This window comes from Actinosynnema pretiosum, assembly GCF_024171695.1.
Taxonomy (GTDB): domain Bacteria; phylum Actinomycetota; class Actinomycetes; order Mycobacteriales; family Pseudonocardiaceae; genus Actinosynnema; species Actinosynnema pretiosum.
On record NZ_JAMTCF010000001.1, the window covers coordinates 805,025 to 849,079 of the forward strand.

Sequence of the window (44,055 nt, forward strand, 5' to 3'; positions counted from 1 at the left end):
GGCCAGCGGGAAATCCGACGCGGAGGGCAGCACGAAGCGCTTGCCGCGCCACATCACCGCCTGCTCGCTGCGGGCGGGCGCGGGCGGGCGGCCGGTGGCCTCGCGGCGCTGGTGACGGCTCAACGGGTCTCCTTGGTAGTGAGGGTGCCGCCGCCGGGCGCGGTGGCCAGCACGGCGGGGTCGTCGGTCAGCCACACCGCGAGCGTTGTGCCGGTGGCTGGGGCGAGTGCGGCGAACGTGAGACCCCACCTGGCCTCCTGCGACCTGCTCCACTGGCTGTCCTGGGTCTCGGAGACCTCGGCGCGCGGCAGGTAGAGCCGGTGGTGGTAGACCTCGGTGGCAGAGAGCGTGTCGACCCAGTCCACGCACAACGCCCGCTCGTCGCCCTTGGGGACGCTGCTGATCTCGGCGCGGTAGTGCCCGGCCCCGGCGGCGGTCTCGGCGAAGACCAGGCCGCCGAAGTAGGCGGACAGCACCGCGCCCTTGGTCTCCTGGAAGACGCTGGCGACCGTGAGTTCCTGGGAGGTGTAGATGTAGCGGGCGGCGCTGGCCTGCTGCCAGTGCTTGATGCCCTCCTTCTCGATCGCCCGGCGCAGCGTGACGCCGTCCTCGGTGGACAGGCCGAGGCCGGTCCACGACGCGGGCAGCGGCTTTCCGGCCTCGGGCGGTTCGCCGGTGCCGGGTGGGGCGAGGCTGATCTCCCCGGTGCCGGGGACGCGGACGAGGGCGGGGCTCAGGGCCAAGCGTGGCCTCCTGGGGGTCGGTGGGTGGGGGTGCGGGCGCGCACCACGGCGGCGGCGGTGGCCAGCGGGCGGGCGGTGTGCGGGTCGATGCCGGGCAGCGGTCCGGTGACCGGTTCGCCACCGAGCAGGCCGGGCGCGGGGACCGGGACGCACAGCAGCGCCAGCGCGATGGCGGTCGCGGCCTTGGCCTCATGCTCGGTGCGGTGCCAGCAGGTCAGCCGGATCACCGCGCGCTGTACGGCGGGCCAGGTCCAGGTGTGGGAGTCCTCGGCCACCAGCAGCCACGGCAGCGAAGGGGGGCCGCCGTCAAGGCCGTCACCCACCCGTGTGGCCACCCGGATGCCCGCCACGGCGGGCTCGGCGCGGGTGGTCAGCAGCGGGCGCAGAGCGCGCACCACCAGATCGGCCACATCCACCGGGACCGGCAACGCGCCGGTCACGACACCTCACCGCCGCTCTCCAGGCCCGCGACCTCCAGCCCGGCGGCCTCCGCACTGCGCTTGAGCAGCCCGTACCGCGCTTCCATGCCCATCCCAGCCGGGTGCGGCACGGCCACGGTGGTGCCCACGCGATCGCGGCCGGGGTCGTCGAAGACCTCGACCGGCAAGGACTCGCCGGAGGTGACGCGGCGTGCGGCGCCGCGCGCGGTCGCGGCGACCTGCTCGACCACCTCGTGCACCGCCGTGGCGAACCCGGTGGAGAGCAGCAGCTCCCGCACGCCGTCCGAGTCGACCCGGAACCCCTCGAACGCGCCAGCCACGGCCGATCACCCGCTCACGTGCTTGAGGCGGGCCTGGTACTGCACCAGACCGAAGCGGGGTTCGTGCACGTCGGGCGCGCCGTCCACCTGGTAGGCGCGGCCCTTCCACTCGACGTGGTCGCGCTCGGCGAGGTGGTCGAAGGTGACCAGCTCCAGCCGAGAGATGACCGGACGACGGCCGGGCTCGGCGGACTCGGTGGACCCGGCGGGGGTCAGCCGTCCCCAGCCGACGCGGCGGGTGGCGTCGGGGCCGTAGTCCCAGGCCGGGGCGGGGTTGTCGTAGGCGTCGGGGACCGGGACGGGGGTGATGATCACGATGCGGTGGGGAAACCGGATGGCTGCTCCGATCAGGTGGGACACGACACGGGGCGTCAAGGCAGCTGGATCGATGGCCGATGGGAAGGGGGCGGCGTCAGCCCTGGGCGAAGGGGTGGCGCTGCCGCGTTCACCCTCCGCAGGCTCAGCCGGGCCAGATGGAGAACGCCCCGCGCGGGGCGGGCAGCGGCGGGCGCAGCAGCTCCAGCTCGTCCTCGGTGAGGTACAGGCCGCCGCCCTCGTGCGCGGCCACCCGCGAGTGCGCGCCGACGGTCTCGGACTTGTTGCCGTCCGGCGGGGCCGCCAACGCGCGCAGCACGGCGGTGGCGATCACACCGGGCGCGGTCGCCGGGGGCGGGTCGGGCAGCTCGGGCACGCGGGCGCGCACGATCGACGAGGCATCGGCGATCAACACCGCCACGCGCGCCCGCTGCCCCTCGGTCAACTCGACCTCGGTACGGGCCTGCACGTCGGCCACGGTGGCGAGGGCTCCCCCTGGCTGCGGCTGGATGTCACCCATTCGTGAAGCACGGGCTGGCTCTACTGTTCGGACGTGGCTTCCTTTCTGCCGGACACACTCCTCGGGTGGGTTCAGGTCGCATCTCCCGTAGTGACGATCGCCGCAGTCATCATTGCCATCCGTGGCAATAGACGTGACACGAGATGGCGGCACGAGGATCTTGAAAGCGAACGCCGACGGCTTGCCTCGTCAGTGATCGCCGTGATCGAGGTTAAACCGCCGGGGGCCGGTAGCGAATTGGGGTGGTTGGATGCAGGAACCCATGACCAAGTGCGATCGGTGGAGGTGCACAACGCGGGCAGTGAGGTGATCAAGAGCATCCATGCGGAGGTGGTCCAGAAAAGCCATGCGGAGGTGGTCCAGGAAAGCACCGGCACGGTGGTGGTACCGCTCTACCGGACCCACAACTTGGTACAGGAGTTGCTGTTGTCCCACTTGGAAGGGGGCGCAAAACATCGCTGGAACAACGTGCGGAGTGCCCCAATTGCCAAGGCCAAGGCCGCCGACGGGTCCAAGGAGATGCGGGCTGACTTGGGCCCACGCATCACCTGGACCGACGCTGCTGGCTGGCGGTGGCAGATGACGGCTAACCGAGAACCCATCCGCCTTGACTAGTCAGCTGCCACTGAGGCTTTGGGTGGGCGGCCCCCGGCAGCCCTGACCCCCAGCTCGGCGGGCAGCCCGCGCAGCGCCTCGGCAGTGGCCTTGTCTGTCACCTCGGCCTCGCCGTCCACGAAGCTCACGCCCAAGTCGTGGACGACGAGCTGTCGGTAGCGGGTGCTGGTGAACTTCACGCCCCACCCCCGGACGCCGTGGGGCCGGTGGTCAGTCCGGTGATCTTGCCGTGGGCGATCTCCGGCCCGTACTCCAGCGAAATCTCCCCGTAGATCTGCGCGCGGTCCGTACTGCCGGTCTTGGCCAGGGGCTCGCTGAACAGGAAGCCCTGGCCGGGCTTTTCCAGCAGGACGGGCGCGCACTGGTCGAGGCTGACCACCTGCACGATGTCGGGGGGCATGTAGCGGTTGAGCATCAGGTTGACGCGGCCGAAGTCCGTCTCGATGGTCGAGACGCTGACGCCGCCGACGTTGCGGGTCTGCTCCTGGTAGTTCTTCTTCGTGACGAACTCCGTGGTGAGCTGCCGCTTCTGCCACGCGCCGCACATCAGCGTGGCCGTCTCGCTGATCTGGATGCCGCCGTTCTCCCAGACCTTCTGCAACAGGTCGATGACCATGCCCTCGGTCAGCGGGGTCGGCGTGGAGTTGGTGATCACGTTGGTACGGGTGGCCTCCAGGATGCCCCTGGTCTTGCGCACCGTGGAGTTGTCGGTGGGCTCCTGGTACTTGCCGACCAGGAACGTGGCCTCTACGTCGCGGGCGATCTGCACCAGCGCCTGTTGGGTCTGCCAGTCCATCTCGTTGGCCACGGCGTTGGTGCCGCCGATCGCGGCGGCGTTCGGGTTGGCCGCGCCGGTCCCGGCGAACATGGCTTGCGTGGCCTGACGGGTGTAGGTCACGCCAATGCTCTCCTGGTGGATCTCCAGGACGTTGCGCTCCTGGCCACGGATGCGCGTCTCGGCCGGTGGGGCGTCCGCGCCCTCCAGGCGCTGGCGGTTCGGGTCGGGGGCGCGCAGGTCGTACACGGTCCAGGTGTGGACCACCGCGTTGGCCCGCCGCCCGCCGCTCAGGCCGCCGATCGCGGACAGGAACGGCGTGTCCGTGGGGGTCAAACTGAAGAGTTCACCGACGTAGTTGGGGCTGTTGTAGGTGTTGGCGATCTCGCGGATACCGGGCAAGAAAGTCCTTATGCGGCAAGGACTCCGGCACCGCGCACGGGCACTGGACGGGGGCGTTCGAGGGGGGTGACGTGCGGGGCTCGACCTCGACCGACCACCTTCCGGTGCGCGGGATGACGGCGGTGCCGAAGTCATGGTGAACGGAGCGGGGAACGCTGGTGTCAGCGCTGCGTGCGGGCCTGCTCGGCGAGCAGGCGGTTCTTCAAGCCGATCGCGGTGGCCCAGTCGCCGCGGGCTTCGGCGTCGCGGATCTGCTCGGCGATGCCGGAGGGGCCGCCGGAGCGCTGGCCCTGCGAGGGGTCGGGGGCGGGGCGGCGCGGGCCGTCGACGCGGGCCAGGTGCGGGCGTTGGGCGAGCACCGCGCCGAGGTCGGCGGTGATGGCGGCGGTGTCGATCCGGCCGTCCTCGGTGAGGTAGCGGTCCCGCTCGTCCAGGTAGCGCGGCGCGTCGGTGGGGTCGGCCCACCCGGTGGCGGCGGCGCGGATCTCCGCGTCCACCGCCACCCGCCGCAGCGCGACCAGCTGCGCCTCGGCGGTCGTGGCCCGCTCCGCCGCGCGCTCGGCGTCGGTCTTGTTCGCCGCCTCGATCTCGTCCAGACGGCGGGCCTTGTCGCGGTGCTCCCGAGCCCGGTTCTCCGCGCTGGTCAGCTTCGTGCGGGTCTGCTCGTACAACGCCCGGTAGTCCGGGACGGAGTCCTTCCCGGTGTCTTCGGACGGCGAGGCCGGTACAGGTGTTCCGGAGATCGGCGGGTTGGCTGAGTGCGTTTGTGTGGCCTGCTCCGGAACGGCGGAGGGCACGTGTTCGGTCAGGAGAACCCCTTATGGGTTGGCAGACAGGCGGGCCAGTGTCCATACTGAAAATATGGACGCGGTCAGTTTGCTCGTCGGCGGAGTGGTTGGATTCGTAGTATCATTGCTTTTGGGCATTCTTTTTCGCGCATGGCAATCCGTGGGTGAACGTTGGGCTCGAAAGGAATTCAAAACCGAACGCTTGATTATTCATGTCGAAGACGACCCGAAAATAATCTGGTCAGGGGCTCCCGATTGGATTGGCGATGCTGTTTACATCGACGATCCAACTCGGATACGTGGAGAAATTCCTGACGACCGAGGCGGTTGGGCGCAGTGGGTGCGCTCGCAAGGTGCGGTCGACGCCAGAAGGACCACCTTGAGGGTCACTCTGCAAGCCAGGACCGAGGCTGCGGTAGTGATCGAGAGCATGGAAGTGAAACTGCACAGGGCAGTACCAGTCAAGCGCGGAGTCGTTCTTGCTCGTGCCACAGGAGGAGCATCCGTAGAGCCTAGGAGGTTCAGGGTCGATCTCGATTGGGGAAATCCACCGCTAGTTACCACCGCAGGAAGAGATGCCGATAACGCTCCCTGGGGAATCAAGATCGCTGCTGGTGACGCGGAGTTTTTTCATATCTGGGCCGAAGCGACAGAGGCGGTCAGATACGAGTGGACCTTCGAGTTGAACCTCCTGGTCGAAGGGCAGCGTGTCGTGGAGTCGATAAGCAGGAAAGGTGGATCTCCATTTGTGACAGTAGGAGTCGGACAACTCCCCATGCGGATCAACTACTCCGGGACTAATAAATGGGATTTCCCTCTTGATGTTCCCGAGAACGAAAAAGCGAAAGATTAACGTGTGTAGCCGAAGCGTTTTAGCTGTCGGATCAGCTCCGCCTCGTCTGTACCCAAGGCATTGACGAGCTGGGCAGCGGTCGGCCGGGAAATCTGAGAGCGGCGGTACCGACCCCCGCCGGACTTGGTCAGCGCGCCGAGCTGGCGGCCGACCCCGCGCGAGGTGATGGCCTCGCGGGTGAACTCGTGCCCGCCCGCCACGAACACCTGACCTGAGCGGCGGGAGTTGACCACGCGGCCGAGGTCGGCCCCGGCCCGGATCGCGGCGGCCCCGCCCTTGCCGAACGCCTTGTCCTGCTGGGCAGGGGTCATGCCGCCGAACAGCGCGTTCGGGGAGTGACTGGTGCCGCCCTCGCGCCACTGCTCGGCGGTGACCGGGCGCATCGTGCAGTCGCAGCGCGGGTGCCGCAGGAACCCGGTCGTGTGCCGGTAGAGCCGCCCGGACAGCAGCACGCACCGCCCGCACGCGGGCAACACCACCACCCGCTCGTACCCGGCCACCTCCGGCTCGACCACCGAGGCGACGTGCAACGCGAGACGTCCGGCGTCGGCGGTCTCGGTGGCCACCTGGGTCAGCAGCCGGGCCAGGCCGATGCCGGAGGCGTCGGTGTGCGGCAGGTCGGCTGCGCGGGCGCGCCGGTAGTAGCCGAACGCGAAGTCCAGCAGCGCCTCCAGCAGCAGGCCGTTCGCAGCCAGTCCGGCGAACGCGGCGGACACGAGCTGCGCCAGCGGCGCGGACACCGCCCGCGCGGCGGCCAGCGTGCCCGCGACGTAGAGCGGCGCCAGCGCGGCGGCCTCATGCTGGGCCTGCCGCACCGCATCCACCACCTGGGGGCGGACCTGCTCCACCCAGGAGGCGGATGCCGCGCGCGGGTCGAGTTGCCGCCACGCGGCCTGGGCCTGGTCGACGGCCGCACGCACGATGCGCTGCTGCGCCCGGTGGTGGCGAACCTCTTCGGTGGTGGCGTCGGTCGGGGCGCTCATGGCGCTCACCTCCCGGCGGGCGCGGGCTCGCGGAACCGGACCGCCAGGGACGGCACGGCCACCGCCGGGTCGAGTCGCGCCGACCCGCGACGAGGTGCAGGCACCTGCACGGGCTCAGGCTCGAACATCTCGTGCGCGTCGTCGGCCGGAGCATCGGGGAGCGGGAACGGCTTGGTGCCGAACTCCCCAGTCTGGTCCCCCACGGCGCGCGAGTACGCCTCGGCGTCCTCGGCCTCCATCTCCCTGATCTGGGTGTCCGAGTAGCCCAGCGCCCGCCGCGACGCACGACGCGGCAACAGCCGGTCGGCGGAGAACAGCTTCACGACGCCGTCGGCCTGGGCGGCGAAGGTCGGCGTGGCGGCATCGGTCCACCGGGCCTCCATGCGCAACGCCTCCTCGGGCACCCGCCCGTCACGCACCCGCAGCACGGTGCGCATGACCTCCTCCCAGCCGTCGCCGAAGCTGCGCTGCCTGCGTTCGGCGCGCTTGATGTGCCGGGACTCGGAACTGAGGATGCCCTCCGCGCTGGCCGGGTTCTCCGTGGCGTAGCCCAGGAAATGAGGCGGCAGCCCGGTCAGCGAGGCGACCAGCCGCGCCAAGGCGTTGAGGGTGTTGTGGAAATTCGACAGGTCGGCCTCGGGGAACTGCCCGACCGCCACCCCGTCCTCGCGCGGGCTCTTCGGCGAGGCCCACAGGACCCCCGCCACCGCCTCCCACGGCGAGAGCGGACGTCCTTGCGCGTCAACGAAATCCTCCTTGTCGAACCCCAACGCCCACCGGCGCGGCATCGCGTGGTACTCGGCGCTGGTCATCATGTCCGTGGCGATCTTGCAGGCGGCGTCGGACAGCGGCAGCACGGCCGCCAGCTCCGAACGCCCGAGCTGCGGCGGGGCGGTGCGGCGGCGGCGTGTGCGTGGCCGGTTGACGATCGGCACCACGGGGACGTGGCCCATGCCGTGCTCGTCGCGCTGGTCCTCGGTCCAGGTGCCGCCGCCGTCCTCGGAGGAGTACCAGACGGTCTCGTTCGGCAGGTACAGCGTCGCCCACGCCTCGGTGGTGCCGTCCTCGGCGTCGTCGGAGAACTGGCGCTTGAGCGCGGCCCTGACCTTGCGGGTGCGCGGGTCCAGGTCGACGTGGACGTCCAACGGCGATTCGACGGTGACCAGCGGGGTGTCCGGCCTGTCCTCGTCGGTGCCGACGATCGCGAACGCCCGCCCCAGCGCCAAGGCGTCGATGTGGGCCTGTTCCGAGGCCAGGTCGAGGCGGTTGGCCTGCCAGATCCGCCACAGCTCAGCGTCGCCCGCGTGCGCTCCGCCGAGCCGGAACCCCGTCACGTCCAGCCGCTCGTCAAGCGCGTCAACGACGAGCATCGGCCAGTTGATCACCACCTGGCGGACCCGGCCGTCGAGGCGGCGGACCAGCTCCGGGTGCATGTAGGACAGGGGCTGTTCGCCCTCGTAGTAGGAGTCGAGCAACTCCAGCTCGGGAAGTTGGGCGTTGTGCAGCCTGGTCAGGCGCGCGATCCACTGGGCGGGGGACAGCGTGAACTTCGTGGTGGGGGCCAGCGGCGACCACCACCAACGACCAGACCCCGGTGGGGTGGTCTCCTAGCCCATGACCACCATGCGGCCGGACTTCTTGGGCTTCGCGCCGCGCAGCTTCCAGCCGCCCACGGCCATCGCGGCGGTGGGCACGGCGTCGATCCTCTTGCCGGTCTTGCCGCGCTCGGGCTTGTCGGGGCGGATCAGGTCGGGCTCTCCGGCGGGGTGGCGGACCTCTACCGCGTCGAAGCACCACGCGGCGACGGGGTTGCCGTGGTGGGACCAGCCCCGCGAGCGCGTCAGGGCCATGACCTCGTTCATCCCCGGCGTCATGCCCCGGTAGGTCTGCGCCACCGGGTGCATCCGCACGCCGGTCCGCTTCTCCAGCCGTTGGCGGACCGGCTCGCCGGACCACTCGTCGTAGGAGATGTCCGCGACCCGCAGCGATCCGGTGTCGGCGAGGATGTCGGCCTCCACCCGGTCGTAGTCGATGACCTCGCCCTCGGTGACGGTGATCCACCCGGCCTGAGCCCATCGGGAGACGCGGCCCTCAGTGCGCACGTCCAGGAACTCGACCCCGGCCTCGGGCAGCCAGAACCGCCACAGCGCGGACGGGTGGCCGTCGATGCCCTCGGGCACCACCAGGCACCACGCGGTGAGGTCGAGCTTGGCGGCCAGGTCGAGTCCGCCCCACGCGGGTCGGCCAGCCAGCTCGCGGCGCAACTCCTCGGGGGTCTCGCGCGTGGTGCCGGTGCACGCGGTGTAGAGGTGCATCGGCATCCACCGGCTCGACTGCGACACCCACTGGTTGAGCCGAAACTGCCTGAAGGTGTTCTCCTTGAGCGGGTCGTTGCGGGCCTCAAGAGCCTCTTCCCGCAGCGCTGCCAGCGACAGGAAGTCGCCGAGGGCGGGGTTGGCGTGGTACCAGTTCGACTCGTCCCAGGGGTCGGCGTCCTCGGGGGTGTTGCGCAGGTACGCGAACCGGTGCGGCGCCCGAGCCGGGTCCGCACTGATCTTCACGAACTCGTCGTGCTCGCCCTTGGCGAAGGACGCCGGGTCGTTGCCCGCCGTGGTGGCCGCGATCAGCAGCGGCTCCAGGCGCGTGCCCATGCCGGTGCGCATCGCGTGCCAAAAATCGCCACTCGGCTGGGTCAGCACCTCGTCGAAGATCACGCAGCTCGGGTTGGAACCGAGGTTGCCCAGCGCGTCGGAGGGCACCACGACGTAGACCGAGTTCGTCCGCTCGTCCACGATGCGAGCCGAGTGCTCGATCACCCGCAGCCGCTTGGACAGCACGGGCGAGAGGGCGACCATCCGGGCGGCCACGTTGAACACCAACTTCGCCTGGTCGGTGTCGCGAGCGCAGCCGTAGACCTCCGCCGACTCCACGCCATCGCCGACCAGCAGGTACAGCGCGACCGCCGCCAGGATCTCGGACTTGCCGTTCTTGCGGGCAAGCTCGATCCAGGCGATCCGGTAGCGACGGACATAGGTCAGCGCCTCCTCGTCCCACCGGACCTCACCGAACAGCGGCCGGATGATGTCCTCGCGCTGCCAGTCGGCCAGGACGAACGGCTTGCGGGCCCATCTGTCCTTGGTGTGGACGCAGATCTCTTCGGCGAACGCCTGCGCGTGATCGGCCCTGGGCTGGCACAGGTGCTCGCCGCGCTTGCGGCAGGTGCGGCCGTCGAAAGTGTGCCCGCACACCGGCAACCGCGCCCCGCTTGGGGGTGTTGTAGTGGGGTTTCGGGGGGTGCCGGTGCGCGAGCGGGTCTTGGGGGTGGCGCGGGGCTTAGCTGAGGAGGCGGCCCGGCCCGCCCTTGGCGCGGTGGTCACCGCCCACCTCCACCTTGATGGACTGGCGGTCGGACGGGGTCAGGCCGAACCTGCTGGCGTAGCTAAGGAACGTGCGTTCGGCCTCGCCCTGGATCTGGATGGCCGGGTTCTTCACCAGCCCACCGGCCCCCTGCACGAGCAGGTGGGAGGAGTTGATCAGGGTGGTCGCCTGGCGGTAGCGCGACAACGCCTCGCACAGCACGAGGAAGGCGTCGACGTCCCAGCTCGTCAGCACCCCGCGCTGCTCCAGCCCCGGCGCGAGTCGGGTCCAGATCGCGCGGGCGTCCTCCGATGCCCAGTCCGGACAGGCGATGTCCTGGACCGGTGGCACCGGCTCGGCGTCGTTGATCCGGTCGGCGCGGTCGCCGTGCAGGATGCGCAGGCCGGTCGGCTTGGCCGCCGGGCCGCGTCTGCCCATGTCGACCACCACCGGCACCGCCGCGCAGGCGGCTTCTCATCGGGCGCGCGGCGGTCACGCGCCGGGGGCGGTCGAGGAGTCAGCGGCGAACCGGGCTGCCGCCGGTGTTGGACCCGCCGGATGCCTGGCGCGGGCGGCGCTGCACGGTGCGGCGGACACCGGCCAGCGCGCGGGAGAAGGCGTTGCGCAAGACGATCACCTCCCTTCGTCGGTCGTGGTGAGCGGGACGTGCAGCACGGCGGCCAGGTGGTGGCCGTCGACGTACTTGTCGGCGAAGGGCGGCAGGCCGACCGCAGACAGGAACGCCTCCTTGTGGGCGCGCAGCGGGAAGCACACGGCGAACCAGTGCGGGGAGTCGGTGACCAGGCGGCCGGTGCCGGGCGCGGTGTCGGCGGCCCGGAACGCGGCGAGCACCGCCTCCAGCTCCATCAGCGAGTCGGCCGCGAGGTCATCGACGTAAGGCAGGCCGTGCAGCGGGTCGGCGGTGCCGATGGCCTGGAGCTGGGCGAGGACCGCCTCGGCGGACAGGGCGTCCGCCGGGGCGGCCAGCGCTTGGAGCGCGGCGAGGGGGTCGACCTCGGGCGGCGCCGCGTCCTGCCCGTCCTCGGGAACCTCGTAGGTCACGCCGAGCGCGCGGGCCAACTCGTCCCCGTGCACCCACCGGCCGTCGACGGGGACCACGCCGACCGCGTCGAGGAACGCGGCGAGGTCGCCCGCGGTGCGGAAGCAGACGGCGGCCCAGTACTCGGAGTCGGTGGCGTTGCGGTAGCGCTCCTCCTCCCGCTTGGCGCGGGCGCGGAACCCCTCGGCGTTGGCGTCCAACTCCTCGGCGGGCTTGTCGCCCTTGGCCGGGCGTTCGGCGTTGAGGGCGGCCAGCAGGTCCACCGGGTCGGCGGGATGCCGGGGGCGGCCCATCGCCCGGAGGCGGGAGAGCGGGTCGAACCCGTGGTCAGGCTGCGTGGCGGGCACGGAACACCTCCAGCGCTGCCATCGGGAACCACTCCAGGATCAGCGCGTAGTCCTCGGGACGGTGCTCGGCCAGCGGCGCGACGAACCGCAGGTCCAGCCCGTCCCACGAGCGACCGAACCACTCGTAGTCGACGGGCAGGCGCGCGCCGTGGTGGGCGATGGCCTCCCGCACGTGCCGGACCTTCCAGTCCCAGACGATCGAGAGTTTGCGGGTGGCCTCGCGCTTGGGCCCGTAGGTGGTCATGGCCATGCGCCGGTTGGGGCTGTCGGAGGCGCGCACCCCGTCGCAGTTCCAGGCGTTCGGCAGGTCGAGGTCCGCCCGGATCATGTCGGCCATCTCCTCGTAGGAGGGCTCGGGCAGGTCGACGGCGTCGATCACCGCCAGGCGCTGGGGTGCCTGGAAGGTGAAGGTGTTCAGCCAGCGGAACAGCGCCGGGTGCGGGTAGCGGTGGATGCGCACGCCGAAGAAGTCCTCGAAGTCGGCCAGCGACTTCTCCACGAACGACATGCCCGGCACGTGGTAGAGGAAGTACGGCACCACCTCCACCCCCGCGTCGCGCAGCGACAGCCACGCCGCCAGGGAGTCCTTCCCGCGCGAGAAGCCGAGCAGAACCGGGTTTCCCTCCTCGCGCAGCTCGGCGAGCAGCTCGGGCGAGGACGGCTGTCCGTCGATCGCCACGAGCCCCTCGGGCCGGTAGGTCATGGGCGGGCACCTCCGAAGACGTGATGCGGAACGGATCGGTGATGCGGACCGCATCACCGGCACGGGGCGGGCCGGGGTGGGTCAGGGCGGGGTGTCGCGGGCGAGCGTGCGGCTGACCGTGGACTGCGCGATCTGGGCGTGGGCGGCGATCTCGTGCTGTGTCGCGCCCAGCTCGTAGGCTTGGCGCACAAGGGATTCGTGCTCGGCGAGCCAGGAGGCGGCCTGGTCGGCGGCCAGCTCCAGCCGCTCCAGCACGGCGGCCAGCGCGCGCCCGGTCTCGCTGTCCGGGGGGACCGGTCGGCGGACGTGGGAGCGGCGTTGTCGGAAACCTGACCGGCCGGAACCGGGCCTCAATGGCTTGTGCCCTTCCTGGCGGTTCAGGGGTCACCCCCCTGGGGTCCGCGCGGGCGGGTGTCACGGGCTGTTCCAGCCGCCTCGGGTGCGGCGGTCCCTGGCGGTGATCCGAGCGTGGCACGGCCCGCACAACCCCCGGCCCCGGTCCGGGTGGTCGGGGTCCAGTCCTGCGGTCACCAGCTCCCGGCGGGTGAGCGGCCAGTGGTCGGCCACGGTGGACCGGGCAGAGCAGCCGGTGCCGGGGTGGTCGGGGCAATCGGTGAGGTCGCAACGGCACACCCGGTCGGCGGGGCGGGAGAGCACTCCGGGCCGGAACCTGCTGCGGTGTCCGGCGGTGTAGCCGCGCTGCGCGCTGGTGCCGTGGGCACGGCGGGCACGGCTTCGGCACGGCGGGCACATCCCGGAGCGGGCGGCGGCGATGCCCGGACAGCCGGGGCGGGAACAGGGACGGGGAGCACGGGCGGGCACCGGCACCACCCCGTGCACGGGACTGCCCCCGGCGGGTGCCGGGGGCAGTCTGGGTCGGGACCGGCTACAGGTCGGCGGTCAGCAGGTTCAGGGCGGTCTGAGCGGTGTTCAGGCTCTCCCGGTGGGGGAACAGGGCGGACATGGCCCTGTCCCGGTCACCCAGCTCCCCACCGGTCTTGGTGGGCTTGATGTTCTGCACCCATGCCAGCACGGACAGCAGAGCGGCCCACCGGGTGCCCTTGATTTTGGCGGTGAGGTCCACCTCACCCCGGAACAGGGCTTCCACCACCCCGGTGCGGGTGTCATAGAGCTTGAACTGAGAGGGCCCGGCAGAGGGCATCGGCTTGTCGTTCAGGACGGTGTCGGCAAAGTCCTGGAACTCCCGGATGGTCATCTTCTTGCGGAGCAGCTTGTTTGCCACCTCCCCAAACTCTTCGGCCATCCGGAAGCACAGATCCAGTGCCTGGCTGGCCTCGGTGATGCGGGAGTCCTGGTTGTTGTTCGGGTCCAGCTCCACCCGGTCGGGCAGACCCGGCAGGGTCACCGGGATCACGGTGTGGGTGCCGGTGTGCACCGGCATGACCCGGACGGTGGACCCCTTGCCGGGCATCAGGGAGTTGACCAGCACGGCCCGGATCTCCACCTTGTCCACCTTGCCCACGGACACCAGGTCCGGCACCCGCACGGTGGCGAAGGACGCCGTCCCCTCCCACAGCGGCCCGGCGGCCCCGGTCTTGGCACCGGGCAACACCTTCAGCAGCTCGGAGAGGATGGCCCCCCGGACATCCACGGACACCGGGGTTGCCTCCCGGTTGGTGTGTGCAATGTGGACGGACTTGGCAGGGTCCTGCGGGTTCATCTTGACCAGGGACCACAGGCCCGGCACCTCCAGCGGGATGGAGGTGTGCTCCACCTCAACCTTCCCGGCGGCACCACTGGCGGCGGGCAACTCCTGCCCCATGAGGCAGTCGGCGGTGTGCTTGACCCCCACCGGCTTGCGGCACTCGGTGCACTTCCCGGACGGGATCACGGCCACCATCGGGTTGGCGGTCACGGTCCATCCGGCAATCCCGGCCTTCTTCAGCAGCTCGGGGATGGTTCGGCTGCTGTTGTTCGCGGTCGCCAGCCGCGCCCACGCATCCCGGTTCCCCACGGTGGAGGGCTGCTGCTCGGCCTTGGTCTCCCCCTTGGCGGCGGTCTTGGCCGGTGCGGCCTTGGCGGCCTTGGTCGGTGCCTTAGCCGGTGCCTTGGCGGAGCTGGGCTCTGCGGACTCCTGAGCGGCCTGCACGGACTCGGCGGCGGGGACCTTCGGTTCAGTCATGGGATTTCCCTAGAAACGGCCTACCCCCTGCGGGGCGGGCGGTTGATCAGGTGAACACCCAAAACATTAATGACGGAACGGCGAGGCCAAAAACGACAGAAAGCGCCAACGCGCCGGACGCGGCGAACCACCCCGTTAGGACGATCGAAAACGTCACGAACAGGGAAAATTAGGTGCACGCACAGGGAAGCGTCTCAACCTGCCCTCGCGCCGGTTGGGCGTCATCCCGGCCGACCGGGTCGCACGCTTCCGCGCCCCACGAGGCGAACCCTATCTACCAGCGCTTATGTTCCCGAGCGTGCACATCGAGCAAGGGCGACTGGCCACGTAAACGGGAAGCTCAACTTCGGAAAACCGAATGAATTTGCGGGAAATCCGGGGATTTGACAGGCCATTCGGGTGATCCCCTGTGTCCAGACCTTGCCCAGCTCTTCTGGATTGCCATTCTTTCCCTTTGATTCGGCCTGTGGGTGCGGCATCACCTGCGGGACGAAAACCGAGGAAGGAAAACGAGATGGGCGTGAAAATTGCGTACCGCGAACCCAGAACGACATGGATTCCACCGGTAGGGCGCAGGTTCGGGGCGAGGTTCCCGCGCACTGCGGTCATCCTACGCACGTCGGCGTTGGCCCGGCGGATCGTGCTCGACCTGGAGCGCGAGTACGCCGCGACGCACGAGCCACTGGACCCCCGGCGGCCGTTCGGCATCGCGGCGTGGGTCTACCGCATCCGCAGCGGCGTGGAGTGCATCGACTTCGAGGTCTACGGCGTGACCGACGAGGTGCTGCGCGACCGCGCCCGGTGCGACCGGCTGCGCGCCGAGCTGGAAAGCCTGGTGGCGCAGTACAACTGGGCCGACCCCGACGACCCCGGCGACGTCCGGTTCGGCGGCGGCGCGGTGTTTCTGTGCACCGAGAAGCAGGAGCGCGAGCGCGGCGGGCGCTCAGGGCAGGTCCGCACCTACCGGCGCTGGCTGGCCCGGCTGCTGGGGCGGCGCTTCCGCCCGTACCTGCCCGTCGCCTGCGACTGATCCCGGATACAGCAACGCCCCTGATCACAGGCCCGGCATGGCCTCCCAGGGGCGTGCTGTCGGAACCCGAGAAAGGAAGAAACATGAGCCCCGACGCCACGCACAGTAGCAACCCGGACGCGCAGGAGGAGGTGCTCCTGCGGCACGGCGCGCTGGAGATCGCCCGCGACAAGTTCACCAGGGCCGTCACCCACCTGACCCGCATGGCGGGCCCGCAGGCCGCCGCGCTGCGCACCACCCTCGCACAGGAGGCGTTCGTCATGCGGGTGCTGCACGCGCTGTCGGTGGGCTACGGCTGGAGCGAGGCGATCCACCGCGTGGCAACGCCACAGGTGCTGGAGGCCGCCCGCGCGCTCGGGCACGTGGGCACCGACCTGACGACCGGCTGCCCGGTGCTCACCGGCACCGGGATGCGCGCCCTCCAGCGGTGGCGCGACTTCGTCGCCCCCGTGGCCGCGCTGCCCGAGTACGCGCCGATGTGGCGCTACGTCCACTCGCTCGACGGCTGACCGTCGCGCGAGCGCACCACCGCGTCCGGTGCGGCATCACCGGACGCCCCAACGGAAAGGGAGAACATGGCCAGGATCGAGATGGACCGCGAGGACCTGCCGCGCGTGCCCGTGCCGAACGAAGAGACCTTCGACGGTTACGAGTGGCGCGAGATGGCGCAGGAGTTCGGCTGGGTGGTTCCGGGCCTGTGGGGCCGCGAGGGCTGGGACCTGGGGGCGTGGCCGCTGATCGTGGTCGGGCTGCACGACGACCCGAAGGTGAAGGTCTGGGCCTACGTCGTCTACATCGAGGGCGACATCTTCGTCCACACCTTCGACGACGAGGACGAGCGCGACCGGGCGGTCACGGCGGAGGCGGTCTTCTGGTGGCGCAACGGCGACGCCGACGGGCCGATGGACCTGCCGGAACAAGGGGATTACCTGGAGCACCACCACGGGCCGTTCCGGGGGTTCTGACCTGGGCGCGGTGAAGTGAACTGAGGGGGACCGGCGGCCTGCCGGTCCCCCTCTTGCTGTCCGGGCTGTCTGCGGCCCTGTCGGGGGCCTGCACCGGCCGGTGTACGGGGCGGGTGCCTGGTTGGCACCGGGCGGTGCGGGCAGCTGCGGACCGGTCTGCGGGCACCCGGTCCGGGCCTGTGCGGCCTCTGGGCGGGGTGCGGGTGCCGGTGGGGCAGGAGGGTGGGGGCGGGCGGAGCCCGTGCGGCCGAGGGGGACGGCGCGCGGGGCTCGACGCCCGCCCGGCGGGGTGGTGCGGCCGGGTACGGCCGGAGCCCCGCCGCGTGATCGCGACGGGGCTCCGGAGACCGTGTTTCGGGCACACGTGTACCCAATGCGTCCATAGTGGCCGCCGAAGCAATCCGGGTCAACCGCCGATCGCAACATTGCAAGTGATGTGGGTCACCCGGTCCAGGTCTCGTGGCTGAGCTGCGCGTCCATCAGCTCGCCCAGCTGCACCCAGGCGTCCAGCGGCCAGCACCGCCCGCAGTCCGCGCACACCACCTGCGCCTGCTCCGGGTCGACGGACAGCGCCGGACGGCGCACCCAGTCCTCCGCGTCCTCGGACCACGCCTGCACCGTGGCGGTGCCGCAGGTCGGGCATGCCCGGCCCCGCAGCGGGTAGCGCGGGGCCGGGTCGAGCAGCGCGCGCGCCGCGCGCACCCACCCCTGGGACAGCTCGGCGGCCCAGAGCACGTACTCCGGGTCGTGGTGCTGCCACGGCTCGGCGTGCGCTACCCAGGCGCGGACCCGCTCGGGCAGTCCGCGGGCGTCGTGGCCGTGCCCGCAGCAGGTCCGGTCGACCTCCGCGCCGATCTCGCCCAGCAGCGAGAGGGCACCCAGGCTCGCGGGCGGGCGGGAGCCGAGCGCGCCCGCCGGGCCGGAGCGCCGCCCCTGCGGCATGACCGCCTCCTGGACCTGCTTCAGCAGCGGCAGCACCTCGGCGACCTCGTGGCGGTCGTCCTGGCGGTGCAGCACGTACAGGCCGGGCATGACGAGTTGGTCCACGCTGGCCTCCCAGGTCAGGCGCGCGGTCGCGGCCTCGTCCCGGCTCGGCGGGTCGGGCACGAACTCGTGGTGCTGTTCGTGGGCGGCGTTCACGCGCTCACCGCCCCGTGCCCTGCGGCGCCGCGTGCGGGGGCGGCGGCGCCCGGTCGCTCGCGGGCGGCGGCCAGCCGGGAGGGGTGCATCCGGGTGTCCGGGTCGCGGTGCTCGCGGCGGCCGTCACGGGTGCGGGTGATCGGGCGGCACACCCGGCCCGCGTGCGCCCAGCAGTACGGGCAGCGCACCCGTCCCGCCTGCTCGGCCTCGGGCGGCCTGGTCCAGCCCATCGCCGAGTAGACCGCGCGGATGCCGCGCTGCCCGGCGACGGCGAACCGCGCCCGCTCGCGCACCCGGTCCGGCTCGGCCACCGGCAGCGGCGGGCGCGCCGACCCCGGCGCGGCCTGCGGGGCGAGCGCGACCAGCTGCACGAGCTGGGCGACCTCCTCGGCGCTCACCCGCCCGACCCGCTGCGCGGGCACGGACGCCAACGCGGCCTGGACCTGGGCGGCGGTGTGCCCGCGCAGCTCCCGCCACCAGGCGGTCACCACCGGCTCGGGCAGCTGCCCCTCACCGGCGATGCGGTAGTGCCACAGCAGCGCCCGCATCTGCGAACGGGTCAGGCACTCGCTCACGCGGCCACCCCCGCCCCCGCCGTCGAGGCGTCCTTGCCCGGTGTGACCGTGGCCGCCAACGCGGCGTCGAGCACCGCGCGCAGCTCGGCGGCGTCGGCGTGCACGGGCAGCTCCCCGCGCACCGCCAGGCCCACCGGCGAGCGGTCGTCGTCGGCGATCGCATCGGCCCGCATCCGCTCCACCGTCCCGGCCGTGGCCAGCTCCCGGCGGGCGGCCTCGTCGCCGGGCAGCGTGCGGGCGCGCATCACCTCGCCCACCAGCTCCGGCACCCACGAGGTGGGCAACTGCTTGCCCGCCCACACACGCAGCCCCACCGCGATCACGGCGGGCTCGATGTCCTCGCGCAGCAGCTCGACCACCTGCCCGCGCAACGCCTGCTCCACCCGCCGGGGCTGGGCCGGGCAGTGCACCGACACCAGTCGCACCGCCTCCCGCTGGCGCGCCTGCCGCGCCGAACCGGTCGCCGTGGCGCGCTGGTCGTCCTCGGGCACGTCCGGGCGCCGCCCACGCGTGCGGGCGCCGCTGCGCACGGGCGCAGGCGGGGGAGACCCCACTTCCTTGTCTGCCAACGCAAGAGGGCTTACTCCAGTCTCCCTCTCCCCACTCCCTTCTCCCCCGTCCTTCGCCGAGGGGTTCGCCGAGGGGGCCACGGAAGGGTTCGCCGAAGGGGTGCCGAAAGGGGGCGCGACCGGTTCCAGGAGGGCTGCCGGGGCGACGGCGGGCCTGCGGGACGCGCGGGTGTCCAGCGCGGCCGTCACCGAGGCGGGCAGCGTCCGCGCCCCGGCCTCCAGCTCCCGTGCCGCCACCATCGGGGCCGGGCCGGTCACCTCGACCGGCAGGCGACGCAGCTCCCTGGCCAGCGCGCCGCGCAGGATGGGCGAGACGATCGTGAACGCGCTCCGCAGCGCCGAGCGCAGGACGTTGGGCTGCTTCCACAGCTCGTCACGCCGGATGAAGCTGCGCACCAGGACCTCCTCGGTCTCCTGGTCCACCGCCAGGAACCGCCCGGCGTCCAGCTCGGCCAGCGCCGAGCGCACGGCGGCCAGGTCCAGGTCCGGGTGCGAGCGCGCCCAACGGCGGGCCGCCAGGTCGAGCACCCCGGAGTAGGCGAGCTTGGGCTGGGACACGAGCTGGAGGTAGAGCAGCTTGGCGACGGCGGACAGCTGGACGAAGTCCTCGTCGTCCCAGATGTGCACGGACAGACGGGCATGATCACGCGCCACGGAAGGTCATCCCCCTACGGAAAACGGTGTTGGGCAGCGCGGAACGGCCGCACGAGCGCGTGCGGCGCGGTCCCGGAGCGAAAGGTCAGGCGGTGGCCCGGTCGACGCGGGCGGCCTGGTGCTCGGAGAGCACGGAGAGGTTGAGCGCGTGGACCGGCAGCAGCTTGCCGCCGTTGCCCCCGCGCGCGTCGGTGGAGGCGAGGTAGCGGCCGGTGGCCACGAGCAGCCCGGCCGAGTGCAGGCGCCGCACGGTGGCGCCGATGAGCTGCGGGCGCACCCCGGTCAGCTTGCCGCGCCACCGGTTGGCGTGGGTCTCGCGGAACGGGTCGGCGAGCGCGTCCCGCACGATCACGCGCACCACCGCCCCGGTCTGCGCCGCGCTGCGGGGCGCGAGGGCGAGCACGTCGACCACGCGCTCGACGGTGCCGTCGTAGTCCAGCGGTAGACCCGCCAGGTGCCGGGCGGCCTCGGTGGACAGCTCGCCCAGGACGGTCGGAGTGCCGCGCGGGCGGGTCCGACCGGCCCCCCGAGACCGGTCGGACCCCGTTCGCCTGCTCACGCGGCGTCCACGAGCAGGAACGTCCTGATCTCGGAGATTTCCTCGCACTCGGCGACGATCTCCGGGTGCAGCTCCCGCACCAGGCGGGGGCTGAGCCTGATCCGCAGGCTCGCCCGGTAGGTCACCGCAGGCACCCCGCCGACCGTGCCCACCTCGGCGTTCGCCTCCGACAGGCGGGTCTTGACCATGCGCTGCGCGTCGGCGCGGACCTTCTTCAGGGCGTCGATCAGGTCATCGACCGAGCGCAGCAGGTCGAGCTGCGGGACGAGGTCGTCCAGTGCGTGTGTCTGGCCGATGGGCATGGTGGTGATCTTGGACATTCGGTGAACCGCTCCCGATAAGTCGGTAACGCTGCGTCAGCGGATTGGGCGTGCTACACCTGCCGGGGCCGCATTTTTGCGGTCGGACTATCGATGCCAGCCAGCGGGACAGCAGTCCTGCCTTGCTGGCCAAGTAGCCGCCCACCTTGTTCACGTGATCCACATCTCCCCCAAATGGTGGTGCAGAGCCTTCACCTGAATGGTTGAGGCTCTGCTACCCAGCGCGACACATCCTGGTCTTCCTTGCAATGTTGCGTCAAGTTTTTTCCGCAAAAAACGGGTCTGGCACACAAAACGCCGCCGAAAGGGCTAAGCAGCCACACCCAGTAGCGCGTACCCCCTGCGACAGGCGAAGATTTCACGAGAAGAAATGTCCGCCACGTCAGCCGCACTGATCGCTATGACACAAAGCGTGACGAACAGCGGCGACGGCCGAAGGGGGTGCAGGTCAGGTGGGGACGACAGGCCCGACGTCCGAGGACGACGCCATCTCCGCGCCCAAGCACAACGAGCCCGTCAGGCGATCCCAGGTGGACGCCCTGATAGCCGAGTGCAAACCCGGTGCCAGCATCCGCAGGATCGAGCGCGAGGCCGGTCTTGCGGAGGGCGCGCTCGGCCACCAGCTCAAGCGTGGGCAGCGCGGTCGAATCCCCAGCCTGGCGATCATGGAGAGGTTCGCGAGTGCCCTGGAGACGGACCTGGAGCGCGTTTCCAGCGCCTTCGCGGCGGACAGCCACATCCCGATCGGGGTGGAACTGCCCCCCGAGGAGGAGGCCTTGGTCGCCCTCTTCCGTCAGCTCACCCCCGCCGGTCGGCGACTGCTGGTGCGCCAGGCTGCGGTGATCGTCGAATGCGAGCGTGACGAGCAGCGCGCGCATAGGGTAGGGCGGACACCGAGCTGACATGACCGCTCACCCGGTGTGACGAAAAGCTGCGAGTGGTACCAGGCAGCCGGTAACGTCGCTGGCCGCACTCACGCAGCCCCGGTTCGGTGAGCGGGGAGAACCACAGCGGACCGAACATGTCCGCCCGACGCCACGCCGGGGAGGGCCGCGTCGGGTGGACCGAGGCACGCCCTGCGGCGCAAGGGCGTGCGGAGGAGAAGGAGACGTGCCCAGACACACGCACCCGCCCGACCGGACTCCCGTCATCGAAGTGCGCCACGACTTGCAGACCCCTTGGCTGATCCAGGTCAACCCGGACGGGACGAAGACGTTGCTGATCGTCCCCGGCCTGTGTCTGGAGCCCTTGGTGGACCTCGTCCTCGACCTTGTGCAAGACCGGTCCGACCCCTGCCGCAGGTGCATGGAGCTGGTCGAGCAGTTGCGTCACCTTCCTGACGGACCGGTCCGCGCCATGTCCATTTACCACCTGCTCCACATGATGGCTGGTGGGATGGGGGAACCGCCTCCCAGCGCCTCTCCGGTAGAGCCCGATACCGCCGTCGAAATCGCGAGGGCTTGCTAGCGCTGCCTGAGCAAACGAACAGGGCCCCACGCAGCGGCGATCGCTGCATAGGGCCCTGTCTCCGCGTCCTTAAGCTGGCCATCGTCGCACGGCGGCCTGGGACGGGCAGTACCGGTCGAGAGCACCCCTCGTATCGCTCTCGACGTGCGTTAGCGCAGGTAAGCGACCGTTGTGGCGGGCTGGTCAAGCCAAAGTCGGTGATGACCAGCGCTGGTCACCGTCATCCCCCACCGGTTGAGCTCTGCCCGGTCTGCTGCTTGCCAGGCGTGCAGAACAGGGGCGAGTTCGTCCCACAGCCTCCGACCGCCTCCCTGGTACAGAGTGGCGTGCCGCTCTTCAGCGGTGTCGGGGAGGTCCACGCGTGCCCAGCTGCCGGTGGCGGGGTGCAGCCACCGGTAGGACGTGACCGTCCTTGCGGTATCGGCGTCCGCGTGGGTGTAGACGAGCTGGCTGCGGTCGGCGACCAGGCTGGCGAAGAACGCGGCCAGGGCGAACTCGTCATCCAGTTGCGGGTGGTCGATGACGGTGCCGGTCGCGTTGGCGGTCGTTCCGTGTCCGCCGGTGGCCTCCAGTACGTCGGCGACCGGCGTGCGCGGGGTGTAATGCTGGAGCTCCGAGCGCAGGGGCATGAACCCCGCGCCGCTGAGGAACCGTCCTGACACCAGCCGCTCGCCCTGCTCCTCGCCTGCGTCGCGGAGCAGGACGATGCCCTTGGAGACGTTGGCGAGGATGGCTCCGGCGGGGGCGAGCTGGTTGATCCAGTCGGTGGGGACGCGGTCCATGCCGCACGTGGCGATGATGCGGTCGAACGGTGCGCGCGCCGGGGCGCCGAGCGCGCCGTCGCGGCACAGCACGGCGGGGTGGTAGCCCGCGGCGGCCAGGCGCTCTTGGGCCGGGATGGTGAGATCGGATTCGACGTCGATCGTGGTGACGTGCTCGTCGCCGAGCACTTCGCACAGCAGCGCGGCGTTGTAGCCGGTGCCGGTGCCGATCTCCAGGACCCGGTGTCCAGGGTCCGTGTCGAGCGCATTGAGCATCTGCGCCATGAGGCTGGGTTCGGTGCTGGAGCTGACGGGAATGCCCTCCGCCCAGCGGGTGATCAGGGTGTCGTCGGTGTAGGCGGCGGTGAGCGCGGCCCGCCGCCGGGTCGGGTCGGGATCGGCGGTGTCGTGTTCGGTGAACTGTCCGGTGACGGGGTCGTGCACGGTGAATCGGGGCGCGAAGACGTGTCGGGGGACGGTGGCGAACGCTGCCCGCCACCGTCCTGTGGATGCGGTGGCGGGCAGTTGGAGTCCTGCCGCGAGCGCGGTGCGCAGCGCGGGCGTTTGCGTCGGTTGGGAACCGGCTTCGGGGTCGGTCTCGGCGGGGGTGGGCGACGGTGTGCTCATCGAGCGGTCTTCACCTCGTGGACGTCGTGATCGGCAGGTCGGCTAGCCGTTGGCGAGTTCGTCGGCCAAGGCGCGGGTGATGTGGGGGCGCAGCGGTTCGATCCAGGCCCACTGGCCGTTGGGGTTGAGGTCGCCGTGGAACCACCAGCGGCCGTCGTGGTCCACCACGAAATCCGGGGCGGCGTAGGTCAGGCCGAATTCCCGAGCCAGGGCGAGGACGCTGGTGGCGACGTCGGCAGGGACCTCGACCGGGGTGTAGGTCAGTTGGTCGTGCGCGGCCCGCCAGTCCACCGGCTGCGATGTGTCGTCGACGGTGGGGTGGTCGATGCGGGCGGCGAACAAGCGGTGTCCCACGATGGTGATTCGGACTGAGTAGGCGCAGGGGATGCGCACCTGGAACAGGTGCACCGTGCGGGCGACGCCGTCCGTGATCTGCTCGGGGGTGACGATCTGGGTGCGCAACGCGACCCGCTTGCCCGCCTCGCTGCCGGGACCTCCGGTCAGCGGCTTGTACACCACGCCGGTGCGCGCGTGGGTGCGGCAGAAATCGCGTGCCTGGTCGGCGTCGTTGGTCAGCAGGGTCTCCGGCACGTTCAGGCCCGCCGTGGTCGCTGCGGTCAACTGTGCTGGCTTCTGGTTGGCGCGCGTCCGGTTCTCCGGGCGGTCGATCCAGCGCGCGGGTAAGGCGGTGAGCAGACCGCCGAAGCCCATCTGGGCTTCGGCGGTCACCCACTGCCGCTCCGTCGCGTTGAGATCGGGGTGCGGTGCCACAGGCCCCGGTTTGCGGTACCAGATGGCGCGCACAGCTGCCAGGTCCACGTCACGGACGGGACCGCGTAAGGCACCGGTCCAGTGTGACCGGCCGGGCACCAGGTAGGCGATCTGCTTCACCCATTCGGGCACCTCGGCCAAGTCCATCCGCGCCACCCCCACCTCGCGGCGCGCCAGTTCGGCCACGACGAGGTCGGCGGTGGTGTCCTGGTCACGCGTGATCACCAACACGGACGGGAAAGGCATCAGTTCGTCAGTCCCTGTCCACAACCCAGGTCATGTCGTACTGGGTGTCGCTGGAGGTCCCCATGTGAGGGACGCCGGGACCGGCGACCCAGGGCTGTCCGGTGGGGTCGATGTTGAGCTGCTGGTGCGGGTCGTAGGTGGCACCGTCGAGCACCACAACGCCCTCGTCGTCGTTCAATGGCGTGACCTGGGTCAGCCCGAACGGGCGCAGCGCAGGCGCGGACGGAACGTCCGCCGACAGCTCAGTCAGCCCAGGGCGCGAGGGAAGCGCCCTGTCGTCGATGATCGTCATGCCGGTTTCCTTCCGGTGATCGTTTTCTGGTTCTTCGGTCCTAATCGCAAATCTGGTCGGTGTCTTGTGCGGTCACTGCTACGCAGGACACCGACCCCTTACCACAGGTTGCCGTCACCGCATCCTTGGTAGCTTGCGGGAGGCGCGCCCCTCGCGCGGCGACGTGCACGGGCATACGACGGGGTGGTTGGCCCTGCACGAGACGTGTTTCGCTACTCCTGTCTCTCTGCCTTGGTCTCCTCGCCCATCGCGTCGACGGCGTCGCGGCACAGCGCCGCGAACCGCTCCAGGTAGACCGTGACCCCCAGGTGGTCCTTGAGCACCAGGGCGTCGGTCAGCATCTCCAGCATCACCACCGACTCGTCGACGATGCGGAACGAGCCGCCCTGCGGGATGCGGTGGTTGGGCAGGATGCCCACGTGCACATCCGGCAGGCGGGCGGCCTGGTCGAGGAGGACCCGTTGGTCCTCCCGCCCGGCCACCCACTCGGGCACGAGCAGGTGGACCGTCCGCCCCGCTCGCGTCTGCGGCACGGCGTCCACTCCCGTGAGGGCGAGCACCCGCAGCACGGTCGCCTCCGCCTCGAACAACCGAGCGTCCCGCCTGTCCAGACGGGCGAACCTGGAGCGCCGCCGCGTCTCCTCGGTGACGGCGCGGGCGAGCTGCACCGCGTGGGTGATCTCGTCCTGCTCCGCGCCGTAGACGCGCAGCAGACGGGTGACGTCGTAGGGCGTGGGGGCCAACCGCGCCCGCTCCAGCTTGGAAATCTTGGACTGGCCCATTTGGGCCTGTCTTCCCGCTGCCGCCCCGCTCAGGCACGCCTTGAGCCGGGCTTGGCGGAGCAGATCGCCCAGCAGGGTCGCGGGGCTCTTGTCGGGAGGAACCGACGTCTCAGGCATGTCACCTCTTCTTCGGGCGCTCTAGGCTTCGGAGGCGGATTCCCCGCCCGCCGGGGCGGGCACGGGCTCGGCGGAGTCCGCCCGGTCCTCGTCCGTTTCCGGGGCGCGGTCCTGTCGCCGCGCGGGCGCGTAGACCACCGACCACCGCCCCGGCCTGTCGCCGGTCACGTCGCCCCGTTTTCCCGCGCACGCGTCCTCTTCTGCTCGGGCGTGAGTTCGGGGCGCTGCTGGTGCTCGCGCTCGCGGCGTTCTGCGGCCGAGCGCTCGCCCTGCTCCTTCAGCGACTCCAGCGCCTCCCGCCTCCCCGCCGTGACCGCTTCCTGGTCCCTCTGCCTGGCGAGCTGGTTCAGCGCGGCGGCTTGGGCGCGCGGTCTGTCCAGGGCGGTGGACCGCAGGCGCTCCGCCTCCTCCCTCAGCTCTCGGGCGCTTTTCTTGCTGTCCGCCAAGGGGTTCTCCTTGATCATCGAGAGTCAGCGCCCCGGCTGTACGCCGGGAAGGTTCCGATCGGGTCCAGCAGGATCGGCACGGTCGGCAGGTCGTCGGTGAACCACGGCGAGACGACCTGGTGGTCGGGGGACGACACCGGCAACCGCCCCGCCTGGTCCCTGCCGACTTCTCCCACCACCTGCACGGGCACGGCGAAGGGAGAGGGCCGCACCGGGACCCGCCTTGGCAGAGGCGGGGCCAGCGCCGCCAGTTCAGCGACGACCGGCCCGTCACCGGAGAACCGCGACGGCGCGGCAGCGCTACCGTCCGCGCGCTCAGGGCCACCCGCACGGGGTTCTCCAGGCCCTACGGGCGCAGTCGCAGCCGAAGAGGCCCCGCACGCACCCGACCGGTGGCGCGCGATGAGGTCGGCCACGGTGGGCGCGTGCGGCCGGGTTTCCCGGTCGTGCCTCACTGCGGCACCACGTCCCAGTTGATCGCGGCCACCCGGTCGGCAAGCTCACCGCGCCGCCCGGCCCGCTTGCGTTCCTGGTAGGCGCGGTGTCCAGGCGTGAGCGGCCTCATGGTCTCCGTCTGCCCGATCGCGTGCACCCAGCAGTCGGCGCAGACGATTCCCTGGGGGTACGCCTTACCCAGGTCACGCACGTGCAGTGCGACACCGCACAGCGTCCACTGCCTGTTCCTGCGCCGCAGCCGCTTCACCACGCTCCGGGGAGCGGCGACCAAGTGGTTTCGCTGCGGCTCCCCGTTCTTACGGTCCACGATCAGGAGCCGCCACCGGTACCCGGCGGGAGCTGGCGTCCCCAGCATCAGACCCTCCCTCTCGTCACCGCTGCGGCGGGAGAGCTGCCGGGAGGACGCCCTCCCGCCGCAGGGGCCCCCACGCCCCGCTCAGTTGACAGGCGTGGGGGCTGCTGGCCACCCGGTGCGGCCAGCGGTATGGGAGCGGCGGAGGCGTGGGCCTGGCGAAGGGGATACGCCCCCGCCGCCGCTGCCACCGTGAGGGGGCGCGGTACCGACCCTCTTGGTGGAACTCGGCGACCACGCGTGGACGCGGTGCCGAGGGCGGTAGTGCACGTTCGTTGCGCGGTCCGATGGCGTTGCGCGAACGTGTCAACCTGCAAAACGACCACGAAACTGAGGGGCGACCTTCCGGGCTTCGTGCTCATCAGGACCGCCAAGGACGTGTTTTGGCACGGGCGTTGCTCAGCTCAGCGGTATTGCCATCGTTGAGTCCACGCTTCTCTTCCACGTGGCTTGAAGTCGTGATCAACATCCGCCCCGCATCCACCTGATCTTTACCGCTGCCTGGACTTCCGGCCAGCAGTGCTCCAGTAGGTGCCTCGGCAGGCGCATCCGCCGTCTAACGAGGCGTTGGTTTGGGACTCGCCCCACGTCAGGACCTGTGGACAGCACTGCCGCAGGGCGAGCCGCCGGGTAGCCCGGCAAAACGAATATAGCGTGTCGAGCTTCCGTTTTGCGTACTCCGAACGGGCTACTTGCCTCCAGTGTCCGTCGAAGTGCGTTGATCAGTGAGCGACACTGTGGGGCGACAGCCGGAGAGAAGAGAGGCGAAGCGTGGCCGAGAAGTCGGAAGACGAGATCGTTCCGATCCGCCGCAGGCATCTGGCGATCCGGCTACGGAAGGCACGCGAGGAACGCGGTCTGCTCGCCGAGGCAGTTGCGAAGTGGGCGGGGTTCTCCCAGTCAACTTTGAGCCGCATCGAGAACGCCAAGCAGCGGATTCAGGTCAAGCACGTGCGCTTGCTGGCGAACCGTTACGGCCTCGAAGCTGGCGAACTTGCCCTGTTGCTGAGCATGGCGGAGAAGAGTGATCACCGAGGACTGCTGGTCGCGCACGCAAGCACGATCCCTGACTTCGCCGCAGCGTACTTCGATCTTGAGCAGATCGCGGTGGAGATGTGGGTGTACGAGCCGGGAGTTGTTTTCGGGCTCCTCCAGTCGCCTGAGTACGTCCGTGCCCTACGGCAACGCGATCAGCCCACCGCCACGGCGGAAGAGTTGCGGGCGTCGGTAGCTCTGCGCCAAGCTCGACAAGACGCTGTGGTCGCCCAGCGACCCACGATCCGGCTGGTGCTCGACGAGGCGGTCCTGCACCGGCTGGTAGGCAGCGATGCCGTGATGGCCGACCAGCTCCGGCGGCTGCGCGAGGTGTCAACCGACCCCAGCATGAACCTGACCTTGCAGATTCTCCCGTTCGCACAAGGTGGGCAGTACGGGGTCGGGATGGGGTTCACGATCTTGAAGTTCGGCGACAGCCCTGTGATGAACGTCGTCTACACCGAGCACATCCAGTCTGCCTCGTACCTGGAGGCTCCTCTGGACGTCAGCCGCTACGTTGACCAGTTCAACTTGATCTCGGAAAGCGCCTTGCCACCTGCGGATTCCCGCACGTTGCTTACTACCCTGATGACCGACCTGTGGAACAGTACGGACTGAAAGGGGTAGGCACCATGGCGGACCTGAACTCGGTCACATGGCGCACGAGCAGCGCCTCCCAAGGCAACGGACAGTGCGTCGCGGTAGCACTGCTGGGTGCTGGGATCGCACTGCGGGACAGCAAGAGCCCGCACGCGGGCACCCTTGTGTTGCCCCAGTACAGCGCAACGGCATTCGTCGCCGCCATCAAGGCGGGCAGGCTGGACGGCTGACCGCTACCGACTCTGTCGACGGATAGGGGGTCGGCCACCGGCCCCCTTCTCCCCGCCGCCCTCGGCCATACCTGGTGACCCTCCCGGCTCTCCGGCCGCTCCTGCCAGTAGACCGACCTCAGCCTTCCCCAGCTTTCTGACCTGGGAAAACGGTTTTCCCCCTGTTGTCAGTCAGTGTGACTTTGACATTCGCCAGGCCAAACGGAGAAGAGGGACGCGGGATTGGGCGGCTGCGGGCTCGCTGCGCTCGCCCCGCAGCCCGCGAGGCGGTCAGCCCGCGAGGCGGTCAGCCCGCTAGGGCCTGTCCTCAAAGCTGGTGGTGGTGATCTGCTTTGATCTTGGGTTGTGGTGCGCAGGCACGAGTTGACCGATGAGCAGTGGCAGGCCGTCGAGCCCCTGCTGCCCGCCTCGGGGGCGAAGGGTCGTCCTCGGGTGGACGACCGTCGGGTGATCAACGGGATGCTGTTCAAGGCCAAGACCGGGATCGCGTGGCGTGACCTTCCCGAACGGTACGGGCCGTGGAAGACGGTCTACAACCGGTTCTGGCGCTGGTCGCGCGACGGCACCCTCACCGCGCTCGTGGCGAGGGTTCGCGTCATCGCCGAGGCGATCGACGAGTTCGACCGCGAGGTGTCGGTCGATTCCAGCATCGTGCGGGCCCATCAGCACGCCGCCGGCGCCCGCCGCACGAGCGTGATCGCGTCCCACACGGGGGGCGGTCGGGTCGTGCGGCGGGCGCCGTGAACCAGGTGATCATGCCATCGGCCGTTCCAGGGGCGGGCCCACCACCAAGATCCATCTGGCCTGCGACGGCCACGGCCGCCCCCTGTCGATCGTCCTGACCGGCGGCAACGTCAACGACTGCACCGTGTTCACCCAGGTCATGGCCGGTGTCCGGTTCGACCGGCCGGGACCGGGACGACCGGCGACCAGACCGAGGCGGGTGATCGCGGACAAGGGCTACTCCAGCCGCGCCATCCGCTCCTACCTGCGCCGACGCCGCATCCCCGCCACGATTCCGGAACGTCGTGACCAGCAGGCCAACCGGCGTCGCCGAGGCCGGGCCGGCGGACGCCCACCGGCCTTCGACCGCAGCGCCTACAGGCGCCGCAACGTGGTCGAGCGTTGCTTCAACCGACTCAAGCAGTTCCGTGCCATCGCCACCCGCTTCGACAAGACCGCCACCTCCTACCAAGGCATGCTCGACCTGGCCACGCTGCTCACCTGGCTTTGAGGACACGCCCTAGTGCGGTGGGGGCGGGTGCGGTGATGGGGCGGGTGCGGGTGGCCTGAGACAGTGCGGTGGGTGGCTGGTGTGGTCAGCCCACTGCGGGCAGGGTGAAGCTGAAGCGGGAGCCGCCTCCTGGGTTGTCCTGGGCGGTGATCTCGCCGCCGTGGCGTTCCACGATGCGCTTGCAGATCGCCAGGCCCAGGCCTGTGCCCAGTCTTCCGCTTGCTCGGTGGGCGCGGTGGAAGTTGTCGAAGATCGCGCCGTGTTGGCCTGGGGGGATGCCTATTCCGTTGTCGACCACGTCGACGTGCACCGCGCCTGCGCGGTCTGCGTGGGAGTCGATGGTGATGCGTGGGGGGACGCCCTCGGCCGTGTACTTGATCGCGTTGCCCAGGAGGTTGTCGATCAGTTGGCGGAGCAGGACGGGGTCGGCTCGGACTGGGAGGAGTTCGCTGATGTGGAAGCTCGGTGGGGTTGCGCCTGTTGCGGTTGCGGCGTCCGCGCGGGCCGCCGCCACCTCGGCCACCAGGGCGCCCAGGTCTATCGCCACCGGGTTGACGGCCGCGTCCCTCGCGGTGGTGTAGGCGAGCAGGTCGGTGATGAGGGTGCTCATCCTGGTGTTCGCCCTTGCCACGCGTTCGATCGCGTCGGCCAGGGCCGGGGCGGCCGGGTGGGTGGGGTGGTCCTCGATGAGGCTCGCGGTCAGGTCGGTCCAGCCGTGGGCGGTGGTGAGGGGGGTGAGGAGGTCGTGGGCCACCGAGCCTGCGAAGTTCGCCAGCTCGTCGCGGTGCCTGCGTTCCGCCGTGACGTCGTGGAAGAGGACCACGGCCGCCTCGTTGTCGGGGAGGGCGGTGGCGGTCACTCGGGCCACGCGGGTTTCCGGGGTGGTCGTGGTGTGCAGGAGGAGGTCCTCGCCGTGGGACTGGCGGCGGCCGGAGAGGGCTACGGCGTGGGGGAGGTCGGCTGCTGCCAGCGGGGTGCCGTCGGGGCGGGTGAGGACCGCGGTGTCGGCGTCGCCCATCAGGCGTTGGGCTGCGGGGTTGCGGAGCTTGGCGTTGCCCTCGCGGTCGACCACGACCAGGCCGTCGGCCATCGAGTCGATGATGGCGGCGAGCAGGCCTGCCTGGTTGGAGGCGTCGCGCCTGCCTTCGGCGAGCTCGTCGAGGAGGGCCGCTCGTTCGTCTCGGCCGAGGGCGAGGGTGAGGCCCACCACGGCGACCATGAGGATGAAGACCTGCACGACCAGGACGCGCGCCACCGGTGAGGTGATGGACGCGAAGGGGCCGTGGCCGTGGAGGGTGAACAGGACGGCGGCCCCGCCCAGGGCCAGGTCGTGCAGGGCCACGAAGGTGGTGGGCATCCGGAGCGCGGCCCAGACGGTGACCAGGAGCAGGGGGAAGGCCAGCGGGAGGCCGTGGTTGTAGACGAACGCGACCAGGTAGGCGGTGGCGGAGCCGAGGACGACTGCGGTGCCTTCGAGGAGGCTCGCCGGGTTCAGGCGCGGGCGGCGGGGGGTGACGCGGTTCGCGGCTCGGGCTCGGCTCACGCACAGGCCCGCGGTGCCCACGAGCAGGATGCTGGCGGTGTTGCGGGCGGTCCAGACCAGGGCCTCGGACCAGGTGGGGTCGCCGCCCGCCAGCCGCACGCCCAGGACGCAGAGGACCGCGCCGGTGGTGGTGGACAGGACGGCCGCCGTGAGCAGGGCGCCGAGGTCGGAGGTGCGGCCGAAGGGGCGGGTGCCGCCCGCGCCCCAGAGGTCGGGGCGCAGGTGGGACAGGAGGCGGGTGAACAGCTCGCTCTGGGCCGCCGTGGAGATCAGGCAGACCAGGGCGATCGGGAGGCCCGCGACGGGGGTGGTGAAGGCGAGGGTGACGGCGGTGAAGGCGGTCAGGTCCAGCCACCGGTGGGAGTCGCGCTGGAGGCAGAACCAGACCGCGAGGACGCCGGAGGCGGGCCAGATCTGGTTGAGGACGGTGCCGTCCGCGACGACGAGGCCGCCGAGGGCCGAGGCCGCCGCGTAGAGGGCGGCGAACAGGGCCGCCCTGCGGAGCGGGGAACCGGGCCTGAGTTCGTTGTCCTGCACCACGGGTACCACCGCCGTCCCTCTGTCGTGTCTCGCTCGACAGGGGGAACGGTTTACCGGGGTTGCACCTGAGCCGTTCACCAAAAGCAACCGAAGTGATGTGCGACCGAGGTGGGCATCGCTGGTTCGGGCGGAGTTTGGTGACTTCGTGTGAGAGGTGGGGTGTGGGCTGCCCGGCGTCACGGGGGTGGGACGCCGGGCAGCCCTGGGGTGCGCGGTCGCTGCCCGGCGACCGCGCGGCCGTTCGTCACCGGTGCGACGCGTGGACCAGCACGTGCAGCAGTGCGACGGCCCCACCTGTCGCCAGGCCCACTCCCCGCGCGGCGGCGAGCGTGGCGGTCAGCGCGGTCCCGGCGCACAGGCGTGGCGTCGGGGCGACGGCGACCGCGTGCAGCGCGGCGCGCAGGGGCAGGCCCGGCAGGGTGGCGGCGAAGGAGGTCGCCGTCGCCACCGCGGCCCCTGGGGAGAGGGGCGCGCGGGGCTCCGGGGCCGGTGCGGCGGTGCGGGGTTCCGCGTCCGCCGCGGCGACCGGTGTGCTGTGGGGGTGAACCGGTGTGATCGCCATCCGAGACCTCCCTTGCCTGGTCCCCAGCCTGCCCCGTGCGCGGGGTCCGGGCAGCGGTCTTCGGTCCCTACCGGGAAGGGACCCAGGTCCCGCACAGCTCGTCCAGGACCGCCCACAGGCGGGCCTCGCGCTCGCGGTCGTAGGACTGGGGGGCGGAGTCGGCGACGTGGTCGCGGTCGACGTAGTCGCCGGAGGTGACCGGTCGGGTGAGGGACTCGGCGAGGTGGCGGCCCGCCGTGGCGACGTCGGTGGCGATCGGGGTCCGCGCGAGCAGGGGCAGGAAGTGCCTGGCGGTGAAGCGGACGGCGGGGCCCGCGTTGCGGGTCAGGCCGGTGCCGGGGACGAAGCCGGGGTTGTGGGCCAGGACCTCGACGCCGGGCGGGAGCCTGCGGGCCAGCTCGTGCACCTGGTGGACGGTGGCGAGCTTGCTGGTCGAGTAGGCGGTGCGGCCCGCCGGGGCGCTGTCCGGCCGGGGGAACGCACCGGGCGCGGCGAGCACCTCGGGGTCGTGCCAGCGCGGGGCGGGGACCATGCCGAGGTTGTGCTTGAGGTCGCCGAAGTGGGTGTCGCTGGTGGTGATGACGACGCGGGCCGGGGTGGTGAAGCGGTCGGCGAGCACGCGCAGGAGCAGGTGGTTCGCGATGACGTTGACCGCGAAGGTGGCCTCGTGGCCGTCGACGGTGGTGGTGCGGGCGTCGGAGTGCTGGATGCCCGCGTTGGCGATCAGGCCGCGCAGGGGCGGCAGGCCCGCGTCCAGGAGGGTGGTGACCTCGGTGGCGGCGCGGTGGACGTCGGCCAGCGAGGACAGGTCGGTGGGGATGGCGGTGACCCTGGCGCCCGCGAGCTCGGCGGGGACCCGGCCGAGGACCACGAGCTGGAGCTCGCGGTCGGTGGCGAGCAGGTGCCGGGCGGCGACGAGGCCGATGCCCCTGCTGGCCCCAGTCATGACGGTGGTGCGCTCCACGGCGGAGCCTCCCTGTTCGGCGGTGGTGCCACCGGGTGGTGGTGTCACCAGGTTCGGGGGTGGGGAGGGTGGGGCCCAGTGCCCTGGCCGTCGGTGGGAACGGTAGTACCACCCTCGTCGGGGCGCCCGTGGGCGAGACTGGGGCGGTGACGGGATCTTCGGCGGGGAACGCGCTGGGCGAGGCGCTGCGCGGGTGGCGGGACCGGTTGTCGCCGCTGGACGTGGGGCTGCCGGTCTTCGGGTCGCGGCGGGCCAGCGGGCTGCGGCGGGAGGAGCTGGCGGCGCTCGCCGGGATGAGCGTGGACTACCTGGTGCGGCTGGAGCAGGGGCGGGCGCGGAACCCGTCGGAGCAGGTCGTGGCGGCGGTGGCGCGGGCGTTGCAGCTGACGGCGGCCGAGCGGGACCACCTGCACCGGCTGGCGCACCTGCCGCCGCCGTCGAGCGGGGTGATCGACAGCCACGTGCCGCCGAGCGTGCAGCGGCTGGTGGCGCGGCTCGGGGAGCTGCCGGTGGCGGTGTTCAGCGCGGACTGGACGCTGGTGACGTGGTCGCCGCTGTGGGCGGTGCTGCTGGGTGACCCGCTGGCGCTGCCCGCCGGGGAGCGGAACATCGTGGCGGCGGCGTTCCTGGGGTCGCTGCCGGTCCGGCGGGGGTCGTCGGGGTTGGAACCGGCGCTGGTGGCGGACCTGCGGGCGGCGACGGTGCGGTACCCGGAGGACCGGGGGCTGGCCGAGCTGGTGCGGCGGTGCCTGGCGGGGAGCGAGCGGTTCGCGCGGCTGTGGCGGGAGGGGGCGGTGGGCGAGCACACGCACGACCGGAAGGTGGTGGAGCACCCTGCGGTGGGCGAGGTGGAGCTGGACTGCGACGTGCTCACGGTGCCGGGGGCGGATCTGAAGATCGTGGTGTACAGCGCGGCGGCCGGGAGCGCGGACGCGGAGAAGTTGGACTTCCTCCGGGTCTCGGGGATCAAGGGGATCACGGGGAGTGTGGGGAGCGCGGGAAGTACGGGGATCGCAGTCGGGTAGCGGGGGGCGGCGGGCCCGTGGGGCTCAGGGGTGGTGGGGCTGCGGGGCGGTGGTGTTCTGGCCGGGGCAGCCGTTCACACCGAGGAGGGCGTCCAGGAGGGTGCGGCTGGCCGCGCCCATCGCGCCCAGCTCGTCCTGGCCGAGGACGTCGACCACGAGCTTGCGGACCTCCGCGACGTGCGCGGGGGCGGCCTCGGCGAGCTTGGTGAAACCCGCGTCGGTCAGGGTGGCCAGGGTGATGCGGCCGTTGTCCGGGCTCGGGGCCCTGGTGACCCAGCCCTGGCGCTCCAGCTGGGTGACGGTGTGGGACAGGCGCGAGGCCGAGCCCTGGGTGAAGGCGACCAGCTCGCTCATCGGCATGGAGCGGTCGGGGACCTCGGACAGGCCCGCCATGACCAGGTAGCTGAACAGGGACAGGCCCGAGTCGCGCCTGAGCTGGCTCTCCAGGGCGCTGGGCAGGGCGACGAGGACGCCCGCGAGCGCCTTCCAGTCGTGGAGCTGCTCGGGGCTGAGCCAGTTGGGCTGTTCGGCGGCGGGCGGTTCGGCCATGGCGTGAATGCTACTTGACTTGAAATTTCACATGAGCTGTTATGGTGTCGGTTGAAACTTCAAATCTCGTCGTGAGGGGTCTTTGTCGTGAACGTCGTGCTGTGGGTGCTCCAGGGCCTGCTCGCCGTGGCCTTCGTGGGCGCGGGTGGGATGAAGCTGGCCACCCCGCGTCAGCAGCTGCTGGAGAAGGGGATGGGCTGGGTCGAGCCCCGCAAGGACGCCGAGGTCAAGGCGGTCGGCGCGGTCGAGGTGCTGGGCGGGCTCGGCCTGGTGCTGCCGTGGGCCACCGGGATCGCCCCGGTGCTGACGCCGGTCGCGGCGGCCGGGCTGGTGATCACCATGGTGATCGCGGTCGGCGTCCACCTGAAGGAGGGGGACGTGAAGGGCAGCGTGCCCGCGGCGGTGCTGGCGGTGCTGTCGCTGGTCGTGGCGATCGGGCGGTTCTGAGCCGGGGTGCTCGGGGGCCGCTCCGGCGGGACGTTCGGGCGGCGCGGACCGGGCGGGCGCCGAGGGGACGCCCGCCCGGTGAGCGCGGCTACCAGCGCAGCTGGCCCCGGATCGCGCCGTCCGGGAAGGCGTCGGTGTGCACGTTCACGTAGAAGTCGCGCGGGTGCGCGACCAGGTCGTAGGCCAGGTCCAGGCTGATCCGCGCGCAGTCCCAACTGTAGCCGTCCACGGGCGGGTCCAGGGTCACCACCGGCGGGCCGGACTCGCCGGTGGCGCCCGCGTGGATGTGCGCGGCGGTCGCCTCGCCGATCCGGCGGGTGGACAGCTTCACGCAGACCGAGGTGGCGCGGACCTCGATCCTGGCGGTGCCGTAGCCGTCCGGGTCGCCGGGGCCGGGCACCTCGGCCGCGCCGGTGAGCACCGCCCCGCGCTCGTAGGACGACGAACCGCCGAGGTTGACGCCCAGGTTGAGGCCGAGGTTCAGGCCGACGCCCCGCTCGGTGGCGGCGACGCCCCGGTCGGCCTCCTGGGCGGCGGGGGCCGCCGAGGCCGCGGGAGCGAGCAGGGCGGACGCGACGATGGCGAGCGGCACGGCGAGTCTTGCGAACTTCATCGGGAGAACCTCCACGCTGGGTGAACGAGCCGTCACCGGAGGTTCGGATTCGTGCACCGGGTCGTTTCGATGCGCCGGGGATGTTCACGCTTCAGTGGGTCACTCGCCCACCGTGGCGCGCCCCGCGCCCGACCGCCTCCACCACCCGCTGCCCCACCCCGATGCCCACCCCGACCAGCAGCGCGGCCACCACCGCGCCGAGCGTGCCGAGGCCGGGGCGGAAGGCGTCGGGCGCGGGGTCGACGGGGTGCTCCTCGTGCTCGGCGAGACCGGGCTGCGGCGCGCCGCTCGGGCGGGGGACGCGGGTCAGCTCGTGGGCGACGTCGAGCAGCTTGGCGGCGATCGGCTGGTCCGCCCAGGCGAGCAGCTCCAGGCGGCCCAGGGCGGCCAGCTCGGCGAAGCGGCGGTCGGCCGAGGCGACCACGAACACCCGGCAGCCGAGCGCGTCGTGCACCCGGTGGGCGTGCGCGAGGAGGGCGTTCTCGGCGGCGTCCTGCGCGGGCGCGACCCGCAGCGCCCCCACCCCCAGCTCGGCCAGCAGGGAGGCCGTGGGGTCGTCGGCGAGGTCGGCGCCGGAGTAGCCCGCGATGGCGTGGTGCACGGGACCCGCCGCGCCCAGCAGCGCGCCGACCCGGCCGCGCAGCACCCTGGGCCGTGGCCGGATGGCGCCGACGGCGTTCTCCAGGTCGATGAGCAGCACGCGCACGTCTTCGGTGGTCACGGACGCCCAGCGTGGCAGCAGAGCGGGGAGGCGGCACGCGGACGGCTCGATCGGCCGACACCCTCGCGGGACGGTGAGGTTTCGTGCGCGGGGGCGGGTGGGGGAAGTTGCCGGGGTGGGCGCAGGTGGGGCGGGTCGTCGCGGGTGTCGGGCGCTGTCCGGCGTGGTGGGCCGCCTCTGGGAGAATTCGGGGTGATCGCCTCACGAGGGAGTCAGTCCATGATCGTCAGCCCGGTTCGCCAGCCGCCGCTCGGGGAGCTGCTGCTCGCCCAGTTGCGCGTCCTGATCGTGCGCGGGGAGCTGGCCTCGGGGACGCACCTGGTGGAGGGGTGGATCGCCGAGCGGTTCGACGTCAGCCGGGGGCCCGTGCGGGACGCGCTGCGGCAGCTGGAGGTCGAGGGGCTGGTCGAGACGCGCAAGCGCGGGGTCCACGTGCGCGGGTTGACGGACGAGGACCTGGTCGAGCTGTACGCGCTGCGCGGGGCGTTGGAGGAGCTCGCCGTGCGGGAGACCATCGCGCGGGCGGCCGACGCCGACTGGGGGCCGCTGGACGACGCGCTCGACCGGATGCGGGCGAGCGCCGAGGCGGGGGACGCGGCCGGGTTCGTCGCGGCCGACCTGGACTTCCACCTCGGGTTCTGCGGCATCGGCGGCAACCGGTGGCTGACCTCCACCTGGTCGCTGCACCGGCCGCTGTTCTCGGCGGTCCTGGAGATCACCAACACCGGGCGCGACCTCGGGCCCATCGCGCGGGACCACGCCGCGCTGTCGGACGTGGTGCGCTCCGGGGACGTCACCAGGGCGCTGGCCGAGCTGCGCGCCCACCTGGACGACTCGTGCGGTCGCATCCGGGCCGTGCTCGCCGCGCGCGGCGACGACGTGGCGGAGGCAGCGGAGGCGGAGGCAGCGGCGGAGGACGAGCGGGGCTGAGCCTCAGCACAGGACCTGGATCGGCTCCTCCACGCCCACCGTGCGCGCGTAGTGCTTCAGGCGGATGAGCAGGGTGTCGGTCACCGGCTCGCCCTTGCGCAGGAGCATCACCCCGGCCGTGGTCAGCACGTCCTGGTCCAGCACGTGCCCGGTCATGATCTCGTCCACGCCCAGCGAGCGCAGCACCCGCCCGCCACCGGCCACCAGCTCCGCGCCGAGCGCCGCCGACACCAGCGCGGCCGGGAAGCCCTGCTCGGTCAGCCGGGGCGCCAGCTCCTCCGGGGGCACGCCGCCCTCCACGCCGAGCAGGCAGGTCACGGCCGTCGCGAACACCAGCTCGCCCGGCCAGCCGCGCTTGCCCGGCGCGTCCACCGCCAGCGGGGCGCGCGCGGCGGACAGCTCCACCGGCTGCGCGCCCACCCACGCGGCCACCCGCTCCAGCCTCGGCACCCGGCCCAGCAGGGTGCGGGCGAGGTTCGGGTGGCCCGCGACCAGCGCGCGCTCCGCCTCGGCCAGCTCCTCCCCCGCGACGACCTTGCGCAGCACCTCCTCGGGCACGCTCACGCACCCGACCTGGCTGAGCAGCGACGCCAGCCGCACCTCCCAGCCGTCGGCGACCTCGACCGCCTCGGCGACGGCGTCGACCAGCGCCCGCACCCGACCGCCGCGCGCGGCGGCGACCGGGCTGGCCGACGAGAGCAGCTCGCTGAGCACCTCGACGGCGCCGTTGAGGGTGCGTTCGAGCAGGTCGCGCTCGGCGTGCAGCAGCTCGTACTGGCGCAGCGCGTCGTCCAGCGCCCGCGTCAGGTCCTCGGCCCCGCAGGGCTTGGTGAGGAACCGGAACAGCGAGGAGTTGTTGACCGCCGCGATCGTGGCGCTCATGTCCGCCTGGCCGCTGAGGATCATCAGGACCGTGTCCGGGGAGATCCGGTTCACCGACGCGAGCAGCGCCGCGCCGTTGACCACCGGCATCTGCATGTCGGACACGACCACCGCGAACGGCTCGCGCCGCTCGGTCGACTCGCGCACCAGGCCGATCGCCTCGGCGCCGGACACCGAGGTCGACAGCTCGTAGCGACCCCGCAGCATCCTGCGCAGACCGTCGAGGACGCGCTGCTCGTCGTCCACCATCAGGACCCGCCGGTTGCTCATGCCCCGCCCGCTCCCCTGCGCTCGACCGACCACCGGAAACACCCGTAGAACGTTGGCGCCGCCGGACCGCCGGACCCGGTGGTCCGGCGGGCCGGGCGGTCCGCGCCACCGGAGCGGCGCGGACCGGTCCACCGCCGCGACCGGTCACCGGACGGGCTGACGTCCCGGCGACCGGGCGCCCCGGCGGCCTGGCGACCGCTCGGACGGTGATCGGCAGGGCCAGCCTGGCCCAGCTCAGCGATCCCGGCCGGTCGACCGGGGGTGCGTCACCGGATCGAACGGTTCGGCGGGCGCGAGTGCCTCGGTCAGCGCGGCGCAGGTGCGCTCGGTGAGCGCGGCGATCTCGACGGCCAGGCGCTCGGCGAGCCCCCGGTCGCCCTCGCGCGCGGCGGCGACCAGCCGCTCGCACGCGGCCCCCAGCGCCCGGCCACCGAGGGTGACGCTGCTGCCCTGCAGGCCGTGCGCGAGGCTGCCGGTCAGGGTCAGGTCACCGGCCAGGACCGCCGCGCCGATCGCGGCGGCCTTGTCCGGGGCGCGGCCGGTGAACGACTCCAGCAGCTTGGCCGCCGCCTCCGGCCCGAGGTCGCGCGTCTGGTCGACCATCTCGGGGTCGAGGAGGTCGGCGGCGTCCGACGCCTGACCGATCGGTCCCGCGCCGGGGAAGGGGGCGGTGTCCGGGAAGGGGGCGGTGTCGGGGTGGCTGGCGGTACCGGGGTGGCTGGCGGTACCGGGGTGGGTGGCGGCATCCGGGAGGGACGCTGCGCCGGAAAGGAACGTGGCGCTCGGGAGAGGCGTGGCGCCGGAGAAGGACGTGCCGCCGGGGAGAGGCGTGGCGCTCGGGGGCGCGCCGCCGGGGAAGGACGTGGCGCCCGTGGCCGGTGCACGACCGGGGTCGCCGGGGCGGGCCGCGTCCCGGCCCCGAGCGTGCCGGGCCGGACCGCCGCGACCGGGAGCGTCCTGGCCGGGGCCGCCCTCCTGGCCCCCTGCGCCAGGACCGCCGCGACCCGCGCCCCTGCGCCCGCCGCCCGCTCCCCCGCCGAACCCGGCAGGCCCGTCACCGCCACCGACAGTCCCGCTGGCCCCTCCGGTCCCGCCCGCCCCGCCGCCGCCTGCGGCCCCTGCGGCCCCGAACCCGGCCCGCACCCCCGCCGACGCGGACACCGCACCGTCGCCCTCGCGCCTCGGTCTCGGCGCCGGTGAGCGGACCGCGCGCAGCAGCGCCGCCTCCAGCACGTCCCGGCGCAGCGGCTTGCTCAGGAAGTCGTCCATCCCCGCCTCGCGGCACCGCTGCGCGTCCGACGCCAGCGCCGAGGCGGTCAGCGCGATCACCGGCACGCTCCCGCGCGGCGGGGCCAGCGCCCGGATGCGCTCGGTGGCGCGGTAGCCGTCCAGCACCGGCATCTGGCAGTCCATCAGCACCGCGTCGTAGTGCTCCCCGCGCACCGCCGCCACGGCCTGCTCGCCGTCGGACACCACGTCGACCCGGTGCCCCAGGGCGGTCAGCATCTCGACGGCCACCAGGCGGTTCACCTCGTTGTCCTCGGCCACCAGCAGCCGCAGCCCGGCGCCCGCGGGCGCGGGTTCGGCCGGGGTCCGCTCCGGCGCGCTCACCTGGGGCGCGTCGCCGTCGACCAGCCTGGCCACCGCCTCGCGCAGCGCCCTGGCCCGCACCGGCTTCGCCAGGTACACCTCGATGCCAGCCGCCCGCGCCCGCTTCGCCTCCACGGCGTCGCTGGTGGAGGTGAGGATGCCCAGCGCGGTGCCCGCGATCCGCCGGTCGGCCCTGATCAGCCCGGCCAGGCCGAGGCCGTCCAGCCCCGGCATCCGCATGTCCAGCAGCGCCACGTCCAGCGGCTCGCCCGCGTCCACGGCCGCGCGCAGCTCCCGCAGCGCCTCGTCCGCGCCGTCCGCGCACACCACCCGCGCCCGCCACGCCCCGAGCAGCTCGGACACCACCTGGCGGTTCGTGGCGTTGTCGTCGACGACCAGCACGGACAGCCCGGACAGGTCCGGTCGGGCGGTCGGCGGGGCCGGGGGCGCGGCGGCGGGCGGCAGCGGGAGGGTGAAGTAGAAGACGCTGCCCTCCCCCGGCTCGCTGGCCAGCCCCATCTCGCCGCCCATCAGCTCCACGAGCTGCTTGCTGATGGTGAGCCCGAGCCCGGTGCCGCCGTACTGGCGGGTGGTGGACGCGTCGACCTGCGTGAACGCCTCGAACAGGTGCCGCTGCCGCTCCTCGGGGATGCCGATGCCGGTGTCGGCGACGGTGAACGTGACCTCGTGCCCGGACTCGCCCGGCGCGGCGGGCGCGACGTCCACCCACACCACGACCTCGCCCTTCGGGGTGAACCGGATCGCGTTGGACACCAGGTTGACCAGGACCTGCCGGATGCGGTGGGCGTCGCCGACCAGCGCGGGCGGCATCGGCGGGTGCACCACGGCGGCGATCTCCAGCCCGGCGGCCTGCGCGGAGGCGGCGAGCAGGCTGACCACGTCCTCGACCAGCGCGCGCGGGTCGAAGTCGACCGGGTCGATCTCCAGCTTGCCCGCCTCGATCTTGGAGAAGTCCAGGATGTCGTTGATGACGGCGAGCAGCGCGTCGGCCGAGTTCTGCAGGGTCTGGGCGTAGTCGCGCTGGCGGCGGTCCAGGTCGGTGTCGAGCAGCAGCTCGGTGAGGCCGATGACGCCGTTGAGCGGGGTGCGGATCTCGTGGCTCATGTTCGCCACGAACGCCGACTTCATCCTGGACGCGGACAGCGCCTCGTCGCGGGCGCGGGCGATCTCCTCCTCGGCGGCCTTGCGCTCGGTGATGTCGCGGACGAACGCGCTGAACACCCGGTGGTCCTCGTAGTGCGAGGACCACAGGGTCAGCTCGGCCGGGAACTCGGAGCGGTCCTTGCGCCTGGCCACGACCTCGCGGGTGGTGCCGAGGACGGTCGGCCTGCTGCCCTCGATGATCCGCCGCACCCCGCCCAGGTGGTCGGCCCGCTGCGGGTCGGGCACGACCAGGTCGACCAGCGCGGACCCGAGCGCCTCCTCCCGCGACCAGCCGAAGATCCGCTCGGCGCTGTTGTTCCACCTGGTCACGACCCCGTCGGGGCGGATGGTGACGAAGGCGTCGCCCGCCGCGTTGAGGATCGAGTCGGTGTGGGCGGCGCTGCGGGCCAGCCGCTCCTCGGCGAGCCTGCCCCTGCGCTCGCTGCGGACCGTGACGACCAGGCCGACCAGCAGCATCTGGAGCAGCAGGGTGGTCACGGCGAGCACCCGGCCGGTGAACCGGGCGACGCCCGCGAAGGCGGTGCGCGAGTCGATGCTGGCCACCACCGCCCAGCCAAGGCCCGGCACGGACCGGTAGGAGGTCTCGACCGGGTTGTCGGCGGTGCCGGTGGTGGCGCGGCCCTGCTGGCCGCGCAGGGCGGCGGCGATCTGCGGGTCGCCGAGGCCACTGGTCAGGCCGGGGGTGCCGAGCTGCTCGCCGGTCAGCAGCGACCCGCCCCGGTCGGCGACGGCGAGCCGCACGTCCTGACCGGCGGCGAGGCCGCTGACGAAGCCGGTGAGGGCGCCGATGGGGAAGCTGGTGGCGATGACGCCGACGATCTCGGTGCCCGCGCGGACCGGGGCGGCGATCGCGACCAGCTCGGGGTGGTCGGCGCGCAGGCCCTCGTACACCTGGGACACGTACGGGCCGCCGGTGCTCAGCGCGCCCTGGAAGTAGTCGCGGTAGGCGAAGTTGTTGCGCGGCGGGGTGGCCGGACCCGGTGAGACGGCGACCAGGGTGCCGTCGGCGTCCATCGCCCAGGTGGCCTCGAACATGGGGTTCTGCCGCTGCAGGGAGGTGACGGCCTCGCGGACCGCGTCGAGCGCGCCGGTCGACTCGGCGAAGTTGGCCTCGCGGATCTCCGGGCGCTCGGCGTAGGAGCGGACCAGGGCGCGGGCCGAGTCCAGGGTGTTGGCCAGCTCGGCGGCGGCGACCTCGGCGGAGGCGTCCAGGCGGCGCTCGACCTCGGCGGTGACGGTCTGGCTGGCGACCGCGACGGACAGCTGGGCGAGCACGCCCAGCGGGAGCAGGCCCGCGACCGCGAACACCAGGCAGACCCGGACCGTGCGGTTGCGCAGCCTGCGGCGCAGGCGGGGGTCGTCGGTGCGGTCGCGGTGCCGCAGGGACACCCTGACCAGCACCGGGACCGTGGCGATCAGCGAGACGGCGGCGATGCCGACGACGTCGTCGATGGAGGACTGGAGGGCGCGCTGGGCGAGCAGGACCGGGAGCGGGGCGACGCAGCCGACCAGGACGGCGCGGCTGCCCCAGCCGAGCGCGCGCGGGCCGCGACCGGCGTCCGGGGCGGGCAGGGTGGCGGTGAGCAGGACCGGGGCGAGCAGGGCGACGGCCGGGGTGATCGGGGTGAGCAGGGTGGCCAGGAACCAGGTGAACGCCCAGTGCAGCAGCCGGGAGCGGCGGGGCGTGCCGACGACCAGGAACGCGGCGGCGGAGACCGACAGGAGCAGGACGGCGGTGACCAGCTCCAGCACCGGTTGGGTGGTGGGCAGCGCCCAGACGAGCACGCCGGTGGACAGGGCGACGACGCAGAGGTCGAGCAGGGCGGTGCCGCGCGGGCGGACCAGGCCGAGCAGGGCGGCCACCGCGAGCGCGCCGCCGACCTCGGGCAGCGCGGGGACGCCGAACACCCAGCCCGCCGAGGCGATCACCTGGGCGGCGGCCAGCACCCACCAGCGGGGCGTGCCGAGGCGGGCGGTGACGACGAGCAGGGCGGCCACGCCGACGCCGAACACGACGCCGGTGGTGGTGGACGACGGCCAGACCCACAGGCCGAGCGCGACCAGCAGGCCGAGCACCACCCAGGCTGACTCGCGGGTGCCCCGGTAGGTGACCGGCCGGGGGTCGGGCGAGCGGGGGTCCGGTGAGCGCACCACCAGGTGAGGGTGCGCCCCGGTGGGGGGTGGGGGGTTGCGCGGCACGGGGAGTTCTACGCGGACGGGTGAGAGGTTCACCCCTTTCGGGACACCTGGGAGAGGGACGGGGTGGGTGGCGGTCAGGCAGGCGGCGGGGGCTGGGCGGGATGGCGCGGGCGCGGCGGGCGGAGCGGGGCACGGCGCGGGGAGGCGCGGGGCGATGCGGCCCGGCAGGACGCAGGGCTCGGCGGGTGCGCGGCGAGGCGACGCGGCGCGCGGCGGGGCAGAGCACGGCGGCGCGAGGTGCGCGGCGCGTTGGGGCTCGGCGAGGCAGGGCGCGGCGGGGGGCGGGGCTGGACGCGGCGGGGCGGCACGAGGCGGCGCGGCGCTGGACGGCGCGGCGGGGTGCGGGGCGCGGGCGCGGGGTGCGGGTGCAGGGCGCGGGCACGGGGCGCGGGTGTGGGGCGCGGGGCGCGGGGTGCGGGGTCGGGGTGCGGGGTCGGGGTGCG

General features: G+C 72.2%; 51 protein-coding genes and 1 pseudogene (1 of these 52 running past the window's edge). 13 read left to right on the plus strand and 39 right to left on the minus strand.

The genetic code is table 11. The features are described from left to right. From LV78_RS03030 to LV78_RS03055, 6 genes are all read right to left on the minus strand, one after another. Positions 1-123, minus strand: the start of a protein-coding gene (locus tag LV78_RS03030; protein WP_253843132.1) for a hypothetical protein. It extends 174 nt beyond the left edge of the window; 123 of the gene's 297 nt are visible here — the first part of the coding sequence; it begins with the start codon at positions 121-123; its stop codon lies off the left edge, out of view. Then, positions 120-743: a phage tail tube protein gene (locus tag LV78_RS03035; protein WP_253843133.1), complete on the minus strand. Its 624-nt coding sequence runs from the start codon at positions 741-743 to the stop codon at positions 120-122. The genes LV78_RS03030 and LV78_RS03035 overlap by 4 nt, the downstream gene beginning before the upstream one ends. Continuing rightward, positions 734-1,183 carry a hypothetical protein gene (locus LV78_RS03040; protein WP_253843134.1) on the minus strand — a complete coding sequence of 150 codons (450 nt, stop codon included), beginning with the start codon at positions 1,181-1,183 and terminating at the stop codon, positions 734-736. Before LV78_RS03040 ends, LV78_RS03035 begins: the two co-directional genes overlap by 10 nt. Then, a complete protein-coding gene (locus tag LV78_RS03045; RefSeq protein ID WP_253843136.1) occupies positions 1,180-1,503 on the minus strand; it encodes a hypothetical protein in 324 nt (107 codons plus the stop codon). Before LV78_RS03045 ends, LV78_RS03040 begins: the two co-directional genes overlap by 4 nt. A gap of 6 nt (positions 1,504-1,509) precedes the next feature. Then, the gene (locus tag LV78_RS03050) at positions 1,510-1,818 is read right to left on the minus strand and encodes a hypothetical protein (protein ID WP_253843138.1); all 309 of its coding nucleotides are present in this window, start codon (positions 1,816-1,818) and stop codon (positions 1,510-1,512) included. A gap of 145 nt (positions 1,819-1,963) precedes the next feature. Further along, positions 1,964-2,338, minus strand: a complete 375-nt coding sequence (locus tag LV78_RS03055) for a phage Gp19/Gp15/Gp42 family protein (RefSeq protein ID WP_253843139.1) — start codon at positions 2,336-2,338, stop codon at positions 1,964-1,966. A gap of 90 nt (positions 2,339-2,428) precedes the next feature. Here LV78_RS03055 and LV78_RS03060 point away from each other — a divergent pair, with 90 nt between their 5' ends. Next, positions 2,429-2,953 (plus strand): hypothetical protein, encoded by a 525-nt coding sequence (locus tag LV78_RS03060; RefSeq protein WP_253843140.1) that lies wholly within the window; start codon positions 2,429-2,431, stop codon positions 2,951-2,953. On the opposite strand, the gene LV78_RS03065 is transcribed toward LV78_RS03060, so the two are convergent. From LV78_RS03065 to LV78_RS03075, 3 genes are all read right to left on the minus strand, one after another. Next, positions 2,950-3,132: a hypothetical protein gene (locus LV78_RS03065; RefSeq protein WP_253843141.1), complete on the minus strand. Its 183-nt coding sequence runs from the start codon at positions 3,130-3,132 to the stop codon at positions 2,950-2,952. The genes LV78_RS03060 and LV78_RS03065 overlap by 4 nt on opposite strands. After that, positions 3,129-4,130 carry an SU10 major capsid protein gene (locus LV78_RS03070; protein WP_253843143.1) on the minus strand — a complete coding sequence of 334 codons (1,002 nt, stop codon included), beginning with the start codon at positions 4,128-4,130 and terminating at the stop codon, positions 3,129-3,131. Before LV78_RS03070 ends, LV78_RS03065 begins: the two co-directional genes overlap by 4 nt. A 161-nt stretch (positions 4,131-4,291) precedes the next feature. Beyond that, a complete protein-coding gene (locus LV78_RS03075; RefSeq protein WP_253843144.1) occupies positions 4,292-4,801 on the minus strand; it encodes a hypothetical protein in 510 nt (169 codons plus the stop codon). A 190-nt stretch (positions 4,802-4,991) separates the two neighbouring features. Here LV78_RS03075 and LV78_RS03080 point away from each other — a divergent pair, with 190 nt between their 5' ends. Then, a complete protein-coding gene (locus LV78_RS03080; RefSeq protein ID WP_253843146.1) occupies positions 4,992-5,771 on the plus strand; it encodes a hypothetical protein in 780 nt (259 codons plus the stop codon). On the opposite strand, the gene LV78_RS03085 is transcribed toward LV78_RS03080, so the two are convergent. The 9 genes from LV78_RS03085 to LV78_RS03125 form a co-directional block, all read right to left on the minus strand. Continuing rightward, positions 5,768-6,754, minus strand: a complete 987-nt coding sequence (locus LV78_RS03085) for a hypothetical protein (RefSeq protein ID WP_253843147.1) — start codon at positions 6,752-6,754, stop codon at positions 5,768-5,770. The genes LV78_RS03080 and LV78_RS03085 overlap by 4 nt on opposite strands. Before the next feature lie 5 nt (positions 6,755-6,759). Continuing rightward, positions 6,760-8,319 carry a phage portal protein gene (locus LV78_RS03090; protein WP_308208670.1) on the minus strand — a complete coding sequence of 520 codons (1,560 nt, stop codon included), beginning with the start codon at positions 8,317-8,319 and terminating at the stop codon, positions 6,760-6,762. A gap of 42 nt (positions 8,320-8,361) precedes the next feature. Further along, positions 8,362-10,002, minus strand: coding sequence for a terminase large subunit (locus LV78_RS03095; protein ID WP_253843150.1), 1,641 nt, complete (start codon positions 10,000-10,002; stop codon positions 8,362-8,364). A gap of 85 nt (positions 10,003-10,087) precedes the next feature. After that, positions 10,088-10,549: a phage terminase small subunit P27 family gene (locus LV78_RS03100; protein ID WP_253843152.1), complete on the minus strand. Its 462-nt coding sequence runs from the start codon at positions 10,547-10,549 to the stop codon at positions 10,088-10,090. 195 nt (positions 10,550-10,744) lie between these two features. Then, positions 10,745-11,518 carry a hypothetical protein gene (locus tag LV78_RS03105; protein WP_253843153.1) on the minus strand — a complete coding sequence of 258 codons (774 nt, stop codon included), beginning with the start codon at positions 11,516-11,518 and terminating at the stop codon, positions 10,745-10,747. After that, positions 11,499-12,221, minus strand: coding sequence for an adenine nucleotide alpha hydrolase family protein (locus LV78_RS03110; protein WP_253843155.1), 723 nt, complete (start codon positions 12,219-12,221; stop codon positions 11,499-11,501). Before LV78_RS03110 ends, LV78_RS03105 begins: the two co-directional genes overlap by 20 nt. Before the next feature lie 81 nt (positions 12,222-12,302). Further along, positions 12,303-12,575: a hypothetical protein gene (locus LV78_RS03115; protein WP_253843156.1), complete on the minus strand. Its 273-nt coding sequence runs from the start codon at positions 12,573-12,575 to the stop codon at positions 12,303-12,305. A gap of 60 nt (positions 12,576-12,635) precedes the next feature. Beyond that, the gene (locus LV78_RS03120) at positions 12,636-12,788 is read right to left on the minus strand and encodes a hypothetical protein (protein ID WP_253843158.1); all 153 of its coding nucleotides are present in this window, start codon (positions 12,786-12,788) and stop codon (positions 12,636-12,638) included. 319 nt (positions 12,789-13,107) lie between these two features. After that, the gene (locus LV78_RS03125) at positions 13,108-14,364 is read right to left on the minus strand and encodes a DUF932 domain-containing protein (RefSeq protein ID WP_253843159.1); all 1,257 of its coding nucleotides are present in this window, start codon (positions 14,362-14,364) and stop codon (positions 13,108-13,110) included. A gap of 625 nt (positions 14,365-14,989) precedes the next feature. Here LV78_RS03125 and LV78_RS03130 point away from each other — a divergent pair. The 3 genes from LV78_RS03130 (at position 14,990) to LV78_RS03140 (ending at position 16,359) form a co-directional block, all read left to right on the plus strand. Then, positions 14,990-15,394: a hypothetical protein gene (locus LV78_RS03130; RefSeq protein ID WP_253843160.1), complete on the plus strand. Its 405-nt coding sequence runs from the start codon at positions 14,990-14,992 to the stop codon at positions 15,392-15,394. A gap of 83 nt (positions 15,395-15,477) precedes the next feature. Beyond that, positions 15,478-15,903 carry a hypothetical protein gene (locus tag LV78_RS03135; protein WP_253843161.1) on the plus strand — a complete coding sequence of 142 codons (426 nt, stop codon included), beginning with the start codon at positions 15,478-15,480 and terminating at the stop codon, positions 15,901-15,903. A gap of 66 nt (positions 15,904-15,969) precedes the next feature. Beyond that, positions 15,970-16,359 (plus strand): hypothetical protein, encoded by a 390-nt coding sequence (locus tag LV78_RS03140; RefSeq protein ID WP_253843163.1) that lies wholly within the window; start codon positions 15,970-15,972, stop codon positions 16,357-16,359. 441 nt (positions 16,360-16,800) lie between these two features. Here the strand turns inward: LV78_RS03140 and LV78_RS03145 are convergent, their stop codons facing one another. From LV78_RS03145 to LV78_RS03165, 5 genes are all read right to left on the minus strand, one after another. Further along, positions 16,801-17,499 (minus strand): DUF7341 domain-containing protein, encoded by a 699-nt coding sequence (locus LV78_RS03145; RefSeq protein WP_253843164.1) that lies wholly within the window; start codon positions 17,497-17,499, stop codon positions 16,801-16,803. Then, the gene (locus LV78_RS03150; protein WP_253843166.1) at positions 17,496-18,074 is read right to left on the minus strand and encodes a zinc finger domain-containing protein; all 579 of its coding nucleotides are present in this window, start codon (positions 18,072-18,074) and stop codon (positions 17,496-17,498) included. The genes LV78_RS03145 and LV78_RS03150 overlap by 4 nt, the downstream gene beginning before the upstream one ends. Continuing rightward, entirely contained in the window at positions 18,071-19,297 is a 1,227-nt protein-coding gene (locus tag LV78_RS03155; RefSeq protein WP_253843167.1) for a hypothetical protein, read from the minus strand. Before LV78_RS03155 ends, LV78_RS03150 begins: the two co-directional genes overlap by 4 nt. An 85-nt stretch (positions 19,298-19,382) precedes the next feature. Then, positions 19,383-19,856, minus strand: coding sequence for a hypothetical protein (locus LV78_RS03160; protein ID WP_253843169.1), 474 nt, complete (start codon positions 19,854-19,856; stop codon positions 19,383-19,385). Then, on the minus strand, positions 19,853-20,176 hold the full coding sequence (locus LV78_RS03165) for a hypothetical protein (RefSeq protein ID WP_253843170.1): 324 nt from the start codon (positions 20,174-20,176) through the stop codon (positions 19,853-19,855). The genes LV78_RS03160 and LV78_RS03165 overlap by 4 nt, the downstream gene beginning before the upstream one ends. 452 nt (positions 20,177-20,628) lie before the next feature. Here LV78_RS03165 and LV78_RS03170 point away from each other — a divergent pair, with 452 nt between their 5' ends. Continuing rightward, positions 20,629-21,078: a hypothetical protein gene (locus LV78_RS03170; RefSeq protein WP_253843173.1), complete on the plus strand. Its 450-nt coding sequence runs from the start codon at positions 20,629-20,631 to the stop codon at positions 21,076-21,078. 208 nt (positions 21,079-21,286) lie between these two features. Next, entirely contained in the window at positions 21,287-21,643 is a 357-nt protein-coding gene (locus LV78_RS03175) for a hypothetical protein (protein ID WP_253843176.1), read from the plus strand. A gap of 149 nt (positions 21,644-21,792) precedes the next feature. On the opposite strand, the gene LV78_RS03180 is transcribed toward LV78_RS03175, so the two are convergent. From LV78_RS03180 to LV78_RS03215, 8 genes are all read right to left on the minus strand, one after another. Beyond that, entirely contained in the window at positions 21,793-23,031 is a 1,239-nt protein-coding gene (locus LV78_RS03180) for a methyltransferase domain-containing protein (RefSeq protein WP_253843178.1), read from the minus strand. A 42-nt stretch (positions 23,032-23,073) separates the two neighbouring features. Continuing rightward, positions 23,074-24,048 (minus strand): MvdC/MvdD family ATP grasp protein, encoded by a 975-nt coding sequence (locus LV78_RS03185; protein ID WP_344621161.1) that lies wholly within the window; start codon positions 24,046-24,048, stop codon positions 23,074-23,076. Between the two features lie 7 nt (positions 24,049-24,055). Next, the gene (tgmA, locus tag LV78_RS03190; RefSeq protein ID WP_253843183.1) at positions 24,056-24,340 is read right to left on the minus strand and encodes a putative ATP-grasp-modified RiPP; all 285 of its coding nucleotides are present in this window, start codon (positions 24,338-24,340) and stop codon (positions 24,056-24,058) included. Positions 24,341-24,552: 212 nt separating this feature from the next. Then, positions 24,553-25,239, minus strand: coding sequence for a helix-turn-helix domain-containing protein (locus LV78_RS03195; RefSeq protein WP_253843185.1), 687 nt, complete (start codon positions 25,237-25,239; stop codon positions 24,553-24,555). Positions 25,240-25,260: 21 nt separating this feature from the next. After that, complete coding sequence (locus LV78_RS03200; protein WP_253843186.1) at positions 25,261-25,407, minus strand: hypothetical protein; 147 nt, start codon at positions 25,405-25,407, stop codon at positions 25,261-25,263. Continuing rightward, complete coding sequence (locus LV78_RS03205) at positions 25,404-25,685, minus strand: hypothetical protein (RefSeq protein WP_253843187.1); 282 nt, start codon at positions 25,683-25,685, stop codon at positions 25,404-25,406. Before LV78_RS03205 ends, LV78_RS03200 begins: the two co-directional genes overlap by 4 nt. Before the next feature lie 14 nt (positions 25,686-25,699). Next, on the minus strand, positions 25,700-25,897 hold the full coding sequence (locus LV78_RS03210) for a hypothetical protein (protein WP_253843188.1): 198 nt from the start codon (positions 25,895-25,897) through the stop codon (positions 25,700-25,702). 239 nt (positions 25,898-26,136) lie between these two features. Continuing rightward, positions 26,137-26,496 (minus strand): hypothetical protein, encoded by a 360-nt coding sequence (locus LV78_RS03215; protein ID WP_253843189.1) that lies wholly within the window; start codon positions 26,494-26,496, stop codon positions 26,137-26,139. A 768-nt stretch (positions 26,497-27,264) separates the two neighbouring features. Here LV78_RS03215 and LV78_RS03220 point away from each other — a divergent pair. The 3 genes and pseudogenes from LV78_RS03220 (at position 27,265) to LV78_RS03230 (ending at position 29,592) form a co-directional block, all read left to right on the plus strand. After that, positions 27,265-28,146: a helix-turn-helix domain-containing protein gene (locus tag LV78_RS03220; protein ID WP_253843190.1), complete on the plus strand. Its 882-nt coding sequence runs from the start codon at positions 27,265-27,267 to the stop codon at positions 28,144-28,146. Beyond that, complete coding sequence (locus LV78_RS03225; RefSeq protein WP_253843191.1) at positions 28,128-28,358, plus strand: DUF397 domain-containing protein; 231 nt, start codon at positions 28,128-28,130, stop codon at positions 28,356-28,358. Before LV78_RS03220 ends, LV78_RS03225 begins: the two co-directional genes overlap by 19 nt. Positions 28,359-28,706: 348 nt before the next feature. Continuing rightward, positions 28,707-29,592 (plus strand): annotated as a pseudogene (locus tag LV78_RS03230) (IS5 family transposase). An 85-nt stretch (positions 29,593-29,677) separates the two neighbouring features. On the opposite strand, the gene LV78_RS03235 reads toward LV78_RS03230, so the two are convergent. From LV78_RS03235 to LV78_RS03245, 3 genes are all read right to left on the minus strand, one after another. Next, positions 29,678-31,672 (minus strand): sensor histidine kinase, encoded by a 1,995-nt coding sequence (locus LV78_RS03235; RefSeq protein ID WP_253843193.1) that lies wholly within the window; start codon positions 31,670-31,672, stop codon positions 29,678-29,680. Positions 31,673-31,919: 247 nt separating this feature from the next. Further along, the gene (locus LV78_RS03240) at positions 31,920-32,237 is read right to left on the minus strand and encodes a hypothetical protein (RefSeq protein ID WP_253843194.1); all 318 of its coding nucleotides are present in this window, start codon (positions 32,235-32,237) and stop codon (positions 31,920-31,922) included. Between the two features lie 67 nt (positions 32,238-32,304). Continuing rightward, positions 32,305-33,201: an SDR family NAD(P)-dependent oxidoreductase gene (locus tag LV78_RS03245; protein WP_253843196.1), complete on the minus strand. Its 897-nt coding sequence runs from the start codon at positions 33,199-33,201 to the stop codon at positions 32,305-32,307. A gap of 146 nt (positions 33,202-33,347) precedes the next feature. On the opposite strand from LV78_RS03245, the gene LV78_RS03250 reads away from it, so the two are divergent. Continuing rightward, positions 33,348-34,226 carry a helix-turn-helix transcriptional regulator gene (locus LV78_RS03250; RefSeq protein ID WP_253843198.1) on the plus strand — a complete coding sequence of 293 codons (879 nt, stop codon included), beginning with the start codon at positions 33,348-33,350 and terminating at the stop codon, positions 34,224-34,226. A 24-nt stretch (positions 34,227-34,250) separates the two neighbouring features. Here the strand turns inward: LV78_RS03250 and LV78_RS03255 are convergent, their stop codons facing one another. Then, positions 34,251-34,775: a MarR family winged helix-turn-helix transcriptional regulator gene (locus LV78_RS03255; protein WP_253843199.1), complete on the minus strand. Its 525-nt coding sequence runs from the start codon at positions 34,773-34,775 to the stop codon at positions 34,251-34,253. A gap of 87 nt (positions 34,776-34,862) precedes the next feature. Here LV78_RS03255 and LV78_RS03260 point away from each other — a divergent pair, with 87 nt between their 5' ends. After that, positions 34,863-35,222 carry a DoxX family protein gene (locus LV78_RS03260; protein ID WP_253843200.1) on the plus strand — a complete coding sequence of 120 codons (360 nt, stop codon included), beginning with the start codon at positions 34,863-34,865 and terminating at the stop codon, positions 35,220-35,222. An 88-nt stretch (positions 35,223-35,310) separates the two neighbouring features. Here LV78_RS03260 and LV78_RS03265 read toward each other — a convergent pair whose 3' ends face one another. Next, positions 35,311-35,835: a CHRD domain-containing protein gene (locus LV78_RS03265; protein WP_253843202.1), complete on the minus strand. Its 525-nt coding sequence runs from the start codon at positions 35,833-35,835 to the stop codon at positions 35,311-35,313. A 91-nt stretch (positions 35,836-35,926) separates the two neighbouring features. Beyond that, positions 35,927-36,556, minus strand: a complete 630-nt coding sequence (locus LV78_RS03270) for a hypothetical protein (protein WP_253843203.1) — start codon at positions 36,554-36,556, stop codon at positions 35,927-35,929. A gap of 219 nt (positions 36,557-36,775) precedes the next feature. Here LV78_RS03270 and LV78_RS03275 point away from each other — a divergent pair, with 219 nt between their 5' ends. Beyond that, the gene (locus LV78_RS03275; RefSeq protein ID WP_253843204.1) at positions 36,776-37,486 is read left to right on the plus strand and encodes a GntR family transcriptional regulator; all 711 of its coding nucleotides are present in this window, start codon (positions 36,776-36,778) and stop codon (positions 37,484-37,486) included. A gap of 3 nt (positions 37,487-37,489) precedes the next feature. On the opposite strand, the gene LV78_RS03280 is transcribed toward LV78_RS03275, so the two are convergent. Both LV78_RS03280 and LV78_RS03285 read right to left on the minus strand, forming a co-directional pair. Beyond that, complete coding sequence (locus LV78_RS03280) at positions 37,490-38,638, minus strand: HD domain-containing phosphohydrolase (RefSeq protein WP_253843206.1); 1,149 nt, start codon at positions 38,636-38,638, stop codon at positions 37,490-37,492. A 234-nt stretch (positions 38,639-38,872) separates the two neighbouring features. Continuing rightward, entirely contained in the window at positions 38,873-43,567 is a 4,695-nt protein-coding gene (locus LV78_RS03285; protein ID WP_253843207.1) for a response regulator, read from the minus strand. Positions 43,568-44,055: the final 488 nt, after the last annotated feature.

Bases quoted from the DNA above. Each gene is read 5' to 3' on its own strand.
- LV78_RS03055 (WP_253843139.1), bottom strand. From the start codon at position 2,338: ATGGGTGACATCCAGCCGCAGCCAGGGGGAGCCCTCGCCACCGTGGCC.
- LV78_RS03080 (WP_253843146.1), top strand. From the start codon at position 4,992: ATGGACGCGGTCAGTTTGCTCGTCGGCGGAGTGGTTGGATTCGTAGTA.
- LV78_RS03085 (WP_253843147.1), bottom strand. From the start codon at position 6,754: ATGAGCGCCCCGACCGACGCCACCACCGAAGAGGTTCGCCACCACCGG.
- LV78_RS03100 (WP_253843152.1), bottom strand. From the start codon at position 10,549: ATGGGCAGACGCGGCCCGGCGGCCAAGCCGACCGGCCTGCGCATCCTG.
- LV78_RS03110 (WP_253843155.1), bottom strand. From the start codon at position 12,221: ATGACCTACCGGCCCGAGGGGCTCGTGGCGATCGACGGACAGCCGTCC.
- LV78_RS03125 (WP_253843159.1), bottom strand. From the start codon at position 14,364: ATGACTGAACCGAAGGTCCCCGCCGCCGAGTCCGTGCAGGCCGCTCAG.
- LV78_RS03135 (WP_253843161.1), top strand. From the start codon at position 15,478: ATGAGCCCCGACGCCACGCACAGTAGCAACCCGGACGCGCAGGAGGAG.
- LV78_RS03140 (WP_253843163.1), top strand. From the start codon at position 15,970: ATGGCCAGGATCGAGATGGACCGCGAGGACCTGCCGCGCGTGCCCGTG.
- LV78_RS03165 (WP_253843170.1), bottom strand. From the start codon at position 20,176: ATGTCCAAGATCACCACCATGCCCATCGGCCAGACACACGCACTGGAC.
- LV78_RS03180 (WP_253843178.1), bottom strand. From the start codon at position 23,031: ATGAGCACACCGTCGCCCACCCCCGCCGAGACCGACCCCGAAGCCGGT.
- LV78_RS03185 (WP_344621161.1), bottom strand. From the start codon at position 24,048: ATGCCTTTCCCGTCCGTGTTGGTGATCACGCGTGACCAGGACACCACC.
- tgmA (WP_253843183.1), bottom strand. From the start codon at position 24,340: ATGACGATCATCGACGACAGGGCGCTTCCCTCGCGCCCTGGGCTGACT.
- LV78_RS03195 (WP_253843185.1), bottom strand. From the start codon at position 25,239: ATGCCTGAGACGTCGGTTCCTCCCGACAAGAGCCCCGCGACCCTGCTG.
- LV78_RS03215 (WP_253843189.1), bottom strand. From the start codon at position 26,496: ATGCTGGGGACGCCAGCTCCCGCCGGGTACCGGTGGCGGCTCCTGATC.
- LV78_RS03240 (WP_253843194.1), bottom strand. From the start codon at position 32,237: ATGGCGATCACACCGGTTCACCCCCACAGCACACCGGTCGCCGCGGCG.
- LV78_RS03255 (WP_253843199.1), bottom strand. From the start codon at position 34,775: ATGGCCGAACCGCCCGCCGCCGAACAGCCCAACTGGCTCAGCCCCGAG.
- LV78_RS03265 (WP_253843202.1), bottom strand. From the start codon at position 35,835: ATGAAGTTCGCAAGACTCGCCGTGCCGCTCGCCATCGTCGCGTCCGCC.
- LV78_RS03275 (WP_253843204.1), top strand. From the start codon at position 36,776: ATGATCGTCAGCCCGGTTCGCCAGCCGCCGCTCGGGGAGCTGCTGCTC.
- LV78_RS03280 (WP_253843206.1), bottom strand. From the start codon at position 38,638: ATGAGCAACCGGCGGGTCCTGATGGTGGACGACGAGCAGCGCGTCCTC.